General features: G+C 67.5%; 39 protein-coding genes (1 of these 39 only partly in view). 26 read left to right on the top strand and 13 right to left on the bottom strand.

The features are described from left to right. Positions 1 to 397: 397 nt before the first annotated feature. Positions 398 to 1,609 (bottom strand): tyrosine--tRNA ligase, encoded by a 1,212-nt coding sequence (gene tyrS, locus AC1DGC_RS19090; protein ID WP_478048601.1) that lies wholly within the window; start codon positions 1,607 to 1,609, stop codon positions 398 to 400. A 168-nt stretch (positions 1,610 to 1,777) separates the two neighbouring features. Between tyrS and AC1DGC_RS19085 the strand changes: the two genes are divergently transcribed. Next, positions 1,778 to 3,247, top strand: a complete 1,470-nt coding sequence (locus AC1DGC_RS19085) for a M23 family metallopeptidase (protein ID WP_394163019.1) — start codon at positions 1,778 to 1,780, stop codon at positions 3,245 to 3,247. An 88-nt stretch (positions 3,248 to 3,335) separates the two neighbouring features. Beyond that, positions 3,336 to 4,463, top strand: coding sequence for an anhydro-N-acetylmuramic acid kinase (locus AC1DGC_RS19080; protein ID WP_478048600.1), 1,128 nt, complete (start codon positions 3,336 to 3,338; stop codon positions 4,461 to 4,463). 165 nt (positions 4,464 to 4,628) lie between these two features. Here AC1DGC_RS19080 and AC1DGC_RS19075 read toward each other — a convergent pair whose 3' ends face one another. From AC1DGC_RS19075 to AC1DGC_RS19065, 3 genes are all read right to left on the bottom strand, one after another. Further along, entirely contained in the window at positions 4,629 to 4,856 is a 228-nt protein-coding gene (locus tag AC1DGC_RS19075; RefSeq protein WP_259206550.1) for a hypothetical protein, read from the bottom strand. Between the two features lie 95 nt (positions 4,857 to 4,951). Further along, entirely contained in the window at positions 4,952 to 6,247 is a 1,296-nt protein-coding gene (locus AC1DGC_RS19070; RefSeq protein ID WP_259206551.1) for an AmpG family muropeptide MFS transporter, read from the bottom strand. Next, a complete protein-coding gene (locus tag AC1DGC_RS19065; RefSeq protein WP_478048599.1) occupies positions 6,244 to 7,044 on the bottom strand; it encodes an exodeoxyribonuclease III in 801 nt (266 codons plus the stop codon). Before AC1DGC_RS19065 ends, AC1DGC_RS19070 begins: the two co-directional genes overlap by 4 nt. A 195-nt stretch (positions 7,045 to 7,239) precedes the next feature. On the opposite strand from AC1DGC_RS19065, the gene pyrE reads away from it, so the two are divergent. From pyrE to AC1DGC_RS19020, 9 genes are all read left to right on the top strand, one after another. Further along, positions 7,240 to 7,899: an orotate phosphoribosyltransferase gene (gene pyrE / locus AC1DGC_RS19060; RefSeq protein WP_259206553.1), complete on the top strand. Its 660-nt coding sequence runs from the start codon at positions 7,240 to 7,242 to the stop codon at positions 7,897 to 7,899. A gap of 20 nt (positions 7,900 to 7,919) precedes the next feature. Continuing rightward, positions 7,920 to 8,582 (top strand): hypothetical protein, encoded by a 663-nt coding sequence (locus tag AC1DGC_RS19055; protein ID WP_478048598.1) that lies wholly within the window; start codon positions 7,920 to 7,922, stop codon positions 8,580 to 8,582. Between the two features lie 398 nt (positions 8,583 to 8,980). Next, positions 8,981 to 9,073: a potassium-transporting ATPase subunit F gene (locus tag AC1DGC_RS19050; protein WP_017355708.1), complete on the top strand. Its 93-nt coding sequence runs from the start codon at positions 8,981 to 8,983 to the stop codon at positions 9,071 to 9,073. A 12-nt stretch (positions 9,074 to 9,085) separates the two neighbouring features. Further along, positions 9,086 to 10,804, top strand: coding sequence for a potassium-transporting ATPase subunit KdpA (gene kdpA, locus AC1DGC_RS19045; protein WP_478048597.1), 1,719 nt, complete (start codon positions 9,086 to 9,088; stop codon positions 10,802 to 10,804). Positions 10,805 to 10,830: 26 nt separating this feature from the next. Beyond that, entirely contained in the window at positions 10,831 to 12,882 is a 2,052-nt protein-coding gene (gene kdpB / locus AC1DGC_RS19040; protein ID WP_478048596.1) for a potassium-transporting ATPase subunit KdpB, read from the top strand. Further along, positions 12,879 to 13,523 carry a potassium-transporting ATPase subunit KdpC gene (gene kdpC / locus AC1DGC_RS19035; RefSeq protein ID WP_478048595.1) on the top strand — a complete coding sequence of 215 codons (645 nt, stop codon included), beginning with the start codon at positions 12,879 to 12,881 and terminating at the stop codon, positions 13,521 to 13,523. The genes kdpB and kdpC overlap by 4 nt, the downstream gene beginning before the upstream one ends. Positions 13,524 to 13,560: 37 nt before the next feature. Next, positions 13,561 to 16,221, top strand: a complete 2,661-nt coding sequence (locus tag AC1DGC_RS19030; protein ID WP_259206559.1) for a sensor histidine kinase — start codon at positions 13,561 to 13,563, stop codon at positions 16,219 to 16,221. After that, positions 16,202 to 16,921 carry a response regulator transcription factor gene (locus tag AC1DGC_RS19025; protein WP_259206560.1) on the top strand — a complete coding sequence of 240 codons (720 nt, stop codon included), beginning with the start codon at positions 16,202 to 16,204 and terminating at the stop codon, positions 16,919 to 16,921. Before AC1DGC_RS19030 ends, AC1DGC_RS19025 begins: the two co-directional genes overlap by 20 nt. A gap of 373 nt (positions 16,922 to 17,294) precedes the next feature. After that, positions 17,295 to 17,732, top strand: coding sequence for a hypothetical protein (locus tag AC1DGC_RS19020; protein WP_478048594.1), 438 nt, complete (start codon positions 17,295 to 17,297; stop codon positions 17,730 to 17,732). Between the two features lie 347 nt (positions 17,733 to 18,079). On the opposite strand, the gene AC1DGC_RS19015 is transcribed toward AC1DGC_RS19020, so the two are convergent. Genes AC1DGC_RS19015 through coaBC form a run of 3 tightly spaced genes read right to left on the bottom strand, consistent with a single transcriptional unit; the run spans position 18,080 to position 22,164 of the window. Further along, positions 18,080 to 20,419 carry a phosphomannomutase/phosphoglucomutase gene (locus tag AC1DGC_RS19015; protein WP_478048593.1) on the bottom strand — a complete coding sequence of 780 codons (2,340 nt, stop codon included), beginning with the start codon at positions 20,417 to 20,419 and terminating at the stop codon, positions 18,080 to 18,082. A 15-nt stretch (positions 20,420 to 20,434) separates the two neighbouring features. Further along, on the bottom strand, positions 20,435 to 20,908 hold the full coding sequence (gene dut / locus AC1DGC_RS19010) for a dUTP diphosphatase (protein ID WP_259206563.1): 474 nt from the start codon (positions 20,906 to 20,908) through the stop codon (positions 20,435 to 20,437). After that, positions 20,905 to 22,164 (bottom strand): bifunctional phosphopantothenoylcysteine decarboxylase/phosphopantothenate--cysteine ligase CoaBC, encoded by a 1,260-nt coding sequence (gene coaBC, locus AC1DGC_RS19005; protein ID WP_478048592.1) that lies wholly within the window; start codon positions 22,162 to 22,164, stop codon positions 20,905 to 20,907. The genes dut and coaBC overlap by 4 nt, the downstream gene beginning before the upstream one ends. 366 nt (positions 22,165 to 22,530) lie before the next feature. On the opposite strand from coaBC, the gene AC1DGC_RS19000 reads away from it, so the two are divergent. The 9 genes from AC1DGC_RS19000 (at position 22,531) to AC1DGC_RS18960 (ending at position 32,560) form a co-directional block, all read left to right on the top strand. Beyond that, positions 22,531 to 22,725, top strand: a complete 195-nt coding sequence (locus tag AC1DGC_RS19000; protein ID WP_394163038.1) for a KTSC domain-containing protein — start codon at positions 22,531 to 22,533, stop codon at positions 22,723 to 22,725. A gap of 451 nt (positions 22,726 to 23,176) precedes the next feature. Next, the gene (locus tag AC1DGC_RS18995; RefSeq protein ID WP_478048591.1) at positions 23,177 to 23,599 is read left to right on the top strand and encodes a hypothetical protein; all 423 of its coding nucleotides are present in this window, start codon (positions 23,177 to 23,179) and stop codon (positions 23,597 to 23,599) included. Next, positions 23,599 to 26,691: an XVIPCD domain-containing protein gene (locus AC1DGC_RS18990; protein ID WP_478048590.1), complete on the top strand. Its 3,093-nt coding sequence runs from the start codon at positions 23,599 to 23,601 to the stop codon at positions 26,689 to 26,691. Before AC1DGC_RS18995 ends, AC1DGC_RS18990 begins: the two co-directional genes overlap by 1 nt. A gap of 647 nt (positions 26,692 to 27,338) precedes the next feature. Further along, entirely contained in the window at positions 27,339 to 28,037 is a 699-nt protein-coding gene (gene radC, locus AC1DGC_RS18985) for a RadC family protein (protein WP_394162994.1), read from the top strand. Positions 28,038 to 28,187: 150 nt separating this feature from the next. Further along, positions 28,188 to 29,876, top strand: coding sequence for an arginine--tRNA ligase (gene argS / locus AC1DGC_RS18980; protein WP_394162992.1), 1,689 nt, complete (start codon positions 28,188 to 28,190; stop codon positions 29,874 to 29,876). Between the two features lie 18 nt (positions 29,877 to 29,894). After that, positions 29,895 to 30,779: an SPOR domain-containing protein gene (locus AC1DGC_RS18975; protein ID WP_394162990.1), complete on the top strand. Its 885-nt coding sequence runs from the start codon at positions 29,895 to 29,897 to the stop codon at positions 30,777 to 30,779. Between the two features lie 219 nt (positions 30,780 to 30,998). Then, positions 30,999 to 31,322, top strand: a complete 324-nt coding sequence (locus tag AC1DGC_RS18970) for a hypothetical protein (RefSeq protein WP_478048589.1) — start codon at positions 30,999 to 31,001, stop codon at positions 31,320 to 31,322. A 17-nt stretch (positions 31,323 to 31,339) separates the two neighbouring features. Further along, positions 31,340 to 32,131 carry a helix-turn-helix domain-containing protein gene (locus tag AC1DGC_RS18965; RefSeq protein WP_478048588.1) on the top strand — a complete coding sequence of 264 codons (792 nt, stop codon included), beginning with the start codon at positions 31,340 to 31,342 and terminating at the stop codon, positions 32,129 to 32,131. Positions 32,132 to 32,203: 72 nt separating this feature from the next. Then, on the top strand, positions 32,204 to 32,560 hold the full coding sequence (locus AC1DGC_RS18960) for a VOC family protein (RefSeq protein ID WP_394163036.1): 357 nt from the start codon (positions 32,204 to 32,206) through the stop codon (positions 32,558 to 32,560). A gap of 203 nt (positions 32,561 to 32,763) precedes the next feature. On the opposite strand, the gene AC1DGC_RS18955 is transcribed toward AC1DGC_RS18960, so the two are convergent. Together AC1DGC_RS18955 and AC1DGC_RS18950 are read right to left on the bottom strand one after the other, a co-directional pair. Next, a complete protein-coding gene (locus AC1DGC_RS18955; protein WP_394162984.1) occupies positions 32,764 to 33,513 on the bottom strand; it encodes an SDR family NAD(P)-dependent oxidoreductase in 750 nt (249 codons plus the stop codon). Between the two features lie 168 nt (positions 33,514 to 33,681). Next, positions 33,682 to 34,167, bottom strand: a complete 486-nt coding sequence (locus AC1DGC_RS18950; protein ID WP_394162982.1) for a hypothetical protein — start codon at positions 34,165 to 34,167, stop codon at positions 33,682 to 33,684. 156 nt (positions 34,168 to 34,323) lie between these two features. Here AC1DGC_RS18950 and AC1DGC_RS18945 point away from each other — a divergent pair, with 156 nt between their 5' ends. Beyond that, entirely contained in the window at positions 34,324 to 34,794 is a 471-nt protein-coding gene (locus AC1DGC_RS18945) for a YehS family protein (RefSeq protein WP_256777010.1), read from the top strand. Here AC1DGC_RS18945 and AC1DGC_RS18940 read toward each other — a convergent pair. Further along, positions 34,769 to 35,695 (bottom strand): LysR substrate-binding domain-containing protein, encoded by a 927-nt coding sequence (locus AC1DGC_RS18940; protein ID WP_478048587.1) that lies wholly within the window; start codon positions 35,693 to 35,695, stop codon positions 34,769 to 34,771. The genes AC1DGC_RS18945 and AC1DGC_RS18940 overlap by 26 nt on opposite strands. A 112-nt stretch (positions 35,696 to 35,807) precedes the next feature. Here AC1DGC_RS18940 and AC1DGC_RS18935 point away from each other — a divergent pair, with 112 nt between their 5' ends. After that, on the top strand, positions 35,808 to 36,998 hold the full coding sequence (locus AC1DGC_RS18935) for an MFS transporter (RefSeq protein WP_394162976.1): 1,191 nt from the start codon (positions 35,808 to 35,810) through the stop codon (positions 36,996 to 36,998). A gap of 360 nt (positions 36,999 to 37,358) precedes the next feature. Here the strand turns inward: AC1DGC_RS18935 and AC1DGC_RS18930 are convergent, their stop codons facing one another. After that, entirely contained in the window at positions 37,359 to 38,000 is a 642-nt protein-coding gene (locus AC1DGC_RS18930) for a TorF family putative porin (protein ID WP_478048602.1), read from the bottom strand. Between the two features lie 238 nt (positions 38,001 to 38,238). Between AC1DGC_RS18930 and AC1DGC_RS18925 the strand changes: the two genes are divergently transcribed. Beyond that, entirely contained in the window at positions 38,239 to 38,628 is a 390-nt protein-coding gene (locus tag AC1DGC_RS18925) for a DUF6165 family protein (protein ID WP_394162974.1), read from the top strand. A gap of 21 nt (positions 38,629 to 38,649) precedes the next feature. Here AC1DGC_RS18925 and AC1DGC_RS18920 read toward each other — a convergent pair whose 3' ends face one another. Then, positions 38,650 to 39,393: a FadR/GntR family transcriptional regulator gene (locus AC1DGC_RS18920; protein ID WP_259206582.1), complete on the bottom strand. Its 744-nt coding sequence runs from the start codon at positions 39,391 to 39,393 to the stop codon at positions 38,650 to 38,652. Between the two features lie 92 nt (positions 39,394 to 39,485). Continuing rightward, positions 39,486 to 42,368, bottom strand: a complete 2,883-nt coding sequence (locus tag AC1DGC_RS18915; RefSeq protein ID WP_478048586.1) for a TonB-dependent receptor — start codon at positions 42,366 to 42,368, stop codon at positions 39,486 to 39,488. Between the two features lie 281 nt (positions 42,369 to 42,649). Here AC1DGC_RS18915 and AC1DGC_RS18910 point away from each other — a divergent pair, with 281 nt between their 5' ends. The 3 genes in view from AC1DGC_RS18910 to AC1DGC_RS18900 are tightly spaced (each overlapping or abutting the next) and all read left to right on the top strand, a layout consistent with a single transcriptional unit that may run on beyond the window. After that, complete coding sequence (locus AC1DGC_RS18910) at positions 42,650 to 44,875, top strand: polysaccharide lyase 6 family protein (protein ID WP_478048585.1); 2,226 nt, start codon at positions 42,650 to 42,652, stop codon at positions 44,873 to 44,875. Then, positions 44,872 to 47,106 (top strand): oligoalginate lyase, encoded by a 2,235-nt coding sequence (locus tag AC1DGC_RS18905; RefSeq protein WP_478048584.1) that lies wholly within the window; start codon positions 44,872 to 44,874, stop codon positions 47,104 to 47,106. Before AC1DGC_RS18910 ends, AC1DGC_RS18905 begins: the two co-directional genes overlap by 4 nt. Beyond that, positions 47,103 to 47,318, top strand: the 5' end (the start) of a protein-coding gene (locus AC1DGC_RS18900) for an MFS transporter (protein WP_478048583.1). It continues 1,077 nt past the right edge of the window; 216 of the gene's 1,293 nt are visible here — the first part of the coding sequence; the start codon lies at positions 47,103 to 47,105; its stop codon lies beyond the right edge, outside the window. The genes AC1DGC_RS18905 and AC1DGC_RS18900 overlap by 4 nt, the downstream gene beginning before the upstream one ends.

Genomic DNA, 47,318 nt, shown 5'->3' with positions numbered 1-47,318 from the left:
TCGGCCTCAGCGCCTTCCTCCGTGTGCCCCGACGTTTCCGTCGTTGCGAGCCGCCCATTATAGCCGGCTTATCTGCTTCGTCAACACCTTTTTTCAAGGCCGTTTCACCGAAGTGAACCGTTGTTGCCGATGCCGCTTCGTCGTTTGCCCCGAGAGGCTTTCGTCGTTGCGAGCCGCCTATTATGTCAGGCTTTTCGTTTCCGTCAACACCTTCTTTCGAAGTGGTTGAAGTCCTGTTCCTTCGCGGTTGCCGCCTTGCGGCGACCCCTGCGTCGGGGGAGGGAAAGTATGTCCCTATCGGGAGCGTTTGTGAAGGGGGTAGACGACATTTTTTCACGCCGCCTCCCTCCCATTCATGCTGGAAGGGGTCCGGATGGCCCGGAACCCCTTGTGCCGCTTAGGCTGCGACCAGCAAGACGCGTGCGAAGGTGCGCTTGCCGACCTGCAGCAGGCCTTCAAAACCGGGCACGAACACCTGCTGGGCGTCGTCCACGACCTCGCCATCGACCTTCACTGCCCGCTCCTTGAGCTTGCGGGAGGCCTCGGAGTTGCTCGGGGTGAGCCCGGCAGCCGTCAGCAGGGCACCAATACGCAGGCCTTCGGCCGGAATCGCCACTTCCTGCAGCGGCAGCAGGGTCACATCGCCCTGCCCGGTCACCGCCGCGTTCCAGCCGGCGATGGCCTGTTCGGCCGCCGCCGCGTCATGGAAGCGGGTGGTCAGCTCACGCGCCAGGCGCAGCTTGACCTCACGCGGATTCAGGCCGCCGGCCTGGACCTGCTCGCGCAGGGCCAGCGCTTCGGCCTGGCTGATATCGAAGGAGAGCAGCTCGATCCAGCGCCACATCAGGTCGTCGCCGATCTTCATGGTCTTGGTGACCATGTCGATCGCCGGCTCATTGATGCCAATGTAGTTGTTGAGCGACTTGGACATCTTGGCCACGCCGTCCAGGCCTTCCAGCAGGGGCATGGTCAGCACGATCTGCGGCTTCTGCCCGTAGTGCTCCTGCAGGCCGCGGCCCATCAGCAGGTTGAACTTCTGGTCGGTGCCGCCGAGTTCGACGTCGGCCTCCAGGGCCACGGAGTCATAGCCCTGCACCAGCGGGTACAGGAACTCGTGCAGGGCGATGGACTGCTGGGCCGCATAGCGCTTGGCGAAATCGTCGCGCTCGAGCATGCGCGCCACGGTGTGCTGGCCGGCCAGGCGGATCATGTCGGCCGCGCCCATCTTGCCGAACCACTCCGAGTTGAAGCGGACTTCGGTCTTCTCGCGGTCCAGCACCTTGAAGACCTGGTCTTCATAGGTAAGCGCGTTGGCGAGCACGTCGTCCTTGCTGAGCGGCTTGCGGGTGGCGTTCTTGCCGGACGGGTCACCGATCATGCCGGTGAAGTCGCCGATCAGGAAGATGACCTGGTGGCCGAGGTCCTGGAACTGGCGCAGCTTGTTGAGCAGCACGGTGTGGCCCAGGTGCAGGTCCGGGGCGGTGGGGTCGAAACCAGCCTTGACGCGCAGCGGGCGGCCGCTTTCCAGGCGCTGACGCAGTTCCTCGGACTTGAGGATTTCGTCGGCGCCACGACCGATCAGGGCGATGGCTTCTTCAATCGAGGACACGTGACAACTCCCGGCAATGCCTTATTTACATGAATGACGTTAAGTACAAGTTAACCGCAAGCGCTTCACAAAAGCCAATGGGCACAAGGGTTTGACGCGGTATTTATACCTGTCTATGTTACCGACGTTTGGGCCCGCGCTCCCGGGCCAGCCAGGAACAGACCGACGATGCTCAATTCCGATCAAGGCCGCGCACGCAAGCAGCGCTTCAAGGAACGTCTCCACGTCCTCCACGACACCGCCCTGCATCGGAAGCTCAAACAGCATCTTCCTGCCGCCTTCAACGAGCGCTGGACGCGCCGTCATTGGATGCACGCCAGCCTGTTCGCCACCATTGGCGCGCTGGTGGCCACGATCGTGCCGGGCTTCTCGCACACCATCGACACCCCTTACACCGTGGGCCACTCGACCCTTGCCCTGCCCTTGCCGCCGCTGTCGCTGGAGCGCCAGAAGCAGGTGCCGGGCGACAGCTGGCAGGTGCTGCGGGTGCAGCGCGGGCAGACCCTGAGCAACCTGTTCGACGAGGCTGGCATCCCGGCCACGGTGATGCACCAGGTGCTGGAGCACCCGGGTGCGCGCGAGGCGCTGACCAAACTGCGCCCCGGCGCCGAGATCGCCTTCGACCTGCCGCTGTCCGGCGACCTGCGCACGATCCGCTTCGACCGCGATGCCGACAACCGCGTGGAGCTGTCGCTGAAGGATGGGCAGATCGCCGAGAAGGTGATCAAGCGCGAATCCTCGACCCGTCGCGTGGTCGCCAGTGGCGAAATCACCAGTTCGCTGTACGTGGCCGCGCGCAAGGCGGGGCTGTCGCCGTCGGCGATCGCCACGATGACCGACGAGATCTTCAAGTACGACATCGACTTTTCCAAGGACCTGCAGCCGGGCGACCGCTTCAGCGTGGTGCTGGATGAAACCTGGCGCGAAGGCGAGAAGGTGGACACCAGCAAGATCCTGGCGGCCACCTTCACCTCCGGTGGCAAGACCTACAGCGGCTTCCGCTTCGACCGCAACGGCAAGTCCGAGTACTTCGACGTGAGCGGGCGGCCGCTGAAGAAGAGCTTCATCCGCATGCCGATCCCGTTCGCCCGCCTGAGCTCGAGCTTCGGCGCGCGCAAGCACCCGGTGCTGGGCAAGATGCGCATGCACAAGGGCGTGGACTATGCCGCGCGCACCGGCACCCCGATCATGGCCGCCGGCGACGCCCGCGTGCAGTTCGCCGGCACCCAGCGTGGCTACGGCAACGTGGTGATCCTCGATCACGGCCGCGGCCACACCACGCTGTACGGGCACATGTCGCGCTTCGGCGCGATCAAGACCGGCCAGCGCGTGGCCCAGGGCACGGTGATCGGCTATGTCGGCTCGACCGGCCTGGCCACCGGCCCGCACCTGCACTACGAATTCCGCGTCAATGGCGAGCATCGCAACCCGCTGTCTGTGACGATGCCGCCGCCGGAGCCGCTGAAGGGTGCCGAGCTGGTGGCCTTCCGCGCGCAGACCGCGCCGGCGCTGGCCCGTATCCAGGGCATGGAAAAGCTGATCTACGCCGATGCCAGCCCGGCGCCGCAGGCGGCCCCGACCGCCACCCAGACCCAGACCGCCAGCGTGGCCAAGCCGAGCAAGCGCACCCGCGGCTGATCGGCCGCGGCAGCGCGCGGCCACGCGCGCATTGACGGCGGCAACGGGTTGCGCGGAAGCTGGGCGCACCCCGTTTGACTGGCCGGCCATGACCGCTGTCGTTGATCCGCATACCCCGCTTTACCTGGGCCTGATGTCCGGCACCAGCGCCGATGGCATCGATGCCGCGCTGGTGCAGTTCCCCGAGGCGGGCGGCTGCCGCTTCGTCTTCGGCCACACCCACCCGTGGGGCCCGGCGCTGCGCGCCGAACTGATCGGCCTGGGCGAAGGCGGGGCGATCGGCTCGCTGGACGCGCTGGGCCGCATCGATGCGGCGATCGGGATCACCTTTGCCGAGGCAGCCAATGCCCTGCTGCGTTTGAGCGGCGTGGAGCGCAGCCAGGTGCGGGCGATCGGTTCGCATGGGCAGACGGTGCGCCACCGGCCGCTGGCCGATCCGGCGTTCACGATGCAGCTGGGCGACGCCAACCGGATTGCCGAGGCGACCGGGATCACCACCGTGGCCGATTTCCGTCGTCGCGATGTGGCTGCAGGCGGCCATGGGGCGCCGCTGATGCCGGCCTTCCACCTGGCCATGCTCGGGACCGCCGGGGAAGACCGGGCGATCCTCAACCTGGGCGGGATCGCCAACCTGACCCTGATTCCCCGCGACGGCGTGCCGCGCGGCTTCGATACCGGCCCGGCCAATGCGCTGATGGATGCCTGGTGCCAGCGCCACCGGGGCGTTCCGTTCGATGCGGACGGGGCGTTTGCGGCCAGTGGGCAGGTGGACGAGGCGCTGCTGGCGCACTGGCTGGCCGAGCCGTGGTTCGCGCTGCCGCCGCCGAAGAGCACCGGGCGCGAGCAGTTCCACCTGGACTGGGCACAGGCGGCGATGGGCGACGGCCAGCACGCCGCCGCCGATGTGCAGGCCACGTTGCTGGAACTGACCGCCGCGACGGTGGCCGATGCGTTGCGGGCGCACCTGCCGGGGGCGGCGCGGGTGCTGGTGTGCGGCGGCGGGGTGCGCAACCCGCAGTTGCTGCGCCGGTTGGCGGCGCGGTTGCCGGGGGTGGTGATCGAATCCAGCGCGGTGCATGGCCTGGACCCGGATTACCTGGAGGCGATGGGGTTTGCGTGGTTGGCGCAGCGGACGCTGGACGGCTTGCCGGGGAATCTGCCGAGCGTGAGCGGGGCGCGGGGAGCGCGGATCCTGGGGGCGATACATCCGGCGTAGGGCAAGGGCAAGGGCAAGGGCAAGGGCAAGGGCAAGGGCAAGGGCAAGGGCAAGAGCAAGAGCAAGAGCAAGAGCAGCCGAGCATGGCTCGGCTCTACCGGGGCGGGATGCCTTGTGCACGCCTGCGGATCGCTCCCCCATCGGTGGGGGCGCCACCGCCCTGCGTTACACCCCTTTGGCGTCCGGCAAGGCCTGCAGCGCGGCGATAGCGTCGGCGAGGGCGTCCACTTCCGGGTTCTGGAAACCGCTGCGGACTTCCAGTTCGCTGGCGAACAACCCCTGTTCGAGCAGCGCGATGCAGGTGTATTCGCGGGTCCAGCCGCGTGCGACCGCCACGCGCCGGATGCGTTCGTTCAACAGCGGGTCCAGATCCCGCAGCAGCAGATCGACCATTGTTCTCCCCGTTGGCAACGCACCGCCCCCACGGTACAACGGGGTGGATCATGGCGCAGCAGGGCGCGCCGGGCAACCGGACAGGCCCGTCCGGCTCAGGCGCTGCTGCGGTCGCGGATGCGCGGCCACAGCCAGACCAGCAACAGCAGGGTCGGGATGACGGTGGTGGCGCTGAAGATGAAGAAGGTGCTGTAGGAGGTGGCTTCGACGATATAGCCGGAGGCGCCGCCGACGAACTTGCCCGGCAGGTTAGCCAGCGAGACCAGCAGCGCGTATTGGGTGGCGGTGAAATTGCGGTCGGTCAGCGAGGACATGAAGGCCACCAGCACGGTGCCGGCAAAGCCCTGGAACAGGTTGTCCGCGCTCAGCGCCGCATAGAACGCCCAGAGCTGGCCGGGGTTGTGCGCCATCAGCAGGAACGCCAGGTTCGACAACGCCACGCCGAGGGCGGCGACCAGCAGCATGCGGCGGAAGCCGAAGGCGGCCACGGCGATGCCGCCGATGAAGGCCCCGCCGATACCCATCCACACGCCGAACAGCTTGGACACGGTGGCGATGTCGGCCTTGGTGAAGCCCGAGTCCAGGTAGAACGGCCCGGCCATCACGCCGATGACCTGGTCAGGGAACTTGTAGAGGCCGACGAAGGCCAGCAGCACCAGCGCCAGGACGATGCCATTGGTGGTGAAGAAGCTGGCGATCGGCTGCCAGAACGCCCCGAAGAAATCGATGCGACGCTGGATGCGCACTTCCGGCTGCGCCGGCTCGCGGCAGACCAGGGTGGCGATGATCGGCAGCACCATCAGCGAGGCCATCGCCAGGTACGCCACGATCCAGCCTTCGAACTGGGCCAGGTACAGCGCGCCGGCACCCGCCAGGATCAGGCCGATGCGGTAGCCCAGCGTGTAGGTGGCGGCCAGCGCAGCCTGCGCGCTCTCCGGGGCGATCTCGATGCGGTAGGCATCGACCACCGAGTCCTGGGTGGCACCGGCGAAGGACGCCACCAGCACCCACAGCACCAGCGGGGTGACGCCCAGCTCGGGCCGCACGAATGCCAGCGCGAACAGGCCGCCGGTGACGCCCACCTGCGAGGCCAGCAGCCACGAGCGGCGGCGGCCGAGGAAGCCGATCAGCGGGAAGGCATAGCGGTCGATCAACGGCGCCCAGACGAACTTGAGCAGGTAGAAGAAGCTGGCGAGGCTGATCAGGCCGATGCTGCCCAGGTCCAGGCCGACGTCACGCAGGCGGGTGGAGAGGGTCTGCGAGGCGATGAGCAGGAACGGCAGGCCGCTGCCAAAGCCGAGGAAGGCCATGGTGAGTGCCGAGGGCGTGCCGAAGGCACGCTTGATCCCGGCCCAGCCCTTGTAGGACACCGGCGCGGCCGCGTCGGTCATGGGGCGTAGTCCACCGTGAACGGGGCATGGTCGGAGAAGCGTTCATCGCGGTAGACCGCGCAGCTGCGCAGGCGATCGCGCAGGCCGGGGCTGACGAACTGGTAGTCGATGCGCCAGCCGACGTTGTTGGCCCGGGCCGCGCCGCGGTTGCTCCACCAGGTGTAGTCCTGGCCTTCCGGATGCAGCAGGCGGTAGGCGTCGGTCCAGCCCTGGCCGGCGCCGATGTCCAGCGCCTGGCCGGCATCGGCGCACTGGCCGTTGAGCCAGTCGCGCTCGGGCGGCAGGCAGCCGGAATTCTTCTGGTTGGATTTCCAGTTCTTGATGTCCAGCGCGGAGCGCACGATGTTCCAGTCGCCGCACAGGACGTAGTCGCGGCCGCTGGCCAGCCACTGTGCCAGGATCGGGCGCAGCCACTCCATCACTTCGTACTTGAAGCCCTGGCGGAGGTCGCCCGAGCTGCCGGAGGGAATATAGAAGGAGACCACGCTGAGGTTGCCGTAGCGGGCCTCGATATAGCGGCCTTCATCGTCGAACGGCGCCCAGCCGAGCGAGGTGATGACCTGGTCGGGCTCGCGCTTGCTGTAGATGGCCACGCCGCTGTAGCCCTTCTTGGTGATGGCGTCGCGGTAGAAGCAATGGTGGCCGTCCGGGCGGAACATCGGGTCGGTGAGCTGGTCTTCCTGGGCCTTGGTTTCCTGGATGCAGAGCACGTCGGCGTCCTGGGCGCGGAACCACTCGAGGAAGCCCTTGGTGGCGGCGGAGCGGATGCCATTGGCGTTGAAACTGATGATGCGCATGCTGACCCGGGTCTGGAGCGGTAACCGGGAAAGCATACCGGGAAGACCCCGCCCCGGCTCGCCGGGATGCGCCATGGCAGCGCGCGTCGGCCGGGCCCCAGGGCCGGCTGCGCCCCCGCGCCGGCCGGGCCCGGAGGGCGAAAAAAGCCCCCATGCATTAGGATTTGCGGTCCAAATGAATTGAATAGAGTCCTGATGAGCGACCATCGCCACCGTTTCCTGCAACTGGCCCTCACCGCCGACGCCCTGCGTTTTGGCCAGTTCACCCTCAAGTCGGGCCGCCTGAGCCCTTACTTCTTCAATGCCGGCCGCTTCGATTCCGGCGCCCTCATGGTCCAGCTGGCCGCCTGCTACGCCGATGCGGTGGAGGCCACCGGGCTGAAGTTCGACGTCGTGTTCGGCCCGGCCTACAAGGGCATCCCGCTGGCCACCGCGACCGCCTGTGAATTCGCCCAGCGCGGCCGCGACCTGCCGCTGTCGTTCAACCGCAAGGAAGCCAAGGCCCATGGCGAAGGCGGCCAGCTGATCGGCGCGGACATGAATGGCAAGCGCGTGCTGATCGTGGATGACGTGATCACGGCCGGTACCGCCATCCGCGAGGCGCTGACCATCATCAAGGACGCCGGTGGCACCCCGGCCGGGATCGTGGTGGCGCTGGACCGCCAGGAGATCGCCTCGGAAACCGACCGTCGCTCGGCCGCCCAGTCGGTGGCCGAAGAAGCCGGGATTCCGGTGGTGGCCGTGGCCACGCTGGCCGACCTGCTTGATTTTGCCTCCGGAAATCCGGAACTTGTGGGGTACCGGCAGCCGCTGGAGGACTATCGGTCCCGTTACGGCAGCCGTCCTACGCGTTGAGAGCAGGGGGCTCGCCAACCATGTCCAGGATTGCCACGACCATCTTGATCGGCCTGTTGCTGGCCGTATCCACGCTGCCGGCGCAGGCCCAGCGCGGCAAGAACGAGCCAAAAGCAAAGAAGCTGTACTGCTGGAACAAGGGTGCCGAGCGGATCTGCAGCGATGCCCTGCCGCAGGAAGCGGTGAACAGCGCGCGCGAGGAATTCAGCGCCGCCAGCGGCCTGCGTCGTGGCGAAGTGGAGCGCACCTTGACCGAGGAAGAGCGCGCTGAGGCGGCGGTCGTGGCCGCGCAGCGCCAGCTCGACCTGGCTGCCGAACAGACCCGGCAGCGCACCGAGCAGGCGATGCTGTCCACCTACGAGAGCGAGGACGACCTGCGCCGGGTGTTCACCGAGCGCACCGGGATCCTGGACAACAACGTGCAGACCGCGCGCTACAACGTGGCCAGCCTGCGCGAGGCGTTGGTGAGCCTGCTGGGCACGGCCGGCGATCGCGAGCTGGCTGGCAAGCCGGTGGCCGAGAAGCAGGCCAGGAGCATCCAGCAACGCCACACCGAGCTGGTGACGCAGCGGCGCATGCAGGCCTCGTTCGAAGCGCAGCGCAAGGCGCTGGACGTGGAGATCGAGGAGACGCTGCAGCGGTATCGGTTGTTGAAGGGCGTGGGGACCGATCCGCGGGCGTGAGCGGGCGGACGGTGTGGACAAGAGAGGCGGCCGGTTGGCCGCCTTTTTTGTGGGTGTCGAGCGGGGGGCGTGCCGGCCGCTGGGCGCATCGCGCCTCCGGCCAGGGTCATGAGGCGCCGGTCAACGGCCGGCACGACCGGCCGGATGCAGGATGGCCGGGAGCAGCCAAGGGGCAGCCAGGAGCAGCCGACCAACGGTCGGCGCCACGATTGTTTATGCACTTTTTACGCTGGGGCGTGGTGGTCGGCGTGGCCCCTTTATGCCGGGCAGGCAGACGATGGGCGCCTGACGTGGAGTGGTTCCACCTGGACGTCCCATGAGCCTGTTTCTGCCTGTGTTCCCCACCGCCGCTGCGCCTTGCGCCGCCGCGTTCCCTTCCCGCGTTTGAGGCCACGACCATGCCTGCCTGGCTTTCCCTGGTGTGCGGCGTGCTGGTGCTCGTCGCCGCCGCCTATCTGCTGTACGTCGTGCTTCGGCCCGAAGCGTTCTGACCGGAGCCGACCATGACCGAGATCCTGTTGATCCTGCTGGCCAGCATCGTGCTGGCCTTTCCGCTTGGGCTGTACCTGGCCCGGGTGATGCGCGGCGCGCCGATGCGGGGCGATGCGCTGTTCGGGCTGATTGAAAAACCGCTGTACCGGCTGCTGGGGGTGAATCCCGCCCGGGGCATGTCCTGGCGCGGCTATGTGATGGCCTTCGTGCTCAGCAACGTGGTGATCGCGGTGCTGGTGCAGGCGGTCTTCATGACCCAGGCCTGGCTGCCGTTCAACCCCGACCAGATCCCCAACATGCGCTGGGACACGGCGCTGCACACGATGGTGTCGTTCCTGACCAACACCAACCAGCAGCACTACTCCGGCCAGGCGCAGCTGTCCTACTTCGCGCAGATGACCGCCATCACCGGCCTGCAGGTGGTGACGCCGATGATGGGCCTGGCGCTGGTCGTAGCCACGCTGCGTGCGCTGTTCGGCGCGCGTCCGGAGGACGTGGATGCAGAACAGGCCGCACAGCTCAGCGCGGACCGTCGCGTGGACGTGGGCAACTACTACGCCGACGTGGTGCGTTCGTGCGTGCGCTTCATGCTGCCGCTGTGCCTGCTGTGGGCGGTGCTGCTGACCAGCCAGGGCGTGCCCTCGACGCTGGCGGCCGGGCCGCAGGCGACGCCGATCGATGCGGCCGCCGGCATGGAGACGCAGAAACTGCCGCTGGGCCCGGTCGCGGCGATGGTCGCGGCCAAGCAACTGGGCGCCAACGGGGGTGGCTGGTACGGCCCCAACAGTTCGATGCCGCTGGAGAACCCGACCCCGTTGTCCAACGCGCTGGAACTGATCGGCATCCTGCTGATCCCGATCGCGGTGATCTTCATGCTGGGTGCGTTCACCGGGCGCCGGCGCCTGGCCGGGCTGGTGTTCGGCTGCATGCTGGCGATGTCCAGCGTGTCGGTGGCGGCCACGGTATGGCTGGAAGGCCATTCGGCCACGGCCGCCAGCCCGCTGCTGATGGAAGGCAAGGAAGTGCGCATCGGCGCCGATGGCACCGGCCTGTGGGCGGCGATCACCACGCAGGTGTCCAACGGCTCGGTCAACGGCATGCATGACTCGCTCAGCCCGCTGGCCGGTGCGGTGCCGATGATCAACATGCTGGTCAACGCGATCTGGGGCGGCATCGGTTGCGGCCTGCAGCAGTTCATCGTGTACCTGCTGCTGGGCGTGTTCCTGGCCGGGCTGATGACGGGGCGCACCCCCGAGCTGCTGGGGCGCAAGCTGGAGACCCCGCAGATCCGCCTGCTGGCGCTGCTGGTGCTGCTGCAGCCGATCACCATCCTGGGCTTCACTGCGGTGACCCTGGCGATTCCGGCGATCACCGGCACGTCCAATCCCGGCTTCCACGGCGTCAGCCAGGTGTTCTACGAGTACGTGTCGGCGTTTGCCAACAACGGCTCGGGCTTTGAAGGCCTGGGCGATGCCACCCCGTGGTGGAACCTGAGCTGCACCCTGGTGCTGCTGCTGGGCCGCTACCCGGTGCTGATCATCCCGCTGATCGTGGCCGCGCAACTGGCCGCCAAGCGGCGGGCGCCGGAATCGGCCGGCACGTTGCAGATCGAGACCCCGACCTTCGCGCTGACCCTGATCGCGCTGATCGTCATCCTGACCGTATTGCAGTTCATGCCGGCGCTGGTATTGGGCCCGGTGGCCGACCACCTGTCGTTGACGCTGCACTGAGACCTGATGTCGTGAGTACATCTCCCATGAGTACCTATCCCTTGAACGTTTCTTCCCACCGCCGCCAGCGCCTGCTCGATGCCGCCGGCTGGCGCCGCGCCCTGCGCGATGCGGTGATCAAGCTGTCCCCGCGCCACCTGCTGCACAGCCCGGTGATGGCGGTGGTGATGGCCGGCACCGTGGTCAGCCTGGTCGTCACCCTGAGCGGCAACGCACCGCTGGGCTTTGGCCTGGCGGTCACCGCGATCCTGCTGCTGACCGTGCTGTTCGGCAACTTCGCCGAAGCGGTGGCCGAAGCGCGCGGGCGTGGCCAGGCCGCCTCGCTGCGGCGGGCGCGGCAAGACCTGAGCGCGCGTCGGCTGGCCGCCGCGCATGCCGGTGCCAGCGAGACCCAGGTGCCGGCCGCCGAGCTGCGCCCCGGCGACCATGTGATCGTCAGCGCCGGCGAATTGATCCCCGCCGATGGCGAGATCGTGCAGGGCCTGGCCACCATCAACGAAGCGGCGGTGACCGGTGAATCGGCACCGGTGCTGCGCGAGGCCGGCACCGACCGCAGCGGCGTGATCGGCGGTACCAAGGTGCTGTCGGACCAGGTCATCGTGCGCATCACCGCCGAGCCGGGGCACAGCTTCCTGGACCGGATGATCGCACTGGTGGAAGGCGCCAACCGCCAGAAGACCCCCAACGAGATCGCGCTCACCCTGCTGCTGGCGGCGATGACGCTCACCTTCCTGATCGTGGTGGCCACGCTGCCGGCGATCGGGGCGTTCGTCGGCGTGCAGGTGGACCCGCTGCTGTTGATCGCGCTGCTGGTGTGCCTGATTCCCACCACCATCGGCGGGCTGCTGCCGGCCATCGGCATTGCCGGCATGAACCGGGCGCTGGCCGCCAACGTGCTGGCCAAGTCGGGCAAGGCGGTGGAAGTGGCCGGCGACGTGGACGTGCTGCTGCTGGACAAGACCGGCACCATCACCTACGGCGACCGCCAGGCCACGCACTTCCATGTACTGGCCGGGATCGACACGCCGCAGCTGCGCGAAGCCGCGCTGTTGTCTTCGCTGGCCGACCCGACCCCGGAAGGCAAGTCGATCGTGCGCCTGGCGCGCGAGCAGGGCTGCACCACGGCAGAGCCGGACCGCGCGGACTATCTGGCCTTCAGCGCGCAGACCCGCATGTCCGGCGTGGACCTGGACGGGGGCCGCCGCATCCGCAAGGGCGCGGCCGATTCGATCAGCGCCTATGTACGTGAGCTGGGCGGCACCGTGCCGGCGGAACTGCCGGGCCGCGTGGAGCAGGTGGCACGCAACGGTGCCACCCCACTGGTGGTGTGCGAAGGCCGCCACGTGCTGGGCGTGATCGAGCTGTCGGACGTGGTCAAGCACGGCATGCGCGAGAAGTTCGCGCAGCTGCGCGCGATGGGCATCCGCACGGTGATGATCACCGGCGACAACCCGCTGACCGCGGCGGCCATCGCTGCCGAGGCCGGCGTGGACGACTACATCGCCGAGGCCCGCCCGGAAGACAAGCTGGCGCGTATCCGGGCCGAACAGGCCGGCGGGCGGCTGGTGGCGATGGTGGGCGACGGCACCAACGACGCCCCGGCGCTGGCCCAGGCCGACATCGGCCTGGCGATGAACTCCGGTACGCAGGCCGCCAAGGAAGCCGGCAACATGGTCGACCTGGATTCGGACCCGGCCAAGCTGCTGGCGGTGGTGGAGGTGGGCAAACAGCAGCTGATCACGCGCGGCGCGCTGACCACCTTCTCGCTGGCCAACGATGTGTCCAAGTACTTCGCGATCCTGCCGGCGCTGTTCGCCTCCACCCTGCCGGCGATGGCGGCGTTGAACGTGATGCACCTGTCCAGCCCGCGCAACGCGGTGCTGGCGGCGCTGATCTTCAACGCCCTGGTGATCCCGGCGTTGATTCCGCTGGCGCTGCGCGGGGTGCGCTTCCGCCCGGCCACCGCGACCGCGCTGCTGCGCCGGAACATGCTGGTGTACGGCCTGGGTGGCGTGCTGCTGCCGTTCGCGGCCATCAAGTTGATCGACCTCTTCCTCGTCTCGGTATTCGGCGCATGAACCGCTCACTCGCAACCTCCCTGCCCCGCGCCGCGCGCGCCCCTGCCACACGCGCGGCCACGCTGCAGCAGCACGGCGCGTGGCGCCCGGCGTTGGTGCTGGGCCTGGTCAGCCTGCTGCTGCTCGGCCTGGCCTATGCGCTGGCCGCCACCAGTGCCAGCCGGTTGCTGTTCCCGGCGCAGGCTGATGGCAGCCTGCTCATCCGCGATGGCCAGGTGCGCGGCTCGCAGTTGATCGCCCAGCCGTTCACCGGCGATGGCTACTTCCAGGCGCGCCCGTCGGCGGCCAACTACGATCCGATGGCCGCGGCCGGCAGCAACCTGGCCCGGACCAACCCGGCGCTGCAGGAACGCGTGCAGGCCAGCATCGCCGCGGTGGCCGTGCGCGAAGGCGTGGCCATCGCGCAGGTGCCCAGCGACCTGGTGACCCAGTCCGGCGCGGGCATGGACCCGGAGCTGTCGCCAGCGGCCGCACAGCTGCAGGTCGCCCGCGTGGCGCGCAGCCGCGGGTGGCCGGCCGAGCGCGTGGCGGCGCTGGTGCAGGCACATACGCTGGGGCCGCAATGGGGCGTATTCGGCCAGCCGCGGGTCAACGTGATGACCCTCAACCTGGCGCTGGATGACGTCAAGGCCGCCCCGTGATGCGGGGATCGCAGCGGCCGGTGCACAATCGCCACCCATGAGCGACCCACGTACCCGCCAGGCCGATGCCCTGGTTGAACGCCTGCAACGCGAAGCCGGCGGCAAGCTCACCGTGTTCCTCGGTGCCGCCCCCGGCGTGGGCAAGACCTTCAGCATGCTCAGCCGCGCGCACGAACAACTGCGTCGCGGCGTGGATGTGGTCGTCGGGCTGGTGGAAACCCACGGCCGCGCCGAGACCGCCGCGTTGCTGGAGGGCCTGCCGCAGGTGCCGCTGGTGCAGCGCGACTACCAGCAGCACGTGCTGGGCGAGATGGACCTGGACGCCGTGCTGGCGCGCCACCCCGCGCTGGTGCTGGTGGACGAGCTGGCCCACCGCAACGTGCCCGGCAGCCGCCACGAGCGCCGCTGGCAGGACGTGGAGGAACTGCTGGAGGCCGGCATCGATGTCTGGACCACGGTCAACATCCAGCACCTGGAGAGCCTCAACGATGTGGTAATGCGCATCACCGGCGTGCGGGTGAGCGAGACCGTGCCCGATGCGGTACTCGACCGCCTGCACGACATCGTGCTGGTGGACCTGCCCCCGCGCGAGCTGATCGAGCGCCTGCAGCAGGGCAAGGTGTACGTGCCCGAGCAGGCCGCCCAAGCCCTGCAGGCGTTCTTCTCGCCGGCCAACCTCACCGCGCTGCGCGAACTGGCCATGCAGGAAGCGGCCGATCGGGTGGACAGCAGCCTGCGCGAGACCCGCGCCGCGCGCGGCGAGGCCAACCTGCCGCTGCGCCGGCGCGTGCTGGTGGCCATCGATGGCGGCGGCCAGAGCGAGTACCTGGTGCGCGTGGGCCGGCGCATCGCCGAGCGCCGCGATGCGCCGTGGACGGTGGTGACGGTGCAGGGCCGGCGCAACGACGAAGACACCCGGCGCGAGATCGACGCGGCCTTCGCCCTCGCCCGCCGCCTCGGCGGCGAGGCCGAACTGCTGCACGGATCGAGCATCGCCGACGCGCTGCTGGATCACGCCGCGCACAACAGCGTGTCCACGCTGGTGCTGGGCCGCACCCGCGAGCGCCCGGTCGCGCGGATGCTCAACCGCACCCTCACCCAGCAATTGATCCAGCGCGGCGCGCATTACGAGATCACCATCATCGGCACCCCGCAGGCGCGCGCACGGGCGCGCCGCACCGGGCTGTCGATGCCCAGCCGCAGCACCGGCCAGGACACCTTGCTGGCGCTGGGCGCCACCGCGATCGCCTGCCTGGTGGCGCTGGTGGCCGAGCGCTGGGTGGGGCTGTACGACCTGTCGATGGTGTTCATCGTGGCGGTGGTGATGGTGGCCGCGCGCAGCCGCACCAGCGCGGCGGTAATCGCCGCGGCGCTGTGCTTCCTGGCCTACAACTTCTTCTTCATCGCCCCGCGTTTCACCTTCGCCATCAGCGCGCGCCAGGGCGTGATCACCGTCTTCCTGTTCCTGGCCGCCGCGCTGGTGGCTGGCCGGCTCGCCTCGCGGCTGCGCATGCAGGTGCTGGCGTTGCGCGCCTCCAACCGGCATGCGAACGCGCGCCAGGCACTGGGCCGTCAGTTGACCCGCGCAGCCAGCAACGAAGAAGTGGCACAAGCCGGGCGCGAAGCGCTGGAACAGGCGATGGACGCCCCGGCCTGGCTGCGCATCGGCCCGCACACCAGCACCAGCGGCAGCGCCGCGCCCGGCGAGACCGACCTGGCCGCCGCCGACTGGGCGCGCCGCCATGGCCAGCCCAGCGGCCGCTTCACCGATACCCTGGCCGGCGCGGAGTGGTGGTTCCTGCCGCTGCTGGATGGCGATGACCGCGCCATCGGCGTGGCCGGCATGCGCTTCGCGCGGAATGCGCCGCGCCTCACCCCCGAGCAGCGCCAACTGGCCGAGGCGATGGTGGACGACATCGCCCAGGCCGCGCTGCGCACGCAGCTGGTGGCCGACCTGGAAAAGGCGCACGTGAGCAACGAGACCGAGCGCCTGCGCTCGGCGCTGCTGTCGTCGGTGTCGCACGACCTGCGCTCGCCGCTGGCGGCGATGATCGGCTCGGCCGACAGCCTGGGCAGCTATGCCGATGCGATGGACGCGCAGGACCGCCGCGCCCTGCTGGACACCATCCTGGTGGAAGGCGAGCGGCTGGACCGCTACATCCAGAACCTGCTGGACATGACCCGGCTGGGCCACGAAGGCCTGCAGATCAACCGCGACTGGATCGGCGTGGACGAGCTGGTCGGCTCGGCCGCACGCCGGCTGCAGCGCTACCAGCCGGAGGTGCAGCTCAAGCTGGACATCCCGGCCACGCTGGCCCCGATCTGGGTGCATCCGGCGCTGGTGGAACAGGCGGTGTTCAACGTGATGGAGAACGCGGCCAAGTTCTCCCCGCCCGGCGCGGCGGTGGAAGTGCAGGCGCGGCTGGTGGAGGGCGAGCTGCGCATCGACGTGCTGGACGCCGGCCCGGGCATCCCCGATGAGGAGCGCGCGCGCATCTTCGACATGTTCTACAGCGTGGAGCGCGGTGACCGCGGCCGGCATGGCACCGGCCTGGGGCTGACCATCTGCCAGGGCATGATCGGCGCGCACGGCGGCAGCGTGCAGGCGCTGCCGGGGCGCGACGGACGCGGTACCCTGATCCGCATCACGCTGCCCCTGCTGCAACCGCACCCTGCCGATGACAACGACGAATCCTGACCCCACCCAAGGCGTACCCCCGGCCCGCGTGCTGGTGATCGACGATGAAGCGCAGATCCGCCGCTTCCTCGACATCAGCCTGCGCGCGCAGGGCTACCGCGTGGTGCAGGCCGCCACCGGCCAGGCCGGGCTGGAAGCGCTGGTGAGCGAGGGCGCGGACGTGGTGATCCTGGATATCGGGCTGCCGGACATGGAAGGGCATGAGGTGCTGGCCGAGCTGCGCCAGTGGAGCCAGGTGCCGGTGATCATGCTCACCGTGCGCGCCAGTGAGACCGAAAAAGTGCGGGCGCTGGACAACGGCGCCAACGACTACGTGACCAAGCCGTTCGGCACGCAGGAGCTGATGGCACGGGTGCGGGCACTGCTGCGCTCGCGCACGGTGTCCAGCGACGGGGTGCTGCCACAGTTCGACGATGGGCACCTGCATATCGACCTGGTGCGGCGCGAGGTGCATCTGGATGGCACGCCGGTGGCCCTGACCCGCAAGGAATATGCGCTGCTGTCGCTGCTGCTGCGCAATGCCGGCCGGGTGGTGACCCAGCCGCAGATCCTGCAGGAAATATGGGGGCCGACGCACCAGGAAGACACGCATTACCTGCGCATCCTGGTGGGGAAATTGCGACACAAGCTGGGCGACTCGGCGCTGGATTCGCGGTACCTGTTCACCGAACCTGGCGTGGGGTTGCGGTTCAAGGGGTGAGGCGGGAGAGCAGCCGAGCATGGCTCGGCTCTACCGATGCAGGGCATTGCCCGCACGTCGCGATCAACGGGCGTAAGCCCGATTTGCGTCAATGCCTGCGCGTCGTGACCAACGGTCGTAATCGCGATGTGCACCAATGCCCGCGCGCCATGGCCAACGGGCGTAATCCCGGTGCGCGCCAATGCCGGCGCGTCGCGATCAAGGCTCGTGATCCCGATGCGTGCCAACGCCCGCGCGTTGTGCCAACGGGCGTAATCCCTATGCGAGCCAGCGCCCGCGTGCCATGACCAACGGTCGTAATCTCGATGCACGCCAACGCCGGCGCGCCATGGCCAACGGGCGTAATTCCGATGCACGCCAACGCCGGCGCGCCATGACCAACGGTCGTAATACCGATGCGCGCCAATGCCCGCGCGACACGACCAACGGGCGTAATCCCGATGCGTTCCAACGCCCGCGCGCCATGACCAACGGTCGTAATCTCGATGCACGCCAACGCCCGCGCGCCATGGCCAACGGGCGTAGTTCCGATGCGTGCCAATGCCCACGCACCACGACCAACGGGCGCAATCCCGGTGCGCGCCAATGCCCGCGCGCCATGACCAACGGTCGTAATCTCGATGCACGCCAACGCCCGCGCGCCGCGACCAACGGGCGTAATCCCGGTGCGGGCCAACGCCCGCGCGCCATGACCAACGGTCGTAATCCCGGTGCGCACCAATGCCCGCGCGACACGACCAACGGGTGTAATCCCGATGTGCGCCAACGCCCGCGCGCCGTGACCAACGGTCGTGATACCGATGCGCGCTAATACCCGCGCGCCGTGACCAACTGTCGTAATACGGATGCGTGCCAATGCCTGCGCGCCATGACCAACGGTCGTAATCCCGGTGCGGGCCAACGCCCGCGCGACACGACCAACGGGCGTAATCCCGATGCGGGCCAACGCCCGCGCGCCATGACCAACGGTCGTAATCTCGATGCGTGCCAACGCCCGCGCGCCATGTCCAACGATCGTGATCTCGGGCGGGAGGGCAGCCGAGCATGGCTCGGCTCTACCGATGCACGTGCAGTCCGGCGCGTCGCGATCAACGGGCGTGACCCATCAAGACGCGCCAATTCCAAGGTAGAGCCGAGCCATGCTCGGCTGCCTTTCCCTCAGAACCCCAGCGCCACACCCGGCAGCAGCGGCTGCAGCTGCTCGCGGAACAGGGTCTTGATGCGCTCCAGCGCAGCGTCGTCATTGGCCTCGAAGCGCAGCACCAGCACCGGGGTGGTGTTGGAGGCGCGCAGCAGGCCCCAGCCGTCGGGGAAGTCCGCGCGCAGGCCGTCGATGGTGGCCAGGCGTGCGCCGGCGAACGGCGAATCCTCCAGCTGCGCGGTGGCCACGAACAGCGACACCAGCGCGTGCGGCGTGCCCGATTCCACCGGCACCTTCAGCTCCGGCGTGGACACGCTGTCGGGCAGTTCCTCGAACACCTCCGACGGGGTCTCCTCGCGCTGCGCCAGGATTTCCAGCAGGCGCGCCGCCGCGTACAGGCCATCGTCGAACCCGAACCAGCGCTCCTTGAAGAAGAAGTGCCCGCTCATCTCGCCCGCCAGCTCCGCATCGGTCTCGCGCATCTTCGCCTTCATCAGCGAATGCCCGGTCTTCCACATCAGCGGGCTGCCGCCATTGCGCAGCACGTAATCGGACAGCTTGCCGCTGCACTTCACGTCGTAGATGACCAGCGCGCCCGGGTTGCGCATCAGCACGTCGGCGGCGAACAGCATCAACAGCCGGTCGGCGTAGATGATCCTGCCCTCGCGGGTGACCACGCCGAGGCGGTCGCCATCGCCGTCGAAGGCCAGGCCCAGGTCCGCGTCGAAACGCTTCACGGTCTGGATCAGGTCTTCCAGGTTGTCCGGGTCGCTCGGGTCCGGGTGGTGGTTGGGGAAGGTGCCATCCACGTCGCAGTACAGCGGAATGACTTCGGCCCCGATCGCCTCCAGCAGTGGCTGGGCCAGCTCGCCGGCCACGCCGTTGCCGGCATCGGCCACGATCTTGAGCGGGCGGTCCAGCTGGACGTCATCGGCGATGCGCTGGATGTAGTCGGCGTTGACCTGGCGCTCCTGCAGGCTGCCCGGCTCGGCAGCCACGTGCAGGTGGCCGTCGCGGATGCGCTGGTACAGCTCGGTGATGGCATCGCCGGACAGCGTCTCGCCACCCACCACGATCTTGAAACCGTTGTAGTCCGGCGGGTTGTGGCTGCCGGTCACCGCCACGCAGCTGCCCGCGCGCAGGTGGTAACTGGCGAAGTACACCACCGGCGTGGGCGCCAGCCCGATATCGATCACATCGCAACCGGCACGGCGCAGGCCTTCGATCAGCCCGGCGCTGAGCTCCGGACCGGACAGGCGGCCGTCGCGCCCCACCACGATCTCGCGCAGCCCCTGCACCTGCAGCACCGAACCGATGCCCTGGCCGATCAACGCGGCGACCTGCGGGGTGAGCTCGCGCCCGACCACGCCACGGATGTCGTACGCACGGAAAATCCCGGCCGGCACGTCCTGGCCCGGCACGCTGGGCACCGGCGGCGGACCACCCTCGGCCGGCGGGGGCACCACCGCCAGCGGCACCTGCTCCAAGCTCTCGCGCAGCGTGGGGCCCTCTTCCAGATGGGTATTGCCTGCGGCGCGACGGCGCGGCAGCGGCACCTTGCCCTTGCCGAACTGCAGCATCGCCGCGATGGCCAGCAACAGCACCGCCACCACCGCGCAGGGAATGGCCGACAGGCCCAGCGGGCCCGCGTCGACATCCGGCACGGCCGCCGCCAGGCGCAGCCCACTCTTGCCGATCGGACGGGCCAGTGCCTCGGCGCCATCGCCGAGCGACGTGGTGCCCTGCTCGATGATGTTGTGATTGCCCTGGCGCAGCGCCAGGTAGCCGGCCTCGGGCACGCGCACCTTGTCGAAGGTGGCGGTGAGGCGCAGCAACGGCTGGCGCACGTAGATCAGCGCCGGCCCCTGGGTGCCCAGCACCACCGGTGCCGCCAGGCCCAGGCGCTGGCCGCCGGCATCGCGGACGACGCGGGCCACCACGGTGTCTTCGGCATTGGCCGCTTCCAGCAGGGCCAACCGCGAATAGCCGAAGGCCTTCGGGTCGGCATACGCCTCATCCAGCGTGGCGGCCACCACCTGCACCTCCTCGGTGCCCGGCCAGCCTTCACGAATGGCCACGGCGGTGGCCTCGGCATCGCCGCTGGCCAGCGCCGCGGTGACCCGCTCGCTCTTCACCAGCTTGGCCAGCTGCGCCACCTGGCCGTTCAGCGCGGTCTGCACCCCGGACACGATCTGGTCACGCGATTCCTCCAGTGACCCGCCGACCGACGCCTGCCGCCACTGGTTCACCGCACTCCAGCCAAACCATCCGCCCAGCAGCACCAGCATTCCCACCAGCAATGGGCCGGTGCGCTTGCTTGCCAGCCGCGGTTGGCCTTCCGCCGTTGCCTTGCTCATGAACACTTCCCCCTGTCAGCGCACCCCGGTATGGCCGAATCCACCCGTTCCCCTGGCGCTGTCGGTGAAAGTATCCACTACCTGCAGGCCCACGCGTGCAATCGGCAGCACAACCAGCTGCGCGATGCGGTCGCCCGGCTGCAGCGTGAAGGGCTCACGGCCACGGTTCCACGCGCTGATCAGCAGCGGGCCCTGGTAATCGGCGTCGATCAGCCCGGTGCCGTTGCCCAGCACGATGCCGTGGCGATGGCCCAGCCCCGAGCGCGGCAGCACCACGGCGGCCAGGTTCGGGTCGGCGATATGGATGGCGATACCGCTTGGAATCAGCGCCGTATCGCCCGGCTGCAAGGTGAGCTCGGTTTCCAGCGCCGCGCGCAGGTCCAGCCCGGCGCTGTGCTCGGTGGCATAGGCCGGCAGCGGCCAGGTATCGCCGAAGCGCGGGTCGAGCAGCTTGACCTGCAACGGCTGAAGGGGGGAATCAACGCTCATGCGTGCAACCTCTGGGCAATCAGGGACAACAGTTGTTCGGCCAGCAGCGCCTTGGAGGTGCCGGGGAACACCTGTTCGCCGCCCTGCCAGTAGGCCGTGGCCGCATTTTCATCGCTTTCGAAGCCGCCGGTGGCAATGCCCACCTGGTTGGCGATCACCAGGTCCAGGCGCTTGTCCACCAGCTTGCCGCGCGCGTACTTCTCCACATCGTGGGTTTCGGCGGCAAAGCCGACCACCAGCTTCAGCGCGTTGGTCTGCGCGGCCACCTCGGCCAGGATGTCTGGCGTGCGCACCAGCTCCAGCGTGAGGGTCTGGGTGCCGGCGGTCTTCTTCAATTTCTGCGGGGCCACCTGGCGCGGGGTGTAATCGGACACCGCGGCCGCGCCTATATAGATGTCGGCCGGCAGCGCGCCCAGCACCGCCTCGCGCATCTGCGCAGCCGAGCGCACATCCACCCGCTGCACCCCGGCCGGGGTGGGCAGCTGCACCGGGCCGCTCACCAGCACTACCTGCGCGCCCTGGCGGACGGCAGCCGCGGCCAGCGCATAGCCCATCTTGCCGCTGCTGCGGTTGCCCACGTAGCGCACCGGGTCCAGGTCTTCATAAGTGGGGCCGGCGCTGATGACCACGCGCAGGCCCTGGAGCTGCTGCTCGGGCGCGGCGTCGGCACCGGACGGCGCCTGCAGCGCGGCCAGTGCGGCAACGATGGCATTGGGTTCGGTGAGCCGGCCCGGGCCGGATTCGCCCTCGGCCAGCGGGCCGTCCTCCGGACCGATCACCTGTGCACCGCGCTGGCGCAGCAGGGTGATGTTGGCCTGCGTGGCCGGGTGCTGCCACATGCGGTGGTTCATGGCCGGGCACACGGTGAGCGGCGCGGTGGTGGCCAGGCACAGCGTGGTGACCAGATCATCGGCGTTGCCGTGGGCCAGCCGGGCCAGCAGATCGGCGGTGGCCGGGGCCACCACGACGCGGTCGGCCCAGCGGGCCAGCTCGATATGGCCCATGGCCTGCTCGGCGGCGCTGTCCCACAGGGTGGTGCGGGTGGGCTGGCCGGACAGGGCCTGGAAGCTCAGCGGGGTGACGAACTGCTGGGCCCCGGCGGTCATGGCGACCTGCACCTGGGCCCCGGCATCGCGCAGGCGACGCACCAGTTCCAGCGACTTGTAGGCGGCGATGCCGCCACCGACGCACAACAACAGCTTCTGGCCTTGCAGCGGGCGCGCGGACGCCGGAGAAGCCTGGGGGGAGTCAGCCACCTGCGAATTTCCTGTCGAACTGAGGCGATTAGCTTACCTGATGGGGTGTGGGGGGCTCATGCCTCAGGGGCATGAGGGGGGTGTTTTTGGTCATGAGGGGGCTGGCGCGCTTGACAGTTGTTTCCAATGAGCGCTCCCCCTGTCTCACCCGAAACGGGGTGATTCCAGTCATTAAGAAAGGATGCTTTAATCAACCGCGCAGCTGAAAAAATATTCTTTTGTTCTTTGGCCTGCAATGCAGAATTGCTTGCCATGCATGGAACAGTCGCGGCTAAAAGCGACAACTTCCACACCGTGCCGTAGGTCAGCCGGGCGGAGGGGGTCTGGAGGTTCGGCCACTAAAATGTCACGGAGAAATCAGTGGACATGATTCGCGTTTCTTCTTCAGCCATCGCCGAAGTGGGCTATGACCCGAATACCCTGCGCATGGAGATCCGGTTCGCTCAGGGTCACACCTACGACTTCTGCCGAGTCCCGCCCCACGTGTTCCAAGCGCTTCTCAGCGCACGCTCAAAGGGCAGCTACTACAACGACCACATCCGGGATCACTATCGTTGCTAGCTCGTACGGACATTTCCAGTTCCCTCCGTACTTGAACGCGATGCATTGCGCAGCCGGCCGCTCCGCTCCTGCCCGGAAGGGGAAGCTAGTCGAGCCAGGTCATAGCGCGAGAGCGTAGTGACCATAGCCTCCGATGTCGTAAAGACCAGGCATCGAGCTTTACTCATCCAACCACGACTGATGGTTGAAAATGAGTGCCCCATCTCCTGCCAAACCGTTGCGGCTGTGCCAGTATCGGACGGTCAGGCAGCGATCAGCCTTTCAGCCAGCTCATGGACGTAACGCTGGCGCGAGGCAACTCGCAATGCGGCATAGTTCCGACCCGTGCGCGGGCGTCCTTATCGTCTGGAAGAGACGAATCTCGGGACCCGTGAGACGAGGCGACCCCTCCTTCGCAGGGACTATATGCAAAGGCCTACGTGAGAAATCTGTCAAAACCGGAGAGTTTCAAGTGAGCGATACGTTCGAATGGATTCATTTCCCAGAGGGGCAGGCAAGGTTCTCGGGGATTCGCCGCGGCTGGGACGAACAGGGGAGGCATACCTTCTCGATTAAGCTCGACGGAAATGAGTATTTCGGCGAGATCAAGCGCCTTTTCTCAGCCGACGATGACAAATACGGAATCGTTATCGATGCGTTCGGCTATGAGTTGGGTGAGACTGTCGGCATGCCCGGTCTGGCTGCGCGAAGGACTTTTACTACTGGCGAAGCAGCTGCCACTGAAGCGCTGGTGATCAAGCTTGTCCAAGCTGGATCTCGGTTGATTGATCCTCCGAGTATTTTTCTGCAGAAGGATATCGCGGACTTCACGGGTGAAATTCAGTTCAAGCAGGGCTGGATCCTTGTTGGGATCGATATCGCTGGTGACCGGTAATGGCCGATTACTCCGCACAAATTTCGCGCATCCGACAGGCACAATCACTTGATGAGATTCGAGATGTTGCGCGACAGTTTTCTGCACAGGCGATGGGTGATGGGGGTGTGCTCTATAGCCGCCCTGTAGGTGGTGTGACCTCTGAAGTCATCGCCCTTGAACTTGCGAAGAAGGGCGGCCTCCCTGTCATCAATGAAACGCCTCGGGCAATATTTCTGTCCGACTTGCAAGTGAAGCAAGCTGTAGATTCGTCGGCAGCGAGGATACTCAAGGCGCAAGGGGTGTCGCCTGCGGCTCTGGAGGCGCTGACGCTGGACTTTCAGTACGGCAATCCCAAAGCCGTCGCGAACTCGCTGACTTCTCTTGAGGGCTGCCTCTGGGGCGACGCGTCCCGCGAGTTCGCCGCTTCCATGAGGGGTGACATCAAGGTCGTTGCCACCGCCGCCAACATGGAACGCGTGTTTGGCAAGGTCGAACTGCCGACTATCCTGGACAACCCCAATGTCCAGACGCTGGGCGGGAAATCTTTGGCCGAACTGCGTGCCATTGCCGCAGCGGAGGGCACGCAAGCGCTGCTGGATCCAGTACAGGCGCAGTTTGTAGAAGCGGCCCCCCGTGGCATTTTCAAGTCAGCCGGTGCGCTCTCGATCACAACGGAACCGGTGGCGCTCTCACGCGAGTTCGCCGACGCCATGGGGATCGACTCCAACAGATTTTCTCCGGCAGCCGAGCTATCGACGTCCGGCACCGTGGTGCGTGCCGATATCGGTACGGCGGTCCAAGTGGCACAGGACGAAGCCAGGATCATGCGCGCATCGACGGCGCCGGAGCATGCTCCAACGCAGCGTTTACGGCCCGCAGGAGCAGTGGCTTCGGAGGTTCCTCCCGGCCTGACAGCAGCAGAAGGCATTGCCCCCCGTCCGGGTGGCAATCCCGGTATTAAAGCTGCAGGCATCGCTGGCACGGCGCTGCTTGCCTACGACTTCGGCACCTCGGGCCACAAGTGGGTCCAGTTGCAGTCCCAAGGCAATCAAGCCGGTGCGGACTCCACGGCCACGCGCTTTGTCGGCCGCAACGTCGGTGGCGCGATGGGTGGTTTCCTCGCCGGTGCAGGCGCGGGTGCGCTGACCGGCTCCTGGAGCGGCCCCGGCGCACTTGTCGCCGGACTGGGCGGCGGCGTGGTCGGTGCGTATATGGGTGATCGCTGGGCTGAACAGAAAGACATCGATCGCGTCTATACGCAGATCGACCCGGGCGGACGTACCTGGACGCGGGACCCGCAGGACCCGCAGGGGCGATGGGTGCGCGGGGCGCATCAGCAGCAGGTGCAGACCAGCGCGCTGGCAGGTGAGGTCGAGGTAAAGCCTGTACAAACCTCGCTGGGCGAGGACGTGCTGTTCCGTGCGGACTATGTCGCCACCGGGCGGCTGGAGCGGCTGCTGAACCATAAGGCTGCCAATGCGTCCTACGAAATTGGCCTGGCTAATCCGCCCTTGCCCAAAGATCCTTTCCGGCAGGATGCCAGCGCTGAGCAGCAGCCTGCGCGCACGCCCTTTGAAACCGAACGGGCTTTCGTGCGCGATCCACAGTCGGGACAGTGGCAGCTGGAGATCAAACAGATGCTCGACGGCCGCATCCCCAATACGCGGCTCGATGCTGTCAGTGCAGAACGCGGGCTTGAGCTGGACCAGCAATCACGCACCGTGATCGCCCAGAATGCGGCCAACTCGCCGACGGCAATGGCATCGCGTTACCGGGTAGCCTACGAACAGGGTCGCTGGAGTGATTTCGACCCGGCACTGCCGCCGGCCATCAACAATGAGCTGCTGAAGACCGACACGCTGCAGGCCAGCGACGGCAATAGCTACACGCGCCGAGCCGATGGCCAGTGGCTCAGCGATGGCGTGCTCTACAACAGCTCGGCAGATCTCAACCTGCGCGACGAACTGGAGCTGACGTTGCAGAGTCTGCAGGTCGGCGTGCAGGAAATGAACGCGATGGCCGACTACACCAGGGCAAACCCGCAACTGGAACCGGAGGGCGTCCGCGGGCAACTGGCTACCCTGTATGCAAAGCACGGCATCGAGCGCAGTGCGGCGCAGCTGGATGCGTCGGTGGCAGCAGTGGAGCGCAACCATGTTCGCGATGGACTGAACCAGGACTTCACCCTGGAGTTGATGCCCGACCCGCGCACGCGCGCGCCCAGCGCTGACAGCGCCATTGCCACCTTCAGCGACGGTGGTGGCAACCGCATGGTGCTCAAGAGCACCACCACCGCCGAAGACATCACGCAGACGCAGCTGAACGCCGTTGATCAACAGCAGGCCCGGCTGCCGGGTTCACCCGAGCTGCGCATCGCAACGCTGCCTCTGCAGGAGCGCGAGGCGCACCAGCCGACGCTGCGCCAAGCTGATCGACAGGGGGCATCCAGCCTGGGAGACCTGCAAGATGCGCCGACAGCCACGCCGGAAGAGCAACTGGTAACGGGTTTGATCGACAATCCCGGAGGTCGGGCCACGCATGCCGGCCATCCGGCCAGTACCCCACCGGTGCCATCCGCGCGGCAAGAGACTGACGTGCCACTGCTCACCACGCCGCACTCGACCGAGCAGCACGCACCCGATCCATCGCCGGAGCGCGGCGATGGTCTGCTGAAGTCGAGTTGGGAGAGCACGGTGCCGCCGGACCGCCAGTCCACGCCAATGCAGGCCGGTCACCCCGACCACAGGCTCTACGAGCAGGTACGCCATGGCGTGGCTGCGCTGGATGCCGAGCACGGGCGCAGCTTCGACGCGACCAGCGAGCGGATGACAGCCAGCCTGCTGGTGCTGGCCAAGAGCAACGGGCTGGAACGCGTGGACCACGTGCTATTGAGCAATCCCACTGCCGCACTGCCCGCCGCACATATCGTGTTCGTTGCCCAAGGCGAGCCCAGCACCCACATGCGCCAGAGTGCGGCCATGCCTACCGCGCAGGCTGCGCAGACGTCGGTAGAGGAGTCGATGCAAAAGCTCAACGTGCTAAGCCAGGATCAGCAGCAGCGCGGACAGGAACAGCAATTGGAGCAACAGTCGCACATCGCACGCTCGTAACGGCTATCTGGATGCTTGCTGCGAACACGGGGCGAGATCGGAGCTGCCGCTTGCTGATTCGCCTCAGAACGCATCAGGGAGATGATGGTGTATTTGCCTATCGCGCCCCACATCCCGACGGGAAAGAGGGAACGAACGTCTACCGAATTCTGGCGGCAGGAATGGCCCAATGGTCATTGCATCGGTTCGCGGGCTGGCAGAAAGCCCATATGCGGCCCTTCCAGCTCAGACCTTTGACGAATACTCTATTCCCAGGCAAATGATTAGATACGGACCGCTTTCGGAGTTTCTTGAGAAGCAAGGTAGCGCAGCCAAAAACTGAAGACAGTTGCTCTCGAGACGTGGGTGGAACAGCCGAGCCTGGGGAGTCGCTTTGCTCTGCATAGCGCAGACAACGGGTAGCATCCAAGCAAGGAATATCAGCTCGCAGGACATTGCATCCTCCCCCAGTATTCAGTTTACCGGGAAGGGGGCAGAACCTCGGCCTCCCGAAGATGCGGAGGATCGACCCGGGCTTAACCCGCTCCGCGGATCGGACCCGTGCTGGCGCAAGGGGGGATGTCACCACTGGTGGTCACAGATTCCCCTTACCCAGCGGCGCGGACAGAGCTTATAGCTTCTAAAGATATGGTTACCCATGCTGGGCCATGGCAATCAAAGACTGGCCCAAGGATGAACAACCGCGCGAGAAACTGCTGGCGCGTGGCCCAGCAGCGCTTTCGGATGCTGAGTTGCTTGCCCTGTTCATGGGCACCGGCTGTAAAGGCTTGGACGTCATGGAGAACGCACGCCTTCTCCTCAAGGAACATGGCCCCCTGCGCCTATTGCTTGATATGAGCGCGAAGAAGCTGAGGAAACTGCCGGGTCTTGGTCCAGCACGAGCTTGCAAGCTGGTCGCCGCACTGGAACTCGCCGACCGCCATTTGCGTGCAAAGTTGGACCTGGGTGAAGGCATGTGCGATCCCAAGGCCGCCATGCGTTACTTCAAACAGCGACTTCGCGGGCGTCCACATGAGGTCTTCGCCGTCATGTTCTTGAACACCCGCAACCACATGCTGGCGTTCGAGGAGCTATTCAACGGCACGATCGATGCGGCGGCGGTCTACCCGCGCGAAGTGGCACGCCGCGCCCTGTTCCACAACGCGGCAGCCGTGATCATCGGCCACAACCACCCTTCTGGCAGCGCTGAACCGTCCGCTGCCGACCGCGATATCACCCGTCATCTGGAAAAGGCCCTGCCTTTGGTAGGCGTCCGCCTCCTGGACCACGTAGTAGTAGGCGAAGGCACCCCCGTCTCCATGGCTGAACGAGGCTGGCTCGAACCCACCCTGTCCTTCCGGGGCTGAACGCCCCAGTCAGCCCCAACACCCCTGTCCGAAGCCCCAAAACCACCCCCAAAGGCCCTCAAGCCCCCTGCCCCAACCCCGTTCAATGGATCGGCCCGCCATCTAGGCTAAAATTGCCGATTCCGCCGCTCCAGTCCCAAAGCAGGCCTTGTGAAAAATCTCCTCCGCGCCCTGATCAGCCAAGGCATCGAAGCCTTGCGCGCCAACGGCACTCTGCCGGCCGATACCCTGACCCCGGAATTCGTGGTCGAACGCCCGAAGACCCGTGAGCACGGCGATTTCGCCACCAATGCCGCGATGCTGCTGGCCAAGCCGGCGCGCAGCAACCCGCGCGCCCTGGCCCAGGCGCTGCTGGATGCGCTGCCCAAGAGCAATGACGTGCTGCGCGTTGAGATCGCCGGCCCGGGCTTCATCAATTTCCACCTCGCCCCCAGCGCCTACCAGCGCGAAGCGGCCAGCGTGCTCAAGGAAGGCGCCGATTACGGCCGCAACCTGAGCGGCAACGGCCGTACCGTGGGCGTGGAGTACGTGTCGGCCAACCCGACCGGCCCGCTCCACGTGGGCCATGGCCGCGCCGCCGCCATCGGCGACTGCCTGGCGCGTCTGCTGGATGTGAACGGCTGGAACGCCAAGCGCGAGTTCTACTACAACGACGCCGGCGTGCAGATCGAGAACCTGGCCCTGTCCACCCAGGCGCGCGCCAAGGGGCTCAAGCCCGATGACGCGGGCTGGCCGGAAGCGGGCTACCGCGGCGATTACATCCAGGACGTGGCCAACGCCTACCTGGCCGGCGCCACGGTGGAGCTGGAAGGTCATTCGGTGGTGGGCGAGCGCGACCCGGACAACCTCGATGGCATCCGCCGCTTCGCGGTGGCCTACCTGCGCAACGAGCAGAACCAGGACCTGGCCGCGTTCGGGGTGGATTTCGACATCTACTTCCTGGAAAGCTCGCTGTACAAGGACGGCAAGGTGGCAGAGACCGTCGCCCAGCTGCAGGCGGCCGGCCACACCTATGAGGACGGCGGCGCGCTGTGGCTGCGCTCGACCGACTTCGGTGACGACAAGGACCGCGTGATGCGCAAGTCCGACGGCACCTACACCTACTTCCTGCCGGACGTGGCCTACCACCTGAGCAAGTGGCAGCGCGGCTATGAGCGCGCGATCACCGAGCTGGGCGCGGACCACCACGGCTCGCTGGCGCGCGTGCGCGCCGGCCTGCAGGCGCTGGACGTGGGCATTCCCAAGGGCTGGCCGGAATACGTGCTGCACCAGATGGTGACGGTGATGCGCGGCGGCGAGGAAGTGAAGCTGTCCAAGCGTGCCGGCAGCTACCTGACCCTGCGCGACCTGATCGAAGAAGCCGGTCGCGATGCGACCCGCTGGTTCCTGATCGCGCGCAAGCCCGATTCGCAGCTGACCTTCGATATCGACCTGGCCCGCGCGCAGAGCAACGACAACCCGGTGTTCTACGTGCAGTATGCGCATGCCCGGGTGTGCAGCCTGCTGCGCCAGGCGCAGGAGAAGGGCCTGAGCTACACGCCGGGCGAAGGCCTGGCCGGCATGGCCTCGCTGAGCGACGACGCCTCGCTGTGGCTGATGGTGGAAATGTCGCGCTTCCCGGAAGTGGTGGAAGCGGCCGGTATCGCGCTGGAACCGCACCTGATCGCGCAGTACCTGCGTGAATTGGCGCACGCCTTCCACACGTGGTATCACGGCACGCAGGTGCTGGTGGCTGACGATGCCGAGCGCAATGCCAAGCTCACGCTGGCGTGCGCGGCGCGCCAGGTGCTGGCCAATGGTCTGAACGTCCTGGGCGTTTCCGCCCCGGAAAAAATGTAAGCAGTGGAGAAGCAGTAAATGGCAGCACGACGCGGCAAGAGCCAGGCACGGCGCAACAGCAGCCAGGGCACACCGGGATGGGTGTGGCTGGTTGCGGGTGTGGCGATTGCGGCCGTGGTGTTTCTGGCGGCACCGAACCTGTTCAAGAACGACGGTGACGGCTTCCTGCGGGTAGGCCCGCAGCCGAACCCGAACGCCCAGCCGGCCCCGGTGAGCGACGCCGACACCGACGTGGGCGCCGAACTGCCCAAGCCGGGTGCGGCGGCCAAGCCTGCCGAACCGGCCAAGCCGGCCACGCAGTACGACTTCTACACCCTGCTGCCCGGCAAGGAAGTGGAAATGTCCGATGCGGAGCTGGCGGCCAGCGCGCGTGCGGAAGATCAGCGCCGCGCCAAGGCCGAGGCGCAGCGCGCGCAGGCGGCGTTGGAAGGCCGTCCGTTGCCGCCTGCACCGGCACCGGCCCCGGCACCCACCAGCACGGCGGCGACCACCTCGCCGGCGACGGTGAGCACCGCCCCGCTGCCTGCGCCGGTGGCCGAGCGCCCTGCGGCGACTACGGCAGCGGCGGCCACCCCGGCGCAGACGGCAGCGGCTGCTCCGGCTGCACCGAAGCCGGCGGCGACCGCAGCGGCCACGCCTGCGGCGGCAGCAGCTGAGCCGGCCGCCAGCAACGTGCGTTACATCCTGCAGGCCGGTGCGTTCGGCGCGTCTGGCGATGCCGAGGCGACGAAGGCCAAGCTGGCGATGATCGGTTTGGCGGCGCGGGTGGAATCTGCGCAGATCAACGGCAAGACGGTCTATCGCGTGCGCATGGGGCCGTATGGCAGCGCGGGCGAGCTGGCGGAGGCCAAGCAGAAGCTGGATGGGACGGGGCTTCAGGCGATGGCGATCAAGGCGCAGTAAGTGGCGCTGCAGGTTTTTTTAGGACGCCGGGCTTGCCCGGCGTTTTTTTTGGGACGTGAAGAGCAGCCGAGCATGGCTCGGCTCTACCACCTCCGGGGAATCAACGCGCGTCCGGTAGCAGCCGAGCATGGCTTGGCTCTGCCTGGTTTACGGTTGCGCTATCGTGCGCGACGGGGTGCATCTGCGCCTCTGCCCATGTCGAACAGAGGCGGTGCTGAAATGGTCGAGCCTTATCCAGCCCTGAGACCGGTTCGCGTTGAACTCTGCCTTGACGCTGTTGATTCATGCGGGCGCACGGTCATGGCGCTGAATGCATCCACGGCGCGCCCCATGGCAGACGCCTTTGGTGTCGAACCCATGTGGTACGGCTTCGTCCTGAACGATCCAGCCATGCCGGTGATTGAACCTGGGGCCACGGTGACCTGCACCATCTCGTTCCTCAATCACGACGGTGCAATCGAGGCACTGCACAGCGGCGCTTCAGTTCTCTTTGGCGATGGGTCGTCCACGAAGGGTGTGATCAAGATTGTTTCTCTGGATTGATCCGCTATCGTCCGCGCATGTCTTCCCGCCCTGATCCTGCTGACCTTCCCGGCGTTGCCGGCGCTACCGGTCGCTACCGCGAATGGGCGCCGCCGGCTGCGCTGCGCGGCGGCTTCGGGCAGCTGTGGCGCAGCGATCTGCCGATGGGCCATAGCGGTGAGGTGGCGGTGCTGCCCGATGGTTGCGTGGACATCCTCTGGCGCGATGGACGGCTGTTTGTGGTGGGGCCGGATGTGGTGGCGGCGCACCCGCAGTTGACGCCCGGTGCGCAGGTGTTGGGCGCGCGGTTTCAGCCGGGTGCGGCGCGGGCGTGGCTGGGGTTGCCGCTGTCGGAGATCGTGGGGACGGCGGTGGAACTCGACGCCGTGCTGGGTGTGCGGGCGCGGCATATGGCGGCGCGGTTGAACGCGGTGGGCGATGCCGAGGTGCGGCAGCAGCTGTTCGCGCGGGAGCTTGCCGGGGTGGCTGGCAATGGCAATGGCAATGGCACTGCCGATGCCGCGGCGGCGCAGGTGTTTGCCCAGGTGCGTGCGGGGCATGGGGATCTGGCGGGTGTGTCTACGGCACTGAAGATGAGCACGCGCAGCCTGCGCCGGTTGTGCCATGCGCAGTTTGGTTACGGGCCGAAGATGCTGGAGCGGATTCTGCGGCTGCAGCGGTTGCTGGCGATGGCCCGGGCGCGACCGGGGGATGGGCTGGCGGGGTTGGCGGCGGATGTGGGCTATGCCGACCAGTCGCACCTGAGCCGCGAGGTACGGGCGTTGGCAGGGATCGGGGCGGCGCAGTTGTGCGCGCAGTGGCGGAGCTGACTGGCCGTTTTGTTCAAGACGGACGCGGCCCAGGTCGCGATGCTGGGGCTTCCTTTCAACCCGAGCACAGCGATGAGCACAGCACACGGCAACGACCGCCGCATCGACAACATCGAATTCAACGTGGCCGATATCGCCCGCAGCAAGGCGTTCTATGGGGCGGTGTTCGGCTGGTCGTTCACCGATTACGGCCCGGGCTATACCGAGTTCGACGACGGCCGGTTGCGCGGTGGGTTCACCATGGACGAGCCGGTGCGCGCGGGTGGGCCATTGGTGATTCTGTATGCCGACGACCTGGTGGCCACGCAGCAGCGGGTGGAGGCGGCCGGGGCGGACGTCTGCCGGGCGGCGTTCGATTTTCCCGGCGGGCGGCGGTTTCATTTCCGCGATCCGGACGGGTATGAATTGGCGGTGTGGACGGCCGCCTGACGTAGAGCCGACCGTTGGTCGGCTGCCGTCAGCGGGGGGCATGGGCCGCGCGGTATGCGCCAAGAGCAGCCGAGCATGGCTCGGCTCTACCGGGATGCCGCGCCCCGGAGCCAAGAGCAGCCGACCAACGGTCGGCTCTACCGGTTTGTTCGCGTGGCGGGGCGCCGGCCAGCGGCCGGCACCACCGGGGCGATCCGCTTGGATCAGTCGCGCGCGACCTGGAAACCGGCGAACGACTGGCTCACCGGCATCAGCTCCAGGCGGTTGATGTTGAGGTGCGCCGGCAGGTTGGCCACCCAGAAGATCTGCTCGGCGATGTCCTCGGCGGTCATCGGGTTGGCGCCGGTGTAGAGGGTGTCCGAGGCGGCCTTGTTGCCGTGGGTGCGCACCAGGGTGAACTCGGTCTCGGCCATGCCCGGCTCGATGGTGGTGACGCGCACGCCGGTGCCGTGCAGGTCGGCGCGCAGGCCGAGCGAGAACTGGCTGACGAAGGCCTTGGTGCCGCCGTACGCGTTGCCGCCCGGGTACGGGTACACGCCGGCCACCGAGCTGATGTTGATGATGGCGCCCTTGCGCGCCACCAGCTGCGGCAGCAGGCGGTGGGTGAGGGTGACCAGCGCGGTGACGTTGGTGTCGATCATGGTGCGCCAGTCTTCAAGCGAGGCGTTCTGCGCCGGGGCGGTGCCCTGGGCGAGGCCGGCGTTGTTGACCAGCAGGTCGATGGCGGCGAAGTCGGCCGGCAGGGCGGCCAGCGCGGCCTCCATGGCGGCGCTGTCGCGCACGTCGAAGACGGCCGCGTGGACGCGCTCGGGACCGTAGGCGTCGACCAGCGGCTGCAGCCGTTCAGCACGGCGGCCGGTGGCGATGACGCGCCAGCCGGCCTGGGCGAAACGATGGACGGCGGCAGCGCCAAAGCCGGAGGTGGCGCCGGTAATCAGAGCAGTACGGGTCATCGGGGTACTCCGTGGGAATCACGGGTATTTTCGCACCGATGCGGGGGGTGTGTGCCGGGGGCAATGTGCTGCACGGGGCGGGATGGCGTAGAGCCGGGCTCTGCCCGGCTGTGCGTGGGGGCGGATTCGCGTGCAGCCGGGCAGCGCCCGGCTCTACGCGATCTGCGATCAGCGGATGCGGAAGACGCGGGCCTTGGGCAGGTCTTCGTCCACCTGCAGGAACCAGCGCCCGGCGATGCCCGGCACGACCACGATCTCGGGGTTGCTGCGGCTGGCCTTGAGCGTCATCTCGCCCTTGAGCACCTGCCACTGCTGGCCGTTGTCGAGGGTGAACACGGTGCCCGGCGCCCAGCCATCCACCTGGCCGGTGACCTTGGCCTTGATCGGGCCGTCGTCCAGCCCGGGGAACATCGGGGCCGGGGTAGGCGCGCCGGGCAGGGCGACCGGGGCGGCGGCCACCGGCGGGGCCGGGGTGCGCGCGTCGGCCTCACGCAGCAGCCGGTTCAGGGCCTGCAACTGGGCCGGGGTGAGCCCCACCTGGGCCAGTGCCTGCGGGTCCACGCGCTGTTCGATCGCCACGTAGGGCACCTGGGCGGCGGCCGATCCGGCCAGCCACAGCATTCCCGCACCTACCACTGCCTGCCACCTGCGCATTGCCTGCTCCACTGCCTGTCGATGCCTGATGGCGGCACTGTGCTTCACTTTCATGGCAGCCAGATGACAGCCGCGCCGGTCGCGACGGGGCCGGCGACCGGCAGGGGGTAAAATGGCGGCCAGCCGCGCAGCCGCGCCGGCGGTATTGGACGTCCCATGATCAACAACGATGTACTGCGCAGCATCCGCTACATGCTCGACCTCAGCGACGGCATGATTGCCGACACCTGTGCCCTGGCCGACCCGGCCTTCGTGATCGACAAGGCCGACGTGGCCGGTTGGCTGCGCAAGGAAGACGAGGAAGGGTTCGTGCCGTGCGATGACCGCACCCTGGCGCACTTCCTGGATGGGCTGATCGTGCACTTCCGTGGCCGCGACGAGAGCCAGCCGCTGCGCCCGGTGGAAAAGCGCATCACCAACAACCTGGTGCTGAAGAAGCTGCGCGTCGCGTTCCAGTTGAAGGACGTGGACATGCACGAGATCTTCGACAACGCCGGGTTCCCGGTGTCCAAGCCGGAGCTGTCGGCGCTGTTCCGCCAGCCGGACCACAAGAACTACCGTGCCTGCGGCGACCAACTGCTGCGCAACTTCCTCAAGGGCCTCACCCTGCGCGTGCGCGCGGCCTGAGCCCCGCGCCGGTACGTGGCTCCGCCTGCGGGGCCACGTGCTGCAGCAGTTCCTGCATGAAGGCCCGCGCCGCCGGCGTGGGCAGTTTCGACCAGACCGCATGCACGCGCCGCACCGGTGCATCCTGGATGGCCACGCAGGCCACGCTGGTGAAACCGGCGGCGATGGCCACCGGCACGATGCCCACCGCCAGCCCCTGCTGGACGAAGCGCTCGATGAGCGACATGTGGTTGATCTCGAACGGCACCCGATGCGGTAGCCCGGCAGCGGCGAAGGCCTCGTCGGTCTGGCGGCGCGCGCCGCTGCCATATTGGAAATCCACCAGCGGCAGCTCGGCCAGGGTGGCCAGCGACAGCCGCTTGCGGCTGGCCAGCGGGTGCGCGGGCGGCAGCACGGCCACCATCGATTCTTCGGCGAGCAGGCGATGGCAGGCACCGTCGATGGCGGTGCCCGGCGAGAGGCCGACGAGGGCCACGTCCACGCGGCGCTCGCGCACGTCTTCCATCAACACTTCGCTCTTGTCCATGCGCAGGCGGAATTCCACCTGCGGATAGCGGGTGTGGAAGGCGGCCAGGCAGGCGACCAGGTCCACGGCGGTGAGCGAGGTGATCTGGCCGATGGTGAGGGTGCCGCGCACCTGGCCGGCGACGGCGGCGACGTCTTCGCGCAGGTGGCGCAGCGTATCGAGCACCTGGCGGGCGTGGGTGAGCAGGACCTCGCCGGCCGGGGTGACCCGCACCTGGCGCGGCAGGCGCTCGAACAGGGTGGCCTGCAGTTCTTCTTCGAGGTGGGCGATCTGGTGGCTGAGCGCGGACTGCACGACGTGGCAGCGCGCGGCGGCGCGGGTGAAGTTGCGTTCTTCGGCCAGCGCCACACAGAACTCGAGCTGTTTGAGGTTCACGCCGGCATCTCCATCACCCATCTATTTTCCAGATGCGTTGGATGATAACTATTCATTTCCATCATCGCGACGGGAGGCGGACACTGGCGTCCCCCTGACACCTGGAAGCCGTATGACCGCCGATGTCCACACCCCCTTGAGCCGCTGGCAGGTGCTGTTGATGGCCTTTGCCACCGGCGTGGCGGTGGCCAGCAATTACTACGCGCAGCCGCTGCTGCACACCATCGCCGGCGAGTTCGGGGTGTCGTTCGGGCGCGCGGGCACGCTGGTGACGGCGGCGCAGTTGAGCTACGGCGTGGGCGTGGTGCTGCTGGTGCCGCTGGGCGACATGTTCGAGCGGCGGCGGTTGATCGTGGTGATGTCGCTGTTGTCGGCTTCCGGGCTCGTGGTGAGCGCGCTGAGCCATCAGTTCGCGTGGCTGCTGGTGGGCACGGCGATCACCGGGTTGTTCTCGGTGGTGGCGCAGGTGCTGGTGCCGTTCGCGGCGACGCTGGCGCGGCCGGAAGAGCGTGGCCGGGTGGTCGGCACGGTGATGAGCGGGCTGCTGCTGGGCATCCTGCTGGCGCGGACGGTGGCCGGTGCGTTGTCGTCGCTGGGCGACTGGCGCTGGGTGTACTGGATGGCGGCGGGCACGCTGGTGCTGACGACGTGGGTGCTGTATCGCACGTTGCCGCGCTTCCATCAGCATGCGGGGCTGGGTTACGGGGCGTTGCTGCGCTCGATCGGGACGCTGTTCGCGCAGGAGCCGGTGTTCCGGTTGCGCACGCTGCTGGGCGCGTTGAGCTTTGCGATGTTCGCGATGTTCTGGACGCCGCTGGCGTTCCTGCTGGCGGGCGCACCGTACCACTACAGCGACGCGACGATCGGGCTGTTCGGGCTGGTAGGCGCGGCGGGCACGTTGGCGGCAGGGTTGGCGGGACGAATGGCGGACCGCGGCAAGGCGGCGCTGGCGACGACGCTGGCGCTGGTGCTGCTGGCGGCATCGTGGCTGCCGCTGGGCTTTTCCACGCAGTCGCTGGTGGCGCTGGTGGTAGGCGTGCTGGTGCTGGACCTGGCGGCGCAGCTGCTGCACGTGAGCAATCAGAACGTGGTGTTCGCGCTGCGCCCGGAGGCGCGCAACCGGCTCAATGCGGGGTACATGACCGGGTACTTCATCGGCGGTTCGGTGGGGTCGCTGGTGTCGGCGCAGGTGTATGGCGCCTACGGTTGGATCGGGGTGTGCCTGACCGGCGCCGGTGTTGCGGTGGTGGCGATGGGTGTCTGGGCGTGGGCGGTGATCGCGGAGAAGCGGAAGGCGTCGTGACGCCGACCGCTGGTCGGCTGCCGCAATGCGGCGCCGTAACGCCGACCGCTGGTCGGCTGCCGCAATGCGGCGCCGTAACGCCGACCGCTGGTCGGCTGCCGCGACGTGATGCCGTAGAGCCGACCGTTGGTCGGCTGCAGCAATGCGGTGCCGTAGAGCCGACCGTTGGTCGGCTGCCGCAATGCGGTGCCGTGACGCCGACCGCTGGTCGGCTGCCGCGACGTGATGCCGTAGAGCCGACCGTTGGTCGGCTGCATCTGCGCGGTGGGTAAGAGCAGCCGACCAACGGTCGGCTCTACGAGAAGCAGCCGAGCGACGGTCGGCTCTACGTGGAGCAGCCGAGCGACGGTCGGCTCTACGTTAGAAGGTGGTTTGGACGGCGAACTCCACGCGGGAACCGGCGTTGCCGGGGAACAGGCGCTTGGCGGCGTTGTCGGTGTCGTGCGCGGTCAAGCGCAGTTCCCAGGGGCCGTGCACCTTCCAGATCGCACTCAGCTGGCCATGCAGGTAATCGTCGCCCTGCGCGCTGGCCAGCCAGTAATGCCCCACCGCGCCTTCCAGGCGCCACTGCTCGCCCAGCGGCAGGCGTGCGCCCAACTGGGCGTAGGTGCCGCTGTGCCCGCCGGCCAACGCATCGTCGGAGACGCCGACCTGCAGCCAGTAGCGCTGCTGCCAGGTCAGCGTGCTGTTGAGCTCGGTCCAGTCCAGGTCCACGTTGCTGGACGGATAGAGGTAGCGGGTGAGATTGACGTCCAGCGCCCAGTCCTCGCCCAATGCCCCACCCCACCCGGCCACCACGTCGAACTCGCTGCGGGCGCCGTTGTCCGGCTGGAACGACACCCCCGACCCCCACACCGAGGCATACCAGCCGCTCTCGCTGCCGAGTTTGATGCCGGCCTGCGCGGCCGGGTCGCCGTCGCTCTGCGAGCTGCCGCGCCAGACGTAATCGGAGGTCAGCGTCGCGTTGCCCTCCACGGCGGCCGCCGCCGCACCACTCAGCATCAGGCCCAGCAGCAGCACGCTGCAGCGGCGCGCGAGGCGCCCTTTGTTCTGTTCAACCACCACGGTAAGCACTCCATCGGACGGCGGCGCCGTCGAGGTGGGCAGTGTTCCCGCAGCGGCCGTAAAGCCGCCATGGCGCGGCCGGGGGATCGGCGCAAATTCCGTGTAAATCCTGCATCCACGATGCGGCGGAACCCCCGCGCTATCATGGGCCCCCTGACCTGTTGCGAGTAATGGCGTGGACGCGATCCTGACCCCGGTGTCGATTGGCGAGCTGATCGACAAGATCACCATCCTGGAAATCAAGGCCGAACGCATCGCCGACGCCGGCAAGAACGCCAACGTCCGCAAGGAACTCGATGGCCTGTGGCCGTTGTGGCAGCAGCAGCTGGCCAGCCAGCCCGGGCTGGACGCGCTCAAGGCTCAGCTCAAGGCGATCAACGTGCGCATGTGGGACATCCAGGACCAGCTGCGCGACAAGGAAGCGGCGCAGGTGTTCGACGATGCGTTCATCCAGCTGGCGCGTGGCGTCTACGGCACCAACGGCGAGCGGGTGAAAGTGAAGAACGAGATCAACCGCATCGCAGGGTCTGCGCTGGTGGAAGAAAAGCAGTACCAGGGCGAGTAAACCGCCCCGCCCGCGCCGGGCTCAGTGCCCGGTGGCGGCCATGAAGCGTTCGCGGTCCTGCTGGGTGCGCCGGCGGATTTCGGCCAGGGCTTCGTTCTCGGTGGCTTCCAGCATGGATTCGAACAGGCGCTGGAAGTGGTTGCGCATGGCCAGGCGTGCGCCGGCCGGGTCGCGTGCGCGCAGCGCGTCGAGAATGGCGGTGTGTTCTTCGTCGCGGGTATCGTCGTCGTTGTGGCAGACGTTGGCGTAGACCTGCTTCACCCGCGGCAGCTCGTTGCGCATCCGCCAGATCAGCTGCACGCAGTGCTCCACCACCGGGTTGCCGGCGATCCGCGCGATGGACAGGTGGAACTGGCGGTCGGCCTCGCTGGCCGCCGCCTCGCCCGAGGTGGGGTCGACCATGGCCGCGATCAGCCCGGCCAAGGCCTCCACTTCGTCATCGGTGATGCGGCTGGCAGCCATGGCCGCCGCTTCGGCCTCGATCACCGCGCGGGCGGCGGTGAGGTCGAAGGCGGACACATCCGGCAACGCGCCGGGGGCCTGCGCCGGGCGCGCCTTCACATACACCCCCGAGCCGGTCTTGATGGTGATCAGGCCCTGTGCCTCCAGCGCGATTTCCGCCTCGCGCACGGTCACCCGGCTCACGCCCAGGCGCTCGGCCAGGTCGCGTTCGCCAGGCAGCCGCGAGCCCGGCGGGAATTCGCCCTTCTCGATCAGCGCGACGATTTCGGCGGCAATGGACTGGTAGAGACGGGGTTCGGACATCATCAAGACCTGGCTGTAACGGTGGCTGGGGACCGACACGCGACCCGCGCCCTCAGAGAGCGGCGCGGTCCTGGAAAACCGCGCCACTGACCTCAGAAGCGGTAGCGCACCCCCAGATAATAGCGCCGCCCGTAGGTGGTGTACTCGCGGAAGCTGCCCAGGATGGGCATATCCGAGACCCGCGGCTCATCGGTGAGGTTGCTGGCCGACAGCGACAGCGACAGGTGCTTGTTCACCTTGTAGGTGGCGCGGAAGTCGAGCGAGCCATTGTCGCGCACGTAGCGGTTCTGCGAGGGGTCGCCGACGAACTGCTGGTAATAGTCCGAGCGGTACTTGTAGATCGCCTGCAGGTCCAGCTTGCCCAGGCCCCAGTACACCTGGGCCGAGGCCACGTGCTTGGACAGGCCGAAGATGTTGGCCGGCTCGACGATGCCCGGGGTGAATACGCCGGTGATCGGGTCGGTGGACTCGCCCAGGCGCAGGTCTTCGGTCTTGAAGTTGGAGTGGGCGTAGTTGTAGCTGGCCTTCACGCCCAGCCCGGAGAAGATGCCGGGCAGGTAGGAGAAGGTGTGCGAGCCGGTCAGCTCGAAGCCGATCAGGTCGCTCTTCTGGTCGCTGGTGGCCAGCTGCTCGACCGGCACGGTGACGCTCTGGCCGTCGATGTCGAAGGTTTCACCCACCACCACCGGCACCGAGCCGCCGTTGAACTGCTTGTAGTAGATGGCCGTGGACAGGATCGAATCGGCGTTGGCGTACCACTCCAGCGAGACGTCGGCGTTCCAGGACATCAGCGGCTTGGCGCGCGGGTTGCCGGTGGCGGTGATGTTGCCCAGCGCCTCGGCCACGCTGCGGAAGTCGGTATCGGCCTCGTCCAGGGTGAAGCTGCGGCCAAAGCCTTCGGCGGCCAGGTCGGGGCGCGACATGGCGCGGTAGGCACCCACGCGCAGCAGCAGGTCCGGGCGCAGTTCGAAGGACGCGTTGAAGCTGGGCAGCCATTCGGCGTTGCTGGACTTGAGCACCTGGCGGGTGAAATCGCCGGTGGGGGTGAGGGAGACGGTGCCATCGGGGTTGTTGGTCACGTCCAGGCCGCTGCGCAGGCCCACCGAACTGACGTCGGTGCGTACCCAGCGCACGCCGATGTTGCCGGTGACCGGCAGGCCGAACCATTCGCTGCTGTAGTCGCCCATCAGGTAGACGGCGTTGGTCTTCTCGGTGACATCGTTGTTGGCCGGGTTGCGCAGGTCGGCGCTGAGGCCGGTGTCGTCCACGCCGGTGAAGGCGTTGAAGAGGCAGCGGCTGTCGAAGCTGGCCCACTGGTCGATGGTGTTGCCGCTGGCGTTGGCCAGGAAGTCCTTCTGCGGGAATGCCTGGCGGCAGGCGCGGTTGGCCGCGCGGATGGCAGCGACGTTGGTGGTGGTGATGTCGCGGGTGTCGGTGAAGTCGGTGTAGGTGGCTTCGGAATGGCGCAGACCGCCCTTGATGGCGGTGAAGAAGCCGCTTTCCGGGGTGAACGCGGCATCGAAGCGCTGCGCGCGGATGGTGTGCTCGCGGCTCTGCTGGCGGCGGCGGATCAGCGCCGAGTCGGTGTAGTTGTCCGGGTTGTTCACGTCGAACGCCGGATCCAGGGTGATGCTGGGCACGTCACCGCTGTAGTCGTAGGTGTAGTCGACGTAGCGCGTGTTCTTGATGCCGCCCACCGGCCTGCCGTTGACGTCGGTGCGGCCGGCACGCAGGCGGGTGGAGCGCTCGATCTGGTCGCGCTGGGTGTTGGAGTAGGACAGGTCGGTGGACAGCGTCCAGGCCGGGGTCGGCCGGAAAATGACGTTGAGGCCGCCGCCGGTGTACTCCTCCTTGCGCTCGAGGAAGTTGCCGGTGGAATCGATGGTGGTGCTGCCGGTGTGGTGCAGCAGCGCACCATCGTCGGTGACCACGCGGTTGTTGAGGTTGCGCATCATCGACGACAACGACAGGTCCGAGCGGTCTTCGGTGTAGTCGCGCTTGGAGTGCTGGTAGTCGAGGTTCACTTCCCACGCGTCGCTGGGCCGCCATTGCAGCGCGGCAAACTGCGAGTCGCGCTTGTCGTGTTCGATGAACTGGCGGTAGATGCGGCTGCTGGGCACCAGGTAGTAGGGCACGCCGTTGGCGACCTGGTTGCCGTCCACGGTGGTGCAGTTGCGGGTGGCGCCCACCACTTCGCGGCCATCGCAGGCCACCCAGGTGGAGCTGCTGGAGAACATTTCCTCCGGGTTGCTGCCTTCCAGCGCCTGCACGCCCACGGAGACGCCGAGCTTGCCGGCGCCGCCCATGTCGAACTGGTCGATGTAACTGGCGGTACCGCGCCAGCCCACGCCGTCCTTGTCCTTGAGGCGGTTGTCGTAATCCTGCCAGGTGCCGCGACCGTCCAGCTGGATGGTGCGCTTGCCGTACTCGAGCGGCTTGACGGTTTCCATGTTGACCGTGCCGGCGACGCCGCCTTCGACGAAGTCGGCGCGCTGGGTCTTGTAGATGGCCACGGTGTTGATCAGTTCGGACGGGAACTGGTTGAAGTTCACCGAGCGGTCACCGCTGCCGTTGGTGGCTTCGCGGCCATTGAAGGTGGACGAACCGAGGAACGGGCCGAGGCCGCGGATCGAGATCTCCGACGCACCGCCCTTCTCGCGATGGGTGGAGGCGCCGGTGATGGTCTCGATGGCTTCACCGATGGACAGCGCCGGCAGGTCGCCGATGTCATCGGCGGCAAGCACGTCGGAGATGACGGTCTCCTCGCGCTTCTTGTCGATCGAGGTCTGGATGGTGCCGCGCACGCCGGTCACCTGGACCTGGTCCAGGGTGGTGGGCGGTGCGGGCGGTGACTCGGCATCCTGTGCGTGTACCAGCGGCACGGCCGCAGTGACGGACAGGGCATACAACAGCGCGCCATGCAGCGCGGTGCGGCGAAGGCCTCGTGGCGAGGCCGTACGGCGGTCATGCAACATCGTGATCTCCCTCCCAGGATGGATCGTCCGATTACACGGATTCGATCCGGAAGATTCACGGTTACTGGACCAATGTCAATGAATTGGTACTAAAGTCTACCCCTGTGATCCGCCTAGACCACTTTGCGACGAATTAATGTGCGGATGCAGCAGAAATATGCGCAAGTGGCGAGCCACATGCACCTAAAGTGGTATGTGATTGTGGTTGACGCGCGCATTGCCGGACCTGTTACGATCCGGGCTCGCGTTCGATGCCACGGTTGATCTGGGAGGGTAAGCCGATGACTCTGCAACATTCTCAAGCGCCACGTGCGCTGCGCCCGCTGCTCACCGCCCTGGCGTTGGGCCTTGCAGCCGGCGCATTGCCCGCCTTCGCGGCCGACCATCTGGTCCACGACGCCGCCGGGTATGCCGCGGCGACCAAAGCGCTGCAGCCGGGCGATACGGTCATCCTCGCCGACGGCGTATGGCGCGACATCGACCTGCTGCTCCGGGGTACCGGCAAAATTGGTCAACCAATTAAGCTGACGGCCCAGACCCCGGGCAAGGTGATCCTCAGCGGGCAGTCGCAGTTGCGCCTGGCCGGGTCCTACCTGGAGGTATCCAACCTGATCTTCCGCGATGGCTGGGCCCCCGGCAGCGAAGTGGTGTCCTTCCGGGCCTCGTCCAAGGAATGGGCCACCCACAGCCGGGTGACCGGGGTGGTGATCGACGGCTACAACAAACCGGACCGCCAGCAGTCGGACAACTGGGTGGGGATGTACGGCCAGGACAACCGCTTCGACCACAACCAGCTGGTGGGCAAGACCAACGCCGGCACCACCCTGGTGGTGGTACGCAACACCACCAGCGGGCTGGACAACCGCCACCGCATCGACCACAACTGGTTTGGCCCGCGCCCCAACCTGGGCAGCAACGGCGGCGAGACCATCCGCGTGGGCACCAGCACCGACTCGCAGTCCGATTCGAATACGGTGGTGGAGAACAACTGGTTCGAGCAGTGCGATGGCGAAGTGGAAATCGTGTCCAACAAGTCCGGCGGCAACCTGTATCGCGGCAACGTGTTCTTCGAATCGCGCGGCTCGATGGTGCTGCGCCACGGCCACGGCAACGTGGTCGAGCGCAATGTGTTCCTCGGCAACAACAAGGCCCATACCGGCGGCGTGCGGGTGATCAACCGCCACCAGATCGTGCGCGACAACTACTTCGAGAACATCGCCGGCGACAACTTCGCCGCCGCGCTGGCGGTGATGGCCGGCACCCGCGATGCGCCGTTGAACCGCTATGAGCAGGTGGACGATGCGCTGATCGAGCGCAACAGCTTCGTCGGCGTGCGCCAGGTGTTCCTCGGCGCCGGCCTGGACGACGAGCGCAACGCCATGCCGGTCAACAGCCGGATGCGCGGCAACCTGTTCATCGGCGATGGCAGCCGCGAGTTGCTGCGCAGCCAGGGCGACCTGGCCGGCATCGCCTTCAGCGGCAACGTGCAGAGCCCCAGCGTGTCGCCCGGCTTCCCTGCGGGAGTGAGCGCGCGGAAGGTGACCCTGCAGCGCGCGGCCAACGGCCTGCAGTACCCGGTGGACACCATCACCGCCGGTGCGCCGCGCGACCTCGCGCCGATCGCGCGCGAGCAGGTGGGCGTGGGCTGGTATCCCAAGGCGCTGACCCGTACCGCGCTGGACAGTGGCGCCACCCGCAAGGTGGCACCGGGTGAGGACACCCTCGCCCGCGCCGTGGCCAGCAGCGCGCCGGGCGACCAGCTGCAGTTGCAGCGCGGCCAGTACCGCATCGACCAGGTGGTGAACGTGGACCACCCGGTCAGCGTGATCGGCCCGCGCCGTGGCCGCGCCAGCCTGCAGTTCTCGCGCCCCACCCTGTTCGAGATCCGCGCCGGCGGTTCGCTCAAGCTGGCCCGGCTGGATATCGACGGCGCCCTGGCGCCGGATGCGGCCGGCAACGCCGTGGTGCGGATCGCCCCGGGCAGCCAGGCCTTCAACTACACCCTGCTGATCGAAGACAGCCACATCCACGGGCTCACCAGCAACAAGGCCTTCGATGTGGTCAACGCCGGCAAGGGCAGCCTGGCCGCGCGCATCGGCATGACCAACATCACGGTGGAGGACATCAGCGGCAGCGTGATCGCCGCCGCTGCCGAGACCGACGACCTGGGCACTTACAACGCCGAGCAGGTGGACATTGTTGCGTCGACGTTCCGCAACATCGCCGGGCCGCTGTTGAACCTGTACCGCGGTGGCACCGATGAAAGCACCTTCGGCCCGACGCTGCGGGTGCATGCCAACCAGCTCGACAACGTGGGCGTGGCCGCCGACACCAGCCTGCGCCTGCACGGCGTGCAGACCGCCACGCTGACCGACAACCAGTTCCTCCGCAGCGGACGCGTGCGCTTCAGCCACCGCGTCGGCGAGCCCCGCCTGGCCGCGCACGGCAACGTGCTCGACGCCACCGCGGCGATGCAGTCCGATACTCCAGCCGAGACCCTGCCATGACGCGTTCCACGCCCCTGATGCTGCTGCTGGCGGCCTCCTTCAGCGCTGCCGCGCTGCCCGCCGTTGCCGCTGCACCTGCCGGCAGCCAACAACCGGCGGCCGCTGCCAGCGCCCCGGTCCTGGTCACCGCCGCGCAGTGGCAGCAGATGCGCAGCGATGGCAGCAGGTACCCGGTGTTTGCCAAGGAGCAGCAGCGCGCCGAGCGCCTGGTGCGCGGCATGATCAAGGCCGGCATCGACGTGCCGGTGCCCAAGGACAAGGGCGGCGGCTACACCCACGAACAGCACAAGCGCAATTACCAGGCCATCCAGGCGGCCGGCGCGCTGTACCGGCTGACCGGTGACAAGGTGTATGCCGACTACGCGCGCGACCTGCTGCTGGGCTACGCCAAGCTGTACCCCGGGCTGGGCGCGCACCCGCAGGGCCGCGGCCAGATCCCCGGCCGGCTGTTCTGGCAGACCCTCAACGACTCGGTGTGGCTGGTGAGCGCGGTGCAGGGCTATGACGCGATCCGCGACAGCCTCAGCGCGGCAGACCGCAAGACCATCGACGACGGCGTGTTCCGGCCGATGGCCGACTTCCTCAGCGGTACGCCGGAAAACTTCGACAAGATCCACAACCACGCCACCTGGGCGGTGGCGGCGGTGGGCATGACCGGCTACGTGCTGCGCGACCCGACTTACGTGGACAAGGCCTTGAACGGCAGCAGGCGCGATGGCAGCGCCGGCTTCCTCAAGCAGGTGGACCAGCTGTTTTCGCCGGACGGCTATTACGAGGAAGGCCCCTACTACCAGCGCTACGCGCTGGCACCGTTCATCCTGTTCGCCAATGCGGTCCAGCGCAACGAACCGCAGCGCGGCATCTTCACGCGCCGCGACGGGGTGTTGCTGAAGGCGGTCGATTCGCTGGTGCAGAGCAGCTACGGCGGGTACTTCTTCCCGATCAACGACGCCATCCTGGACAAGGGCCTGGACACCGAGGAACTGGTGGCCGGCATCGACATCGCCTACGCGCAGACCAGCGACGCGCGGCTGCTGTCTGTGGCCAAGGCGCAGAAGCGCGTGCTGCTGTCGCCCGAGGGCCTGCAGGTGGCCCAGGCGCTGGCACAGGACAAGGCCAAGCCGTTCGCCTTCGTGCCCACCCTACTGCGCGATGGCCCGGACGGCACCGAAGGTGCGCTGGCGATCCTGCGCATGGGCGGTGAAAACGGCCAGGCACTGGTGATGAAAAACACCAAGCAGGGCATGGGCCACGGTCACTTCGACAAGCTCAACTGGCTGTTCTACGACAACGGCCAGCGCGTGGTCACCGATTACGGCGCCGCGCGCTTCCTCAATATCGAAGCCAAGTCCGGCGGCATCTACCTGCCGGAGAACAACAGCTGGGCGCGGCAGACGCTTGCCCACAACACGCTGGTGGTGAACGAGCAGAGCCACTTCGGCGGCGACTGGAAGAAGGGCCAGGCGCTGGCACCGACGCCGCTGCTGTTCGCCGCGGGCGACGACACCCAGATCGCCTCGGCGCGCATGGACGGCGCCTACGACGGAGTGAGCTTCACCCGTACCCAGGTGCTGCTGGCCCACCCCGCGCTGACCGAACCGGTGGTGCTGGACCTGCTGCGGGTCAACGGCAGCAAGGCGGCGCGCTACGACCTGCCGCTGCACTTCAACGGCCACATCATGGACGTGGGCTTCAAGGCGCAGTCGGCGGTGGCCGCGCGGCCGGTGCTGGGCAAGGCCAACGGCTACCAGCACGTGTGGATCGACGCGGCCAGCGAACCCACCAGCGAGGCGCGCAGCCTGACCTGGCTGCTGGACGGGCGCTTCTATACGTACCGCTTCGCCAGCACCGCCCCCTCGCGTGCGTTGCTCGGCGAGAGCGGCGCAAATGATCCGTCGTTCAACCTGCGCCGCGAGCCGATGTTGCTGCAGCGCGTGGATGGCCAGGGCGCCACCACCTTCTATGGCGTGCTGGAGCCGCATGGCCAGTACGACGGCACCGCCGAGACCGTGCGCGGCGCCAACAGCCGCATCGATGCCATCCGCCATTACCGCGGCAAGGATGCCGATGTGCTGGTGCTGGCGCTGGCCGGCGGCAGGCAGGTGGCGGTGGGCATTGCCGATGAACCGAACAGGCCCGGCAGCCATGAGGTCAGTGGCGGTGGCCACAGCTGGCGCTGGGACGGCGGTTGGAAGCGCTTCGATACCGGCAGCGGCAAGGACGGCAAATGAAGGTCACCACCCAGGCCCGCACCTACGTCCGTTGGCTGATCGTGGCGCTGATCGCCATCGCCACGGTCATCAACTACATCGACCGCAACGCACTGGCGGTGATGTGGCCGCAGATCTCCAAGGATGTCGGCGCGACCAAGGAAGACTACGCGCTGCTGGTCACCGTGTTCATGCTGTTCTACGCCGCCGGGCAGTTCGTGTTCGGGCGGTTG

It is taken from the genome of Stenotrophomonas sp. 05N37 (genome assembly GCF_056397365.1).
The sequence above is the reverse complement of the archived record's forward strand: the minus strand, read 5'-3'. Positions and strand labels throughout refer to the sequence as shown.

Excerpts from the sequence above, each read along its gene's own strand:
- AC1DGC_RS18935 (WP_394162976.1), top strand. The coding sequence starts at position 35,808 with ATGACCGCCGATGTCCACACCCCCTTGAGCCGCTGGCAGGTGCTGTTG.
- kdpB (WP_478048596.1), top strand. The coding sequence starts at position 10,831 with ATGAGTACCTATCCCTTGAACGTTTCTTCCCACCGCCGCCAGCGCCTG.
- AC1DGC_RS19070 (WP_259206551.1), bottom strand. The coding sequence starts at position 6,247 with ATGACCGACGCGGCCGCGCCGGTGTCCTACAAGGGCTGGGCCGGGATC.
- radC (WP_394162994.1), top strand. The coding sequence starts at position 27,339 with ATGGCAATCAAAGACTGGCCCAAGGATGAACAACCGCGCGAGAAACTG.
- AC1DGC_RS19025 (WP_259206560.1), top strand. The coding sequence starts at position 16,202 with ATGACAACGACGAATCCTGACCCCACCCAAGGCGTACCCCCGGCCCGC.
- AC1DGC_RS19065 (WP_478048599.1), bottom strand. The coding sequence starts at position 7,044 with ATGCGCATCATCAGTTTCAACGCCAATGGCATCCGCTCCGCCGCCACC.
- AC1DGC_RS19015 (WP_478048593.1), bottom strand. The coding sequence starts at position 20,419 with ATGAGCAAGGCAACGGCGGAAGGCCAACCGCGGCTGGCAAGCAAGCGC.
- AC1DGC_RS18905 (WP_478048584.1), top strand. The coding sequence starts at position 44,872 with ATGACGCGTTCCACGCCCCTGATGCTGCTGCTGGCGGCCTCCTTCAGC.
- AC1DGC_RS19055 (WP_478048598.1), top strand. The coding sequence starts at position 7,920 with ATGTCCAGGATTGCCACGACCATCTTGATCGGCCTGTTGCTGGCCGTA.
- AC1DGC_RS19085 (WP_394163019.1), top strand. The coding sequence starts at position 1,778 with ATGCTCAATTCCGATCAAGGCCGCGCACGCAAGCAGCGCTTCAAGGAA.
- dut (WP_259206563.1), bottom strand. The coding sequence starts at position 20,908 with ATGAGCGTTGATTCCCCCCTTCAGCCGTTGCAGGTCAAGCTGCTCGAC.
- AC1DGC_RS19075 (WP_259206550.1), bottom strand. The coding sequence starts at position 4,856 with ATGGTCGATCTGCTGCTGCGGGATCTGGACCCGCTGTTGAACGAACGC.
- pyrE (WP_259206553.1), top strand. The coding sequence starts at position 7,240 with ATGAGCGACCATCGCCACCGTTTCCTGCAACTGGCCCTCACCGCCGAC.
- AC1DGC_RS18975 (WP_394162990.1), top strand. The coding sequence starts at position 29,895 with ATGGCAGCACGACGCGGCAAGAGCCAGGCACGGCGCAACAGCAGCCAG.
- AC1DGC_RS18950 (WP_394162982.1), bottom strand. The coding sequence starts at position 34,167 with ATGCGCAGGTGGCAGGCAGTGGTAGGTGCGGGAATGCTGTGGCTGGCC.
- AC1DGC_RS18930 (WP_478048602.1), bottom strand. The coding sequence starts at position 38,000 with ATGCTGAGTGGTGCGGCGGCGGCCGCCGTGGAGGGCAACGCGACGCTG.
- AC1DGC_RS19000 (WP_394163038.1), top strand. The coding sequence starts at position 22,531 with ATGATTCGCGTTTCTTCTTCAGCCATCGCCGAAGTGGGCTATGACCCG.
- AC1DGC_RS18910 (WP_478048585.1), top strand. The coding sequence starts at position 42,650 with ATGACTCTGCAACATTCTCAAGCGCCACGTGCGCTGCGCCCGCTGCTC.
- AC1DGC_RS18990 (WP_478048590.1), top strand. The coding sequence starts at position 23,599 with ATGGCCGATTACTCCGCACAAATTTCGCGCATCCGACAGGCACAATCA.
- AC1DGC_RS18920 (WP_259206582.1), bottom strand. The coding sequence starts at position 39,393 with ATGTCCGAACCCCGTCTCTACCAGTCCATTGCCGCCGAAATCGTCGCG.
- AC1DGC_RS18945 (WP_256777010.1), top strand. The coding sequence starts at position 34,324 with ATGATCAACAACGATGTACTGCGCAGCATCCGCTACATGCTCGACCTC.
- AC1DGC_RS18970 (WP_478048589.1), top strand. The coding sequence starts at position 30,999 with ATGGTCGAGCCTTATCCAGCCCTGAGACCGGTTCGCGTTGAACTCTGC.
- AC1DGC_RS18955 (WP_394162984.1), bottom strand. The coding sequence starts at position 33,513 with ATGACCCGTACTGCTCTGATTACCGGCGCCACCTCCGGCTTTGGCGCT.
- kdpA (WP_478048597.1), top strand. The coding sequence starts at position 9,086 with ATGACCGAGATCCTGTTGATCCTGCTGGCCAGCATCGTGCTGGCCTTT.
- kdpC (WP_478048595.1), top strand. The coding sequence starts at position 12,879 with ATGAACCGCTCACTCGCAACCTCCCTGCCCCGCGCCGCGCGCGCCCCT.
- AC1DGC_RS19020 (WP_478048594.1), top strand. The coding sequence starts at position 17,295 with ATGACCAACGGTCGTAATACCGATGCGCGCCAATGCCCGCGCGACACG.
- AC1DGC_RS19080 (WP_478048600.1), top strand. The coding sequence starts at position 3,336 with ATGACCGCTGTCGTTGATCCGCATACCCCGCTTTACCTGGGCCTGATG.
- AC1DGC_RS18965 (WP_478048588.1), top strand. The coding sequence starts at position 31,340 with ATGTCTTCCCGCCCTGATCCTGCTGACCTTCCCGGCGTTGCCGGCGCT.
- AC1DGC_RS18915 (WP_478048586.1), bottom strand. The coding sequence starts at position 42,368 with ATGTTGCATGACCGCCGTACGGCCTCGCCACGAGGCCTTCGCCGCACC.
- AC1DGC_RS18960 (WP_394163036.1), top strand. The coding sequence starts at position 32,204 with ATGAGCACAGCACACGGCAACGACCGCCGCATCGACAACATCGAATTC.
- AC1DGC_RS19050 (WP_017355708.1), top strand. The coding sequence starts at position 8,981 with ATGCCTGCCTGGCTTTCCCTGGTGTGCGGCGTGCTGGTGCTCGTCGCC.
- AC1DGC_RS19030 (WP_259206559.1), top strand. The coding sequence starts at position 13,561 with ATGAGCGACCCACGTACCCGCCAGGCCGATGCCCTGGTTGAACGCCTG.